This is a genomic window from Blastococcus sp. SYSU DS0533, assembly GCF_054050775.1.
In genome coordinates this window covers 1-55,999 of the sequence record NZ_JBJGZZ010000019.1, presented here as the reverse complement: position 1 = coordinate 55,999, position 55,999 = coordinate 1, and the positions used below count along the sequence as shown (strand labels likewise).

Here is a 55,999-nt window from a genome sequence, read left to right as displayed (position 1 = left end):
GCTGGAGGTGGGGGCCGCGCTGCCGGCCCGGACGACGGGGCTGGGCAAGGTGCTCCTGGCGCACGCGCCCGGGCACCGGACGGCGCGGACCGCGACCGACGGCCGGGCCACCGAGCTGGCCGAGGTCCGGGCCCGGGGCTGGGCGGCCGAGCGGGGGGAGCACGAGGCGGGCCGCGGGTGCATCGCCGCGCCCGTCCGCGGGCCCGGTGGCCCGGTCGTGGCCGCACTGGGCGTCAGCGGTCCGGTGACCGCCTTGTTCGACGGCCGCGGCGCGCCGCGGGGCCTCCTGCTGGGCATGGTGACCGACGCGGCCGCCGCCGTCTCCCGGGAGCTGGGGTACGGCGGTGCCTGACCGCTACGTGCTCGCCGTGGACCAGGGGACGACGTCCACCCGCTCGCTGGTGTTCGACCGCGGTGGCCGCATGGTCGCCGTCCGGCAGCGGGAGCACCGCCAGCACTTCCCCCGGCCCGGCTGGGTCGAGCACGACCCGATGGAGATCTGGGCCAACACGCGGTGGACGGCCGACCAGGTGCTGGCCGACCTCGGCTCGGCGGGCACGGTCGTCGCGCTGGGCATCGCCAACCAGCGGGAGACCACCGTCGTGTGGGACCGGGCGACCGGCCGGCCGGTGCTACGCGCCCTGGTCTGGCAGGACACGCGCACCGCGGAGCTCGTGTCCGAGCTCAGCGCCCGGCCGGACGCCGGCCTCGTCGCCGAACGCAGCGGCATGTCCATCGCCGGCTACTTCTCCGGGCCGCGGCTGCGCTGGATCCTCGAGCACGTGCCCCGCGCGCGGGAGCGGGCCGAGCGCGGGGACCTGCTGTTCGGGACGATGGAGACCTGGCTGATCTGGAACCTCACCGGCGGCCGGGAGGGTGGCCTGCACGTCACCGACGTGACCAACGCCAGCCGCACGCTGCTGATGGACGTGCGCAGCTGCCGGTGGGACCCCGACCTGCTGGCGTTCTTCGGCATCCCCGCGGCGATGCTGCCCCAGATCCGGCCCTCGGTCGGCGTGCTCGGCACGGCCACCGCGCTCGCCCAGCCGCTGCCCATCACCGGGGCGCTCGGGGACCAGCAGGCCGCGCTGTTCGGGCAGGCCTGCTTCGCCCCGGGGGAGGCGAAGTGCACCTACGGCACCGGGAGCTTCCTGCTGCAGAACACCGGCACCGAGCTCGTGCGCACGCGGTCGGGCTCGATCAGCACGATCGCCTACCAGCTGGCGGGCGAGCCGGTGCGGTACGCCCTGGAGGGCTCGGTCGCGGTCGCCGGCGCCCTGGTGCAGTGGCTCCGCGACGGGCTGGGGCTGATCACCACCGCCCCCGAGGTGGAGACGCTCGCCCGCACGGTGGACGACAACGGCGGCTGCTACGTCGTCCCCGCGTTCTCGGGCCTGCTCGCCCCGCACTGGCGGGGCGAGGCCCGTGGGCTGGTGGCCGGGCTGACCTCCTACGTCACCAAGGGCCACCTGGCCCGGGCGGTGCTCGAGGCCACCGGCTGGCAGACCCGGGACGTCGTCCGGGCGATGGCCGCGGACTCCGGGCTGCTGCTGCCCGCGCTCCGGGTCGACGGCGGTATGACCACCAACAACCTGCTGATGCAGTTCATCGCCGACGTGCTGGACACCCCGGTGGTCCGCCCCATGGTGGGGGAGACCGTGTCGCTGGGAGCCGCGTACGCCGCGGGGCTCGCGGTCGGCGTCTGGTCCGACGTCGAGGCGCTGCGCCGGAACTGGCACCGGGCGGCGCAGTGGACACCCTCACCGGAGCAGGCCCGGGCGCTGAACGCCGAGTACCCGCGCTGGGAGCGCGCCGTGCAGCTCAGCATCGCGTGGGGGGCGCCCTGGAACCCGGCTGTCCGATGATGTCGAACCAGCGCTGTTGTCTGCGTCACAGTTGCGCTCCTACGGTCCGCGGGACGGACCTGGCGGTGGCGAGCACCCGGGGTCCGACGACACCCACGGCCCGCGACGCTGCGGCCCGAACTCGAGGAGCGCCTACCCGTGGAGACCACGAGCCTCTGGACAGTCTTCGGCAGTGAAGTGCTCGGCACCGGCATCCTGATCCTGCTCGGTGTCGGGGTGGTGGCCAACGTCGCGCTGCCCAAGACGTACGGCAACGGCGGTGGCTGGATCGTCATCATCTTCGGCTGGGGGCTCGCGGTCTTCGCCGGCGTCTTCGCGGGTGCGGCCTCGGGTGCGCACATCAACCCGGCCGTCACCGTCGGCCTGTGGGTGAGGGGGACGGAGGAGTACGCGCCCGGCGTCCCCGTGACCGTGGCCGCCACCCTCGTCTACTTCGCCGGCCAGCTGGTCGGCGCCTTCCTGGGCGCGGTGCTGGCCTACCTCGCCTACTACGGGCACTACAACGACCCGGAGGCCGCCGGGACCCAGCTGGGCACCTTCGCCACCGGACCGGCGATCGGCACGGTCAAGGACAACGTGGTCACCGAGGTCATCGGCACCTTCGTCCTCGTGTACGTGATCCTCCGGTTCGGGGACACGCCCACCCAGCTCGGCCCGCTGGCCGTCGCCCTGCTGGTCGTCGGCATCGGCGCCTCGCTCGGCGGCCCGACCGGCTACGCCATCAACCCCGCCCGCGACCTCGGTCCCCGCCTCGCCCACGCCGTCCTGCCCATCCGGGGCAAGGGCGGCAGCAACTGGGGGTACGCCTGGGTCCCGATCGTGGGCCCGCTCGTCGGCGCCGTCCTCGCGGGCGGCCTGTCGCACATCCCGTTCTGACCGACCAACCGAGAGGAACTCCCATGCCGCAGTACGTCGCAGCCATCGACCAGGGGACCACGAGCACCCGCTGCATGATCTTCGACCACGACGGGGCGGTCGTGTCGGTCGGGCAGAAGGAGCACCGGCAGATCTTCCCGCGGGCCGGGTGGGTGGAGCACGACGCGATGGAGATCTGGCGCAACACCCGCGAGGTGGTCGGCCAGGCCATCGCCCGCAGCGACGCCGGCTCCTCCGACATCGTCGCCGTGGGCATCACCAACCAGCGGGAGACCGCCGTCGTCTGGGACCGGGCGACCGGCGAACCGGTCTACAACGCCATCGTCTGGCAGGACACCCGCACCACGAAGATCATCGAGGACCTCGGCGCGCTGGGCGGCGGCGCCGACCGGTACAAGGACCGGGTCGGGTTGCCCCTGGCCACCTACTTCGCCGGGCCGAAGGTCCGCTGGATCCTCGACAACGTCGAGGGCGCCCGTGAGCGGGCGGAGCGCGGCGAGCTGCTCATGGGCACCATCGACTCCTGGCTGATGTGGAACATGACCGGCGGAGCCGACGGCGGGCAGCACCTCACCGACGTCTCCAACGCCTCGCGCACGATGCTCATGGACTACCGGACGCTCGCCTGGGACGAGTCCATCGCCGAGGAGATGGGCATCCCGGTGTCGATGCTGCCGGAGATCCGGTCCAACTCCGAGGAGTACGGCCGGGGCCGCAAGGCCGGTTTCCTCGCCGGCGTGCCCATCTCCGGATCGCTGGGTGACCAGCAGGCGGCGACGTTCGGGCAGGTCTGCTTCGAGCGCGGGATGGCCAAGAACACCTACGGCACCGGCAACTTCATGCTGCTGAACACCGGCGAGGAGGCCGTGCCCTCGCAGAACGGCCTGCTCACCACGCTGTGCTACCAGCTCGGCGACGCCAAGCCGGTGTACGCGCTGGAGGGCTCGATCGCGGTCACCGGCTCGCTGGTGCAGTGGGTGCGGGACAACCTGGGCATGATCAAGAGCGCGCCGGAGATCGAGGACCTCGCCCGCACCGTCGACGACAACGGCGGCTCGTACTTCGTCCCGGCGTTCTCCGGGCTGTTCGCCCCGCACTGGCGGTCCGACGCCCGCGGCGCCGTCGTCGGGCTCACCCGGTACGTGAACAAGGGGCACCTGGCCCGGGCGGTGCTCGAGGCGACCGCCTACCAGACCCGCGAGGTCCTCGACGCCATGAACGCCGACTCCGGCGTCGACCTGACCGAGCTCCGGGTGGACGGCGGGATGGTCGGCAACGAGCTGCTCATGCAGTTCCAGGCCGACCTGCTCGACGTGCCGGTCATCCGGCCGAAGATCGCCGAGACGACCGCGCTGGGTGCCGCCTACGCGGCGGGGCTCGCGGTGGGCTTCTGGTCCGACCTCGACGAGCTGACCGCCAAGTGGGCAGAGGACAAGCGCTGGGAACCGCGGATGGCGGCCGAGGAGCGGGAGCGGAACTACCGCAACTGGCAGAAGGCGGTGACGAAGTCCCTGGACTGGGTGGACGAGGACGTCAGCTGACGCAGGACGCCGTCCTCCCCGGGCGCTCCCCCCGAGCGCCGGGGAGGACGGTCGGCGGTCTGCTGGCCCGCTGACCGGCCGCGGCGTCAGCTGCCGAGCGCGGTGGCGACGACGGCGCGGGCCTCCTCCTGCACCTGGGCGAGGTGCTCGGGGCCGCGGAAGGACTCCGCGTAGATCTTGTAGACGTCCTCGGTGCCCGAGGGCCGGGCGGCGAACCAGGCGTTCTCCGTGGTCACCTTGAGCCCGCCGATCGGGGCGTCGTTGCCCGGGGCGCGGGTGAGCTTGGCGGTGATCGGCTCACCGGCCAGCTCGGTGGCGGAGACGTCCTCGGGGGAGAGCTTCCCCAGCGCCGCCTTCTCCGCGCGGGTCGCCGGGGCGTCGATGCGGGCGTACGCGGACTCGCCGAAGTGGTCGGTGAGCTGCTTGTGCAGCTTCGAGGGCGACCGGCCGGTGACCGCCTGGATCTCCGCGGCCAGCAGCGCGAGCAGGATGCCGTCCTTGTCCGTCGTCCAGACGCCGCCGTCGCGGCGCAGGAAGGAGGCGCCGGCGGACTCCTCGCCGCCGAACGCGACCGACCCGTCGAGCAGGCCCGGGACGAACCACTTGAACCCGACGGGCACCTCGACCAGCCGGCGGTCCAGATCGGCCACCACGCGGTCGATGAGCGAGCTCGACACCAGCGTCTTGCCGACGGCGACGTCCTTGGCCCAGCCGGGGCGGTGGCTGAGCAGGTAGGCGATCGCGACGGCGAGGAAGTGGTTGGGGTTCATGAGCCCGCCGTCGGGGGTCACGATGCCGTGCCGGTCGGCGTCGGCGTCGTTGCCGGTGGCGATCTGGAACTCGTGCCGGCGATCGACCAGCGAGGCCATCGCCGAGGGGGAGGAGCAGTCCATGCGGATCTTGCCGTCCCAGTCCAGCGTCATGAACCGCCACGTGGGGTCGACCAGCGGGTTGACGACGGTGAGGTCGAGGCGGTGCCGCTCGGCGATGGCCGCCCAGTAGTCGACGCTGGCGCCGCCGAGCGGGTCGGCACCGATCCGGACCCCCGCCTCGCGGATCGCGTCGAGGTCGACGACCCCGGGCAGGTCGTCGACGTAGGTGCCCAGGAAGTCGTAGGCCTCCGCGGCGGAGCGCGCCTGCTCCACCGGTACCCGCCGGACGCCGCTGAGCCCGGCGCGCAGCAGGTCGTTGGCCCGCCCGGCGATCCAGCCCGTGGCGTCGGTGTCGGCCGGCCCACCGGACGGCGGGTTGTACTTGAAGCCGCCGTCGCGCGGCGGGTTGTGCGACGGCGTCACCACGATGCCGTCGGCCAGGCCATGCTGCTTGCCCTGGTTGGCCCGCAGGATCGCGTGGCTGATCGCCGGCGTCGGGGTGTAGCGGCCGCCGGCGTCGACCAGGACGGTGACGTCGTTGGCGGCCAGCACCTCCAGCGCCGTCGCCCAGGCCGGCTCGGAGAGCGCGTGCGTGTCCCGGCCCAGGAAGAGCGGCCCGTCGAAGCCCTGCTCGGCCCGGTACTCGCAGATCGCCTGCGTGGTCGCGAGGATGTGCGCCTCGTTGAACGCGGCGTCGAACGAGGACCCGCGGTGGCCGGAGGTGCCGAACACCACCTGCTGGGCGGGTTCGGCCGGGTCGGGCTCGACGGTGTAGTACGCGCTGACCAGCGACGCCACGTCGATGAGGTCTGCGGGCTGGGCCGGCTGTCCGGCGCGGGCGTCGCTCATGCCGTTGATCTTGGCGCGTCGGCGTCGTCCCCGCGAGATCAGCGCGTGCGGCGGGGCTCCCCGCGGTAGGTGCCGAACTGCCAGACGTTGCCCTCCGGATCGCGGATGGTGACGTCCCGGGAGCCGTAGTCGGTCGTGTACGGCGCTCGCACGACCTCCGCGCCGGCGGCGACGGCGCGGGCGTGCACGGCGTCCGGGTCGTCCGTGACGACGTAGCAGCCGGTCGACTCCACCGGCCACTGGCCGCCGTGGTCCCGGACGGAGCCGAGCATGACCCCACCGCCCTCGGGCCAGTCGAGCTGGGCGTGGTCGACCCGGTCGCCCTCGCCGTACACGGCGGTCTCCTCGAAGCCGAGGACATCCACGAGGAAGCGGATGAGCCCGCGGGCGTCCCGGGCCCGGAAGGCCGGCCACACCATGGGGGCCGGCGCGGTCTGCTGCTGGTCGGTCTGCTGCGTCGTCGTCATGGCGACGACAGTGCCGTGGCGAGCGCGGCGGTGTCTTGCACGTATCCGAACTCCGCGGCGAGCCAGCGGGTCGGCGCCAGCCCGGAGAACGCCGTCCACTCGCGGGTCAGGTGCGCCTGGTCGCTGAACCCCGCAGCGACGGCGAGAGCCGCGAGGTCGGGCGGCCGACCGCAGGCGACGCGCCCGGCGAGCGCGCGGCGGGCCGCGTCGAACCGCGCGACGCGGGCCGCCTCCTTCGGGCCCAGCCCGGTCTCGGCGCGGAACCGGCGCTCGAGGTACCGGGTGGACCAGCCGACCCGGGCGGCCACCTCGGAGACGCGCAGCCGGCCGCCGCCCCCCGTCGTCAGCCGCCACGCCTCGACCACCTCCGCGGGGACGCCGTCGTCGTCGCGCAGCCGGCGCAGCAGCCCCCGGTCGAGGGCGGCGAAGCGGGCCGGCCAGCCATCCGCGGCGCGGATACGGTCCAGCAGCTCCCCGCCCGACGGGCCCAGCAGGTCGGCCAGCGCGACGTCCACCGAGGCCAGCGCGCCGGCGGGCACGCCGAGCAGGGCGCGCGCCCCCAGCGGCGTGAGGGAGAGCTGGATGCCGGCCTGCCGGCCGGGGTGGACGATCCGCGCCGGGCGGGTGTGCAGCCCGCCCACCAGGGCGTCGAACCGGCCGGGGGGCTGCGCCGGGTCCGGGTGGGCGGCCACCTCCAGCGGGTCGTCGAGGGTGAGGACGACGGTCAGCCAGGGGGAGGGGAGGCCCAGGTGCTCGCCGGGCGGGAAGCCCTCGTGCCGGTAGCCCAGGGCGGCGGCGACGTACGGGCGCAGCGCCGGGTGCGGGCGGTGCACCACCGACTCCTGCCGCACCCGGCCAGGATGGCAGCGGAGCGCTGAGGGCTCCAGAGCCGCCCACTCGACGCGTTCGATTGGGCCCGGTGCGGGTCAGCGGGCGTGCTGCCCGACGGCGTGGGCGTCGGGGGGCGGGGTGCCGTAGAGGGCCGGGTCCCTCGACGGGGCGGGCTCGGTCGTGAGGGCGGCGCTCTCGATGCGGTCCCAGCGGAACCAGCGGGGCGCATCCCGCTCACGGCACCAGGCGACCAGGTACCAGCGGTCGCCGGTGCGGGCGATCAGGTGCGGCTCGACCCGTCGACGGGTCACCGTGCCGTGGCGGTCCTGGTAGCGCAGGGCCACCACCCGGCGCTGGGCCAGCGCCTGCTCGACCACGGCGGCGGCGTTCGGGCGTGCCGTGGACGGGCCGCGGACCCACACGCGGCCGGCCAGCCGCTCGGCCTCGGTGCGGGCCACCGGTCCCATCACGTCGAGCACCTTCTGCAGCGCCGCGCGTCCGTCGACGGCGAACGGCGCGTCCGGCCCCCCGGCCAGGGCCACAGCCACCGCGACCGCCTGGGCGGGGGTGAGGTTGACCGGCGGCAGGGTGGCCGCCGCGTCCAGCACGTACCCGCCACCGGGACCGGCCGTGGCCCAGATCGGCACACCGGCCTGCTGCAGCGCGGAGACGTCGCGCTTCACCGTCCGGACCGACACCTCCAGCCAGCCGGCCAGCCACCCCGCCGTCCGACCGCGGGGCCCCGCCCGGCGCAGCTCCTCGCTGAGCGCGTGCAGCCGGTCGGTGCGGTTCACCCGGGAATCCTCCCAGGGTCGGTGACAGCACGGTGTCACCGGAGGCGTCGCACAGTCCTGCCATGACATCGATCGCCCTGTTCCACTCAGCCCTCGGCGTCCGCCCCGGGATCACCGATGCCGCCGACCGCCTCCGAGCGGCCGACCACCAGGTCACGGTGGTCGACCAGTACGACGGGCTGGTCTTCGACGACTACGGGAGAGGCGTCGCCTGCACGGAGCAGGTCGGCTTCCCGGCCCTCATGCAGGCCGCGCTGGACGGCGTCTCGGAGCTGCCCGACGGCTTCGTCGCGGCCGGGTTCTCCAACGGCGCCGGTATGGCCCAGTACGTCGCCACCCGCCGCCGCTGTGCCGGGCTGCTGCTGTTCTCCGGTGCGCTGCCGCTGAAGGTGCTGGGCGTGGCGGCCTGGCCCCCGGGCCTACCCGTGCAGATCCACTACAGCCAGGACGACCCCTTCCGTCGTCAGGAGTGGATCGATGCGGTGGCGGCGGAGGCGACCCGCGGCGGCGGTCGGGTCGAGACGTTCGACTACCCGGGGACCGGCCACCTCTTCACCGATCCGAGCCTGCCCACCGAGTACGAGCCACGTGCCACCGAACTGCTCTGGCAGCGGGCACTGGCCTTCCTCGACGGCCTCACCCACTGACCGCGGACTTCGCGTCCCCCGGCTCGCCGTGCTCAGTGACCGCTGACAGAGGCGACCCCGAAGAGGACGGACAAGGCGAAGAAACCCACCCCGATCCAGCCGAGCACGATCCCCGCCGTCGCCATGCCATCGCCCGACTCGCCGCGCTGCTGGATCTGCTGCTTCGCGACGTAGCCGAAGACCAGCGTCAGGATGCTGCCGATCCAGTAGATCCAGAGGATGCCCAGCACACCAGGCTGCCCGTAGGGGGCGGGCTGCGCGTCTGACCTGCGGTTTCTGTCGTACCCCCGTCCTAGTGTCGGGTGTCGGTCGAGGTCCCCGCCGGAGGGAGGCAGTGCGTGTCCGAGCTGCGCTCCGCCCTCGACGAGCTGGCAGCGATCGACCTGGGCGAGCTGTCCGAGGACACGCTGCTCGACCTGGTCGGCGAGCTGAGCACCACGGTCAACCGGGTCACCGCGGCCCTGACCACGGCGGTGCGGGCCGCCGACCGGCGGGAGGCCTACCGCCGTGACGGCGCGGTGTCGATGCAGGCCTGGCTGCGGGGCAGCTGCCGGATGGCACCCGAGCAGGCCACCGCGACGGTCTCCACCGGCCGGCGGCTCGAGCAGCTGCCGGCCACCGCGGCGGCGTTCGCCGCCGGGGCGATCAGCGCCACCCACGCCCGGGTCATCACCCGGGCGATGACCCCCCGCCGCATCGCGAAGGCCGCCGAGATGGGCATCGACCTGGGGGAGACCGACGCCATCCTGGCCGAGCTGGCCCGCGCCACCGCACCGCACGACACCGCTCGCGGGGTGAAGGAGTGGGTCGCCGGCGTCGACCCCGACGGCACCCTCGACGACGCCGCCGACGTGCGCCGCCGCTTCACCATGGCACCCGGCCTGGACGGGCGGGTGCACCTGCGCGGGGAGCTCGACGCCGTCGGCGGGGAGCACGTGCACACCGCGCTGGCCGCGCTGGTGAACGGCGACCGCCCCGCCGGCGACGCCCGCTCGCACGCCGAGCGGCAGGCCGACGCGCTGGTCGCCCTCGCCCGGGGGGCGCTGGACGGCGGGGCGCTGCCGGCCGTGCGCGGGGAGCGGCCGCACGTGCGGGTGACCATCGACTGGTTCGCCCTGTGCGCCGCCCGCGGCACCCCCGGCGTGGCCGGTGGCTCCCTGGCCTGGGCCGGCCCGATCAACCCCGAGACCGCCCGCCGGCTGGCCTGCGATGCCGGCGTCGCCCGCGTGATCACCGGTCCGGACGGGTTGCCGCTCGACGTCGGCCGCGCGCAGCGGACCGCATCGGCGGCGATCCGCCGGGCCATCGAGGTCCGCGACGCGCACTGCGTCTTCGCCGGCTGCGACGCCCCACCGGAGTGGTGCGACGTCCACCACGTGGTGCACTGGGCGCACGGCGGGCCGACCAGCTGCGACAACGGCGCGCTGCTCTGCGAACGGCACCACACCAGCTGCCACGAGGGCGGCTTCACCCTGCGCCGCGATCCCGGCACCGGCTGGTGGCGCACCTACCGCCCCGACGGGACGGAGATCCGCAACCGCGCCGGTCCCTGAGCCACCGGCGGCGCCGCCGCCGTCCGCTACGCGCCGCGCGGGGCGTACATGATCACCGCGACGCCGACGAGGCAGATCAGCGCCCCCGCGACGTCCCACCGGTCGGGCCGGAACCCGTCGACGACCATGCCCCAGGCCAGGGACCCCGCCACGAAGACACCGCCGTACGCGGCGAGGATCCGGCCGAAGTTCGCGTCGGGCTGGAGCGTGGCCACGAAGCCGTACAGCCCCAGCGCGATCACCCCGGCACCGATCCAGGCCCAGCCGCGGTGCTCGCGGACCCCCTGCCACACCAGCCAGGCGCCCCCGATCTCGGCCAGCGCCGCCAGCGCGAACAGGAGCAGCGAGCGGGTGACGCTCACCGCTCCACCGCGTCGAGGAACCTCCGCAGCGTCTCCAGGAAGACCTCCGGCTGCTCGGAGTGCACCCAGTGCCCGGCGTTCTTCACCTTCACCAGCCGCGTCGACGGGAACAGCGCGTCCATGTGCGGCCGGTCCTCGGGGAGCACGTAGTGGGAGTTCGCACCCGCGATCCACAGCACCGGACCGTCGAAGGTCGCGCCGTGCGGGGGCTCCGGGAAGCCGCGCAGCTCGCCGAGGTCGCGCTCGAGGAGCTCGAGGTTGAGCCGCCAGTGCCAGCCGTCGCCCTCCTCCTGCCGGCCGAGGCTCTGCAGCAGGAAGCTGCGGACCATCCGGCTCGGGACGGCGGCGCGCAGGGCGGCGTCGGCATCGGACCGGGACTCCAGCGCCCCCAGGTCGATCGCCCGCATCGCGGCGATGAAGGCGGCGAAGGGCGAGGCCTCCTCGTCGGGGTCCTCGGTCCGGCCGCCCTTCAGCGGGTACTCGACCGGGGCGATGTCGACGACGACCAGCGCGCGCAGCAGCTCCGGACGGCGCAGCGCCAGCTGCATGGCGACCTTGCCGCCCATGGAGTGGCCGACGAGCGTGGCCGGTTCCCCGAAGGACTCCAGCTCCGCGGCGACCAGCCCGGCCATGTCCACGTAGTCGACCCGGTCGGTCCACGGGGAGTGGCCGTGGTTGGGCAGGTCCAGCAGCGTCACCCGGTGGTCGTCGGCCAGGCCCTTGGCGATCGTCGTCCAGTTCTTCCCCTGGCCGAACAGCCCGTGCACGAAGACCACGCGCGGGCCGGACTCACCCAGCGTCCGGGCGTGCAGGGCTTCCTCGGCGTTCTCCGTCACCGGGCGATTCCACCAGAGCCGGCGGTGCCGCGCGGCCCCGCAGTCAGTCCAGCACGACCTCCGTGTCCCCGGTGGCGGCGTCCACGGTGATGTACCCGCCCTCGAAGTCCGTCCGGCTGCCGCCCGCGACGCCGTACACGCCGCTCACGGGGTAGCCGAGCGGCCCCAGCTCCCAGCCGGTCTCCCCCCAGCGGGACCAGATGGGGCCGTAGACCTCGTGCGCACCCGTCCTCGGCGTGAAGTAGATCGACGCGCCACCCGGCCGGGAGAAGTTCTGGTAGCGGCCCACACCGTCCGGGGAGCCGCGTTCCCCGGTGATCGGGTAGCCCAGCGGCCCGAGCTCGTAGGCCAGCGACCCGTAGTGCCCGCGGATCGCCCCGTAGATCTCGTGCGCACCCGTCGCCGGGGTGAAGTAGATCGTCCCCGGCCGCGCGAAGTTCTGGTAGCGCCCCACCCCGTCGGGGGACCCGCGCTCCCCCGTCGTCGGGTAGCCCAGCGGCCCGAGCTCGTAGGCCAGCGACCCGTAGTGCCCGCGGATCGCCCCGTAGATCTCGTGCGCACCCGTCGCCGGGCTGGAGTAGATCGTCGCCGGTCGGGCGAAGTTCTGGTACGCCCCGACGCCGTCCGGGGAACGCTGCTCCCAATCCACCGGCACGCCGAGGATCCCGCCTTCCTGACCGAGCGCGCGGTACCGCTGCTCGATCGCCGCCCAGGCGACGGTGACGCCCATGCGGGAACCCGCCTGCTCCCGCTCGGCGATGACCGGCCAGACGTTGGCGCGGCAGCCCTGCAGCGAGATCGACTGCTGCTGCATCACCCAGGCGGTGCGGCCCGCGGTGGGGCAGTCGGTGTGCGGGATCCCGATCCAGTGCCCGACCTCGTGCAGGATCACGTAGCGCTGGTAGAGGGCCAGGTCGTGCGGCCACGACGCCGTGCCGAACCGCCAGCGCTCGTCGTTGATGTAGACCGAGCGCCCCACCCGGCAGCTCCACTGGGCGCTGCACCCGGGCGAGGCCGCCGCGATCACCGACGGCGAGGCCAGGACGAGGTCGAAGTCGCTGCCCGAGCCCACCTGCTGGAACGCCAGGGTCCCACCGAGGCTCCAGCCGCGCGGATCGGAGAGCGCATCGCGCGCGACGTCGGTGAAGTACCCGAGGTCGCCGGCGACCGCGCCCCGGGTGGAGACCGTGTAGGTCACCGTCCGTTCCGCGGCGGAAGCGCCGGCGGGCTGCAGGACCACCGCCGCCACGGCGACGAGGGCGGCGACGAGGAGGCGCAGGGCTCGGGTCATGAGGTCCTCCGGCGCGGGCAGCACTGCCCGTTCGTGACGTCCGTGCCAGCGGACGGCGAGGGCCGATCCAGCGCCGGCTGCTGTCGCCGACCGGTCTACCGCACCGGAGCCCCCGGGTGGGATGTCGACCGCGTGACGATCCGCCGTCGGCACGCCCGCCTCCTGCCCGGCGCCGTCGTCCCCGGCCTCTACCGTGCCGGGGGTCGACGAGAGGATGCAGATGCCAGGACGACGCCGGAGCGCGGCCAGCAGCACGCGCACCCGCCGGACGACGGCGGCGACGACGCGCAAGGCGACCGCGCGGAAGGCGACCGCGCGCAGGCCGGCACCGCGCAAGCCCGCACCGGGGCTGCCGACCGCCGGGCCGGGGGAGCGGGTGTGGGTGCTCGCCGTGCCCTTCCGCGCCCCCGCGCCCGGCGCCGTCTGGCATCCCGGGCTGCAGGCGCACGTGTGGGTGGGTGCGGAACTGCCGCCCGAGCTCGCGCCCTACGACCCGCCCGCGTACAGCCTCGAGCGCTTCCTGGAGGACGAGCTCAACGAGACCCCGCGCCCGCTGCCGGTGACCCCCGCGCTGGTGCCGCGCGCCCAGCAGGAGGAGGGTGCCGCGGTCGTCGCCGCGCACGCCGCCGCAGGGGGCCGGGTCTTCCTGCTCGGTGACGACCCCGGGGTGGGCAAGACCGGGACGGCGATCCTGGCGGTGCACGAGATCGCCGCGCAGCGGCCGGTCCGCACCGTGCTGGTCATCGCCGACCGCCCGGCCGCGATCACCATCCCGCACTGGGCCCGCTCGATCGCCGGCTTCGGCGACGGCGGGCTGCGCTGGTGCGTCACCACCTGGGACCGGCTGGGCAAGGTGGCGAAGCTGCGTTTCGACGTCGTCGTCGCCGACGAGGCGCACATGGTGCGGCACACGACGACGCAGCGGTGGAAGCACTGGAAGGCCGTCTCCGGCGCCGCGCGGGTCAAGCAGACCCCGTACGTGCTGGCCGCCACCGCGACCCCGGCGCACACGCCGCTGGAGCTCCCGTACCTCGCGCCCGAGTTCGCCGCCCGGCACGGCGAGTCGTTCAGGGACTGGGTCGACCTCCCGAAGGCGCTCGAGCGGCACACGTTCCACGTGGAACGTGGGCGCTACGGCTGGCAGTGGACCGAGGAGGCCGACGAGCGCCGGGCCGACCTGGCGCGCCTGCAGTCCTGGCTGGCCGACGCCGACCCGCCCGCCACGCTGCACCGCCCGGCGCCCTGGGGACCGGTGACGGTGACCGGCACACCGGTGCTGCTCACCCCCGCCGAGCGGGCGCAGTACCAGGCCGAGTGGTCGGAGTTCCGGGCCGAGATGCAGCTGGCGCGGCGCGGCCGGCAGACCGCCCGGGGCCGGGCAGCGCTGCTCCGGTTCCGTCAGAAAGCCGGGCTGATCCGGGTGCAGGCGACGGTCGACTGGGTCAAGGCCCAGGTCGAGGCCGAGCGGCAGGTGGCCGTCTCCGTCGAGTTCGTGGAGACCGCGGCCGATCCGATCCGGCAGGCCCTGCTGGACGCCGGCATCCCGGTGGCCTCCATCTACGGCCGCGACAGGTTCGACGTCGAGGCCGAGCGGCTGCGCTTCCAGCGCGGGGAGGCCGCGGTCTGCGTCTTCACCGTCACCGCCTCGATCAGCCTGCACGCCGGCGAGCTGCTGCCCGGCGGGTCCACGGCGTCCGAGACCCCGCGCGTGGGGCTGTTCCACCAGCCGCGGTTCTCCGGCATCCAGGCCCGGCAGGTCACCGGGCGCACCCACCGCGACGGGCGTTCCTCGCCGTGGCGGGTGGCCTTCGCCGCCGACACGGTGGAGGAGCAGGTGGCCCGGGTGATGGTGGAGCGCCTGGCGGTCAGCGGCTCCACGGCAGGGGCGGACACCTCCGCGCTGCAGGAGATCGCCGAGCTGCTCGACGCCGACTGGCTGCCCGCAGCCGCGCTCACCGAGGGCTGAGCGCGGCAGCAGGTGCCTGCCGGCTGGCAGAACGCGCTCTCGGCCGGACGCGATGGCCGGCCCGCCGCCCGTCCGGGGACCTGGCGGGGCGGCCTCGGCAGCCGAGGCTGGCGGCGGGGTCGGTGCGGCGGAGGGAGTCACGTGCACATCGCGGACGAGGACGGTCCACGCCGAGAGTGGATGCCGGCGGCGCGGCAGCGGTCCGCCCGGGTCGCTCGCCGCGGCGCTGCAGCCGTGACTGCCCTGACCGTGGCGGTGACCGCCGCCGTGGTCGTCCTGACGACGACCGGGTGCGGTGCCGGGACGCCGGAAGGCGGGGCGCGCCCCGGAGGCTCGCCGGAGGCCAGAGCCGGTGGGACCGATCGGATCTGCCCGGCCGTCGACCACGGCCGCACGCTCATCGTGCAGTTGGCGGATGACTGGTCCGCGGCCGAGGGGCACACCGTGGAGGTCCGATGCGAGGAGCCCTGCGGTCTCGTGCAACGGGACGATGACGAGCTGACCCGCGAGGTGTCGGGTGCGCTGGTCGGCTCGACCGCGAGGTTGCCGGTGATGGCGATGCCGGGGTCCGTGGTGGTGAGGGTGCTCGGGCCGCAGGGCCCGGAGGCTGCGGTCGCGGAATCCCTGTCCTGGAGCCGCGTGGGGGGCACCGAGGAATGCGGCGGGCCGATGGAGGCTGTGGTCGTCGTCCCCGCAGGCTGACCCCCGGACCGGCCGCTGCTGGGCTGGCGACTTCCCACTCCAGCTCCTCTGCGGCCGCGACCAGCGACGGGTGGCACAGCCCGGCGGAGGTGAGCAGCAACCTCACGCGGGGCAGACCCAGGCGTCCGTCGACGGCGCCACGGCCCCTCGAGCGGCGGGAAGTGGCTGCGGAAGGTGAACGCTCCGGGGTGGGGCCGTGGGCCCGCAGGTGGCGGACCCGCGCCTCGGCGTCCTCGGTGGTGGGCAAGGTGCCGGCCGGGACCCACCAGAGCGCCGTGGTGGCCTCCGCGGCGCGGTGGAGCCACTCGCGGCGCCGCCGCATGACCTGCAGGTGCCGGCCACCGAACACGTAAGCGGCCAGCGACTCGACGTCGCGCCAGACGGTGAGGTTCCGATCACGCCGTGGCTGCCGGCGGCGTCCCAGCCGAAGGCCTGGACCGAGGTGGCGTTGCCGTCCTCGGCGTTGACCTCGTCGAGCGCGGCCATGAAGTCGGCCGGCACCGGGCTCTCCAGCGGCGCGAGCAGCCGGGAGACGTTGACCTGCGCGAGGTGGTGGGCCGCGCGCCGGAACCTAGGCGATCGGCACCCGCCCGGGTCAGCGTGCTCGCACCGCGCGGGACACCGGTCGCCGGCTGCGCTAGGTTCGCTCCCGTACGTGGCACGGGGTGTCCCGCCCGGGACTGAGATCACACCCGCCGAACCTGCTCCAGTTCGCACTGGCGAAGGGATGTCACCGGCATGTCCGATGCTGTGGAAGTCGTCGACCTGCGCGCGGCCCGCACGGCGCTGCGCGAGCACGCCCCGCTCGTCCACTGCCTGACCAACACGGTCGTGCAGACGCTGACCGCCAACGCCCTGCTCGCGGTCGGCGCCGCGCCGGCGATGGTCGACGCGCCCCAGGAGGCCGGGGACTTCGCCGCCGTCGCCTCCGCCGTCCTGGTGAACGTGGGGACGGTCCACGCGCGCACCGCCGAGGCGATGCGGCTGGCCGCCCGGTCGGCTGCGGCTGCGGGCACCCCGTGGGTGCTCGACCCGGTCGCCGTCGGCGGCCTCGCCTACCGGACGGCGCTGGCCGGCGAGCTGGTGACGCTCGGCCCCGCCGTCGTCCGCGGCAACCCCTCGGAGATCATGGCGCTGAGCGGGGTGGGCTCGGGTGGCCGCGGGGTGGACAGCACCGCGGGCGCCGACGACGCCGCCTCCGCCGCCGCGGCACTCGCCGGGCGCACCGGTGGCGTGGTGGCCGTCAGCGGCGAGGTGGACCTGATCACCGACGGCAGGCGGACCGTCCGGGTCGGCGGCGGCTCACCGCTGCTGACCCGCACCACGGGCGCCGGGTGCGCGCTCGGGGCGCTGGTCGCCGCCTACGTCGCCGCAACCGGTGATCCGCTGGCCGGAGCAGTCGCCGCTCACGCGCACGTCGCCCTCGCCGCGGAGCGGGCCGCCTCGACCGCCACCGGCCCCGGCACCTTCGCGGCGGCGTGGCTCGACGCCCTCGATGTCGTCGGCCCCGAGGACCTCGCCGCGGCGGACGTGCGGAGCGCGTGATGCGCCCGTCGTTCGACCCGACGCTCTACCTGGTCACCGACACGGAGCTCTGCCGGCCGCGACCGGTGGCCGACGTCGTGCGCGCCGCGGTCGCCGGTGGCGTCACCGCCGTCCAGGTGCGCGACAAGCAGGCCTCGCGCCGGGAGCTGCTGGCGCTGACCCGCTCGGTGCAGGCGGCGCTCGCCGACCGGCCGGACGTGGCGGTGGTGGTGAACGACGCGCTGGACGTCGCGCTGCTGGCCGGCGCCTCGGGTGTGCACGTCGGGCAGGAGGACCTGCCGGTGACCGAGGTGCGGGTCGCGCTCGGGCCCGACCGGCTGGTCGGGCTCTCCGTCGAGAGCACGGAGGACCTCGCGGCCGCGCTCCGCCTCCCGCCGGGCACGGTCGACCTCGTCGGCCTGAGCCCGGTCTGGGCGACGCCGACCAAGCCCGAGGCGGGCCCGGGGCTGGGCCTCACCACCGTCCGGGAGCTGGCCGCGACCGCGCGGGCCGCGGGGCTGGTCGCCGTGGCGATCGGCGGCATCGACGCCGCCCGGGCAGCCGACGCGGCGGCCACGGGCGTGGACGGCGTCTGCGTGGTGTCGGCGATCTGCACGGCGGCCGACCCGCGGGCCGCGGCGGCGGCGCTGCGCGCGGAGCTGACCCCGGTGGGTGCGCGATGACGCCCACCGCGCTCACCGTGGCCGGCAGCGACCCCAGCGGAGGGGCGGGCGTCCAGGCGGACCTGAAGACCTTCAGCGCACTCGGCGCGTACGGGACGGCGGTGCTGACCGCGCTCACCGCGCAGAACACCCGCGGCGTCACCGGCGTCCACCCGGTCCCTGCGGAGTTCGTCACCCAGCAGCTGCACACGCTCCTCGACGACGTCGACGTGCACGCCACCAAGCTCGGGATGCTGGGCAGCGCGGACGTCGTCCGGGCGGTCGCCGCCGCGCTGGCCGAACGGCGCCCCGACCCGGTCGTCTGCGACCCGGTGATGGTGGCGACCAGCGGCCACCGGCTGATCGACGACGACGCGGTCGCCGCCGTCCGCACCGAGCTGCTGCCGCTGGCCGACCTCGTCACCCCCAACGTGCCCGAGGCCGCCGCCCTGCTGGGCACCGCACCGGCGGCCGACGTCGCCGCGCTGCACGAGCAGGCGGCGGCGCTGCTGGCCCTCGGGCCCCGGGCGGTGCTGCTGAAAGGCGGCCACCTGGGCGGCCCCGAGAGCGTCGACGTCCTCGCCACCACCGCCGGCACCACCGAGAGCCGGCGGCCCCGCATCGACACGACGGCGACGCACGGCACCGGGTGCACGCTCTCCTCGGCGCTGGCCGCGCTGGCCGCCCACGCCGGTGGGACACCCGACTGGGCGGACCTGGTGGAGCCCGCCCGCGACTACCTGCAGCGGGCGCTCGCCGCGGGCGCCGGGCTGCGGATCGGCGCCGGCCACGGTCCGGTGCACCACTTCGCCGGGATCTGGCCCGCGTGACCGGGTTCTGCGACCGGGCCTGGGCGGCGACGGCCGAGCTCCGCCGGGCGATCGACGGCCTGCCCTTCCTCGCCGAACTGGCCGACGGCAGCCTCGCCCCGGAGGCGTTCCGCCACTACCTGGAGCAGGACGCCCTCTACCTCGGCGGCTACGCCCGGGCGCTGGCCCTGCTCGCGGCCCGCGCACCCGACGCGGAGGCGGCCGCGTTCTGGGCCGGATCGGCGCAGAACTGCGGGGCGGTGGAGACACAGTTGCACGCCGACCTGCTCGGCACCGATGTGCTCGGGGAGCCCGACGGTGCGCCGGTCGCATCGCCGACCTGCCTGGCGTACACCTCCTACCTGGTGGCGACGGCGGCGACCGCCCCCTACCCGGTCGCCGCCGCGGCAGTCCTGCCCTGCTACTGGGTGTACGGCCACGTGGGCGCCCGCCTGGCGCCGGTGGTGCGGGCGGCCGCCGGCCACCCCTACCGCCGGTGGATCGCGACGTACGACGCGGCGCCGTTCCAGGCGGCCACCGCCACCGCCCGGCGGTTGACCGACGCCGCGGCCCGCTCGGCCCCCGGGCAGGAGGGCGCGATGCTGACCGCGTTCGCCGTCGCGACCCGGTACGAGCTCGAGTTCTGGCGCGCCGCTCACGCCCGCGAGAGCTGGACCGTCCCGGTCTGAGCAGGGGGCGGCCACCGCCGATCCCGCCCGCCGGGCGATCATCGGTGCCATGAGGCGGGAGGCGAGCATCCTGCACCTGGACCTCGACGCCTTCTTCGCCGCGGTCGAGCAGCGCGACAAGCCCTCGCTGCGCGGCCGGCCGGTCGTCGTCGGCGGCGTGGGTGGCCGGGGCGTCGTCGCCACCGCGTCCTACGAGGCGAGGGCCTACGGGGCGCGGTCGGCGATGTCCACCGCGGAGGCGCGCCGACGGTGCCCACCGGGGACGGCGTTCCTCGGTGGCAGGTTCGCCGCCTACCGCCGCACCTCCGACGTCGTCATGGACCTGCTCCGCGAGCTCTCCCCGCTCGTCGAGCCGGTATCGATCGACGAGGCCTATGTCGACCTCGCCGCCGGCCCCGGCCACGACCTCTCGGTTTCCGGTGTGACGGAACTGGCCGAGGGGCTCAAGGAGCGGATCGCGAGCGCCACCGGAGGGGTCACCGGGTCGGTCGGCATCGGCCGCTCGAAGCTGATGGCCAAGATCGCCTCCGACCTGCGGAAGCCGGACGGCCTCGTCGTCGTCCCGCCGGGCGGTGAGCTCGACCTCCTGCACCCGCTGCCGGTCACCCGGCTCGGCGGCGTCGGCCCGGCGACGGCGGAGCGGCTGCATCAGGTCGGGGTGCGGACGGTCGGGGACCTGGCCGCCAAGTCGCTGCCCGACCTGGTCGCGCTCGCCGGCCGGGCGCACGGCGCGGGGCTGCACGCGCTGGCCCGCGCCGAGGACGACCGCGCCGTCGTCCCCGATCGGGAGGTGAAGTCGGTCTCGCACGAGGAGACCTTCGAGCGGGACCTCACCGACCTGTCCGTGCTGAACCGGGAGATCGACTCGATGGCCGCCCGGGTGGGGAGCCGGCTGCGCGCAGCCGCCTACTCCGGGCGCACGGTCACGCTGAAGCTGCGCCGCTACGACTTCACGACGATCACCCGCTCCCAGACGCTGCCGCAGCCGACCGACGACGCCCGGGTGATCGCGGCCACGGCCCGCCGGCTGCTCACCGAGGCCGGCACCGGCGGGGGGCTGCGCCTGCTCGGGGTCGGCGTCTCGGGGTTGTCGCTCTACGCGCAGGGCGACCTCTTCACCACCGGTGAGGAGGAGCCGGACGAGACCGCTTCGCCCGAGGCGGAGGCCGCCGAAGAGCCGCCGTTGCCGGTCGAGAAACGGTGGTGGCCGGGCCAGGACGTGCGGCACGAGGAGCACGGGCGGGGCTGGGTGTGGGGTCGCGGGCTCGGCCGGGTGACGGTGCGCTTCGAGGGGCCGCTGACGCCGCCGGGACCGGTGCGCACGCTGGCCGCCGACGACCCGGCGCTGCAGCCCGCCGACCCACCCGACTGGAGGCGCCCCTCATGATCACCGCGGCGACCCGCTCCCGGTGGGGCCGGGCGTGCTGCTCGACGATCCGCCCTCCGGCCGCTGAGCGCACCGAGCGGCCCGCCCTGTAGAACGGCGGCATGGCCGAACGCCCCGAACCCAGCACCTGGACCCGCATGACCCAGGAGGACCCCTCCCACTCGGCCGCCTACGTGCAGCGGTTCCGCACGCTGGCCGAGCAGGGGATGGACCTGGTGGGGGAGGCGCGGCTCGTCGACGCGATGCTGCCGCGCGGCTCCCGGGTGCTGGACGCCGGCTGCGGGCCCGGCCGCGTCGGCGCCCACCTGCACGAGGTCGGCCACCGGGTGGTGGGCGTCGACGTCGACCCGGTGCTGATCGCGGCCGCCGAGGAGGACCACCCCGGCCCGCGGTGGCTGGTCGGCGACCTCGCCGAGCTGGACCTGCCGGCGCTGGGCATCGACGAGCCCTTCGACGCGATCGTCAGCGCCGGGAACGTCATGGCGTTCCTCGCACCGTCCACCCGGGGCGCCGTGCTGCGCCGCCTGCGCGCCCACATCGACCCCGACGGCCGGGCGGTCATCGGCTTCGGCGCCGGCCGCGGCTACGGCTTCGACGAGTTCCTGGACGACGCACGGGCGGCGGGTTGGACCCCGGACCTGCTGCTCTCCACCTGGGACCTGCGGCCGTTCACGCCCGACGCGGACTTCCTGGTGGCCGTGCTCCGCCCCGCCTGAGCAGCCCGGGCACCGTGCGGCCCGCCGGGGTCATCGGCGGACCGCACGGCACCCCTGTGTCCGGAGCCCGCCTGCTCCGCGGATGGGTGGACGCGTTCTCCACGCGTCCGCCCACCCGCGCTCAGGCCGCCGAGCTGGCGCTGCTCTCCGGGGTGACGGCGTCGGTGCCACCGCCGGGCAGGACGCTCCCACCGGCGCCCTCGGGGCAGTCCTCCGGCGCCACGGTCGCCTGCTCCTGGCTCGTCTCCGGGGTGGCCGTCTCCTCGGCCGCCGTCGCCGTCATGGTTCCGGCCAGGATCCCGCCGGCCACCAGCCCGCTGCCGACCAACCCGACCGTGCGCACCCAGGCGTGGCCGCCGATGCGCTCGCGGCGGGCCGGCTGATCGTCCGCAGTGGTGTGCTCCATGAACCTGCTCCTCTCGACCGTCGGCCCCTGGTGGACCGCTCGAGGACGACGGTCGCCGTCGCGCATGGCACCGGCCTGGGAGCCCGGTGGCAGTTCCCCGGGGGTCCGTGCGGTCAGAGGCGACCGTTGGCCCGCAGCAGGAGCAGCGCCTGGACCGTCCGGTGGCCGCGCCACTCGAGGACGGCCGCGGGGGACCAGCTGTCGAAGTCGACGGCCCACCCGCCGTCGTCCTGCTGGCCCGCGGCGAGCCGGTCGAGCTCGGCGGTCACGACAGCAGGGGGGAAGAGCGAGCGGGCGGGCCCGCCGGGCAGCGGCGCGAAGTCGAGCGGGCGCATGTGCTCGTCGGGCGCACCCCCGGCCACGTGCAGCAGACCGTCCGCCGGTACGTGCGCCCCCAGCCGTTCGACCAGGTCCGCGGCCTCCGGGCGCGCCTCGGCGGCGGCGTCGAGGAACCGCACCGCGAAGGCCAGCTCCATGGCGTGCGCGCTGCCGTCGAGCCGGCTGACGGCGTCCAGGCAGTAGCCGGTCGCCCGGTCCAGCCACGGGTGCCCGGCCACGGCCGGGTCCGCCGCGGCGACCTGGTGCGCCGTCGCGGCGACGACGGCGGTGATCTGCAGCGAGGACCGGCTGGGGTCGGCACTCGTCCAGAAGGGCGCGCACGCGGCCGGGTCGGGGACCGGCAAGGCGAACGGCAGCCCACCGTCCGGCAGGCTCGCCGTCGCCAGCCAGTCGCAGAGCTCCCGCGCCCGCCCCGTGGCCGCGGCGCCGACGTCGGCGAACACCTCCAGGGCGTGCAGGGCCCCGCCCGGCTGGCTGGTGGCCGAGCGCAGGTCCGGCTCCAGCCCCCACCCGTAGCCACCGTCGGCGTTGCGGTACCCGTCGACGGCGGCGAGGACGGGCTCCTGCGCACCCCCGGTGAACAGCAGCTCGAACCGGCGGCGGTCGAGGACGCGCCCGGCCGTGGCGAGGAAGCCGGCGGCAGCGGTCAGGTCGACGGTCACCGCGTGAGCCTCCCCCACGGTGCCGACGGTGTCAGCGGGGCAGCCACCGGGGCCGGGTGCTCGGCGGCAGCAACGCCCCGGTGGGCCACGCGGCCGCCCCCGGCGGGCCGACGACGGTCACCGGGCCGGCCGGCGAGGGCAGCTGGACCAGCCACGGCGCCGGGTCCGGCGGCGGGCCGGGCTGCTCGTCACCGGGCCCGGTCGCCAGCAGCCGGTGCGCCGTGCCGGCCAGCGAGAGCTCGGCGCACCAGGCGCCGCCTTCGTCCCGCTGGCGGGCCAGCAGGCCCAGGACGGCGGTCGCGGCGAGGTGCCCGGTCGCGTGGTCGAGCGCCTGAACCGGCAGCGCGCCGGGCGCCTTCCCGTCGCCGTACACCGCGGCGATGCCGGTCGCCGCCTGCACCAGGCTGTCGAACCCCCGGCGGTTCCCCCACGGGCCGCGAGTCCCCCACGCCGAGAGCCGGGCCACGACCAGGTGCGGGTGCCGCTCGGCCAGCGAGCCGGGGTCCAGGCCGTGCGCGTCCAGCGCGCCGGGCCGGTAGCCCTGCACGACGACGTCCGCCGCGGCCACCAGCTCCTCCACCAGCGCGCGGTCGTGCCGGTCGGCCAGGTCGAGCAGCACGTGGCGCTTCCCGGCGCCGGTGTCGCGCAGCAGATCCGGGTCGTCGGGGCCCCACGGGCTGTCGATCCGCAGGACGTCGGCCCCGTGCGCCGCGAGCGCCCGGGTGGCCACCGGTCCGGCGATGACGCGGGTCAGGTCGAGCACCCGCAGCCCCCGCAGCCCGCTCCGGCGCCCCGGGTGCTCGGCGGTGCGCGCCACCGCCACGAGGGGCTGCTCGCGCACCGCCGCGGCCTGGGGGAGGGCCGACCAGGTAGCGGCGCTGCGGACGGCCGCCGCCGCGCCGCCTGCCTCGACGACCGCTGCCTCGAGCTCCTCGGCGCGCCACCCGAGCGCGGCGGACGCGACGTCCTCGCCCAGCACCGCCGTCGCGGCTGCGCGGTGCCGCGGGTAGTTGCCGTGGAGCCGGATCCAGCCGTCGACGGTCCGCCAGAACCGGGACAGCGGGGCGAACCCGCCCCCGCCCGGTTTCCCGTGAAACCTCACGTGCCGCTCGCCGGCGAAGGACGCGGCCACGTGCCCGGCCTCGAGGTGCAGCGGCCGCGGCGAGGTGTCCTCGAGCGCCCGGGCGGCCAGCAGCTGCGCGGCGACCGCGCCGATCGCGATCCCCGGGACGTCGAGGCGGCCGGCCAGCCCGGTCCGCCCGTGCAGCAGCGGCGCACCGGCGTCCCACGTGGCGCCGACCGCCGTGGCCACCTCCTCGACCAGCCGGGCCGCGCCCGGCGGAAGGGTCACCCGAGCCCACCGGGCGCGCGGGACGGCGCCTCACCCGGTGGTGCAGGGTGGACGCCGAGCGCGATGGTTAGCTCCAGCACCGTCTGCGGGTCCTCCAGGCCGCGCCCGTAGAGCTGGCGCAGCTGGGTCATCCGGTAGCGGACCGTCTGCGGGTGCACGAACAGCGCCGCGGCGACCTGGTCACGCCGGCCGTGGTGGAGCAGCCAGCTCCGCAGCGTCTCCGTGAGCTTCTCGCGCGCCACCTCCCCCACCGCCTCCAGCGGCGCCAGCGCCCGGGCCCGCAGATCGGCCAGCGCCTCCTCGTCGGCCCGCAGGACCAGCTCCGCCAGCCGGGCGTCGGTGTCCAGCGGCCCGTCGTCCTCCGCGGCCACGTGCAGCCGCAGCGCCCGGAGCGCCCGGCCGTACGAGGCCTGCGCGGCCCACCAGGGCCGGGCGGGGCCGACCACGGCACGACGGCCCGCCAGCCCGCGCAGCAACGCGCCGCGGGCGGCGCCGTCGGCGTCCGGCACGAGCAGCACCGCCAGCTCCCCCGGGATCTCCAGCCCCGGGAGGTCCTCCGTCGCGGCCAGGGTGCGCGGGTCCAGGGAGACCAGCGTGCCGCGCACCCGGCCCTCGGGCAGCAGCACGGCGGTCAGCGTGCGCGGCGGGGACCACTCCGCCCGCTGGGCCATCTCGGCGAGCTCCGTGTGCGGGCTGCCGGTGAGCAGGCCGCGCGCCAGCCGCTCGAGCAGGCGCTGGCGGGCCCGGCCGCTGGAGGCCAGCTCGTCGGCGTGGCCGGCGACGCTCGCCGCGGAGAGCCGGTCGATGTAGGCGAACACCAGCTCGGCGAACCGGGCCAGCGACATGGGGTCCAGGCCCGCGCGGACGGCGGTGGCGCTCATGTCCCGCCACGACACCCGTGCGCCGACCCGGTAGGCGGCCAGGAGGGCGTCCATCGAACGACCACTGCGGGCCTCGCCGCGCCCCAGTGCGTAGGCCGCCTCGACGACCGGCCCGCCCGGGGTCCCGGCGTCCACGTTTCCCCCGTCGGCGGCCACCTGCAGGAACCCCCGCAGGGCCAGCTCGACCGCGGTGGAGATCTTCCGGCCCATCGGGCCGGAGAACGCGTCCGTGTAACTGGGGACGCCGACGATGATCTCCTCCACCGCACGCTCGGCGACGGCCGTCAGCTCCGCGCGCATCGCCTCGGCGACGGTCTCCGGGAACGGTGCGGGGTCCTCCGCCATCGCGCCTCCTTTGTTCACCGGGGACAGAAGCTACCGCCCGATTCACGTCGAGGGCACAGGTATTTGGTGCATGCGCTGGGAAAGCTGAGTACATGACAGCAACCGCCCCGCGCCCCGCCGCGGCCCGGCCGCCCGCGCGGATCGCGCTGCGCGACCGGGTGCTCAAGTTCGCCGAGCTGGTGACCACCCCGCTGCTGCCCGTCGACTACCTCGACCTGTTCGACCCGCTCCGCTCCGGGGCGGCGCTGCGCGGCCGGATCGAGGCCGTGCACCGGGAGACCCGGGACGCCGCGTCGATCGTCATCCGCCCCGGGCGCGACTGGCTGCCGCACGTGCCCGGCCAGTACGTCCGCATCGGCATCGACATCGACGGGGTCCGCCAGTGGCGCGCCTACTCGATCACCTCCGTACTCGACCGCCCCGACGGCTGCTTCACCATCACCGTGAAGGCGATCCCCGACGGCAAGGTCAGCAACCACCTGGTGCACCGGGTGCAGCCCGGCACGATCATCCAGCTCGACCAGGCCACCGGTGAGTTCTGCCTGCCCGAGCAGGTGCCCGCGAAGGCGCTGTTCGTCACCGCCGGCTCCGGCATTACGCCGGTCATGGGCATCCTGCGCAACTCCGTCGACCGGCTGGCCGACACCGTCCTGGTGCACTCCGCCCCCACCGCCGACGACGTCGTCTTCGGCGAGGAGCTCCGGCGCATGGCCGCCGAGGGCCGGATCCGGCTGATCGAGCAGCACACCGACAGCGCCGGGATGCTCGACGCCCGGTCCATCGCCGAACTGGTCCCCGACCTGCACGAGCGCGCGACCTGGGCGTGCGGGCCCGTGGGCATGCTGGAGGCGCTCGAGGAGCACTGGGAGTCGGTCGGCATCGCCGACCGGCTCTACACCGAGCGCTTCCGTCCGCGCATCCTCGTCACCGGCGAGGGCGGCACGGTCTCGTTCACGAAGAACGGCACGACGCTCGAGGCCGACGGCGCCACGCCGATCCTCGACGCCGCCGAGGAGGCCGGGGTCCTGATGCCCAGCGGCTGCCGGATGGGCATCTGCTACGGCTGCGTGCTGCCCCTCCGCGAGGGTGCCGTCCGCGACCTGCGCAACGGCGAGATCACCACCGCCGAGGACGTCGGCGACGGTGTCCTCATCCAGACCTGCGTCAGCGCCGCCGCCGGCGCCTGCGCCATCGAGCACTGACCCAGCCCCAGACAGAGGAGCTCCCACGATGACCGTCCTGCAGAAGAAGCCCGAGAACCCGATCGCCCACCTCACCCCCGAGGACATCGAGCTCATCGGCAAGGAGCTCGACACGATCCGCCAGGAGGTGCGCGACAGCCTCGGCGAGGACGACGCGAAGTACATCCGCACGGTCATCGACGTGCAGCGGAAGCTCGAGCTGGGCAGCCGCGCCGTCCTGCTGTTCTCCAAGTTCCCGCCGGCGTGGGTGCTCGGCACCGCCGGCCTCTCGATCGCCAAGATCCTCGAGAACATGGAGATCGGGCACAACATCCTGCACGGCCAGTGGGACTGGATGCGCGACCCGAAGATCCACTCCACGACGTGGGAGTGGGACATGGCCAGCCCGGCCGCGCAGTGGAAGCACTCGCACAACGAGCTGCACCACACGTACACGAACGTCGTGGGCAAGGACAACGACCTCGGCTACGGCATCATGCGCGTCGACGAGGACCAGAAGTGGCACCCGATGTACCTGGCGCAGCCCCTCTGGAACTTCATCAACGCCTGCTTCTTCGAGTACGGGATCGCCGCCTACGACCTGGAGCTGGGCAAGAACCTGGCCACCAAGAAGCGGCGCAACGACCCCAAGTTCCGCGCCGCGGCCAAGCAGGTGCTGAAGAAGATCCGCAACCAGGCGGCCAAGGACTACGTCGTCCACCCGCTGCTGTCGGGTCCGTCGTTCCTGCCGACGCTGGCGGCGAACTTCACCGCCAACGTGGTGCGCAACCTCTGGTCGCACTCGGTGATCATGTGCGGTCACTTCCCCGAGGGCGTCGAGACCTTCGAGAAGACCTCGATCGACGGCGAGACCCGCGGCGAGTGGTACCTGCGGCAGATGCTGGGCTCGGCGAACATCTCGGGCAGCAAGGCCATGCACATCATGACCGGCAACCTGAGCCACCAGGTGGAGCACCACCTGTTCCCGGACATCCCGAGCAACCGGTACGCCGAGATCGCCCCGAAGGTGAAGGACATCTTCGACCGGTACGGCCTGACTTACCACTCCGCCCCGCTGTACAAGCAGGTCGCGAGCGCGTGGCACAAGGTCATCCGGCTCTCGCTGCCCAACGGCTGGCTGGCCGAGACCACGCCGAAGAACGCGCCGGCGCAGGTGGTCAAGCTGGTCCGCATGACCACCGGCGGCAAGAAGGTCCGCCGCGAGCTGATGCGCGCCGCCGCCTGACCGAGCTTCCACGTCGTGAGGCGTTGAATTGTCAGAGGCCCAGAACCGATCCGGTTCTGGGCCTCTGACGCTGGAGCTCAGGGCGTCGACGCGCCCGCGCCGTCAACGGACATACCGCAGGCCTTCCCCGTTCCTGGTCAACCGGTTCAGGCAACGGCCCGCTGGCCACATCTCCACGGACACCGCCAACGCCATGCCCTCGACGGCCAGCCGGGTGTACACGGCATCCGCTGGGAGCGTCCGGGTGATGGGTCGGAATTCCAGGTTCGAGTAGTCGTCGTTCTCGAACAACTCAGATGCGGTCGCCGTCATCGACACGATCTCCACACGACCCAGGTCGGAGTCGGGGACGCCCGCAGCCCGTGCCTGGTGAAGGGCCGCCAAGACTTCGGAACCGTCCTCGGTCAGGTGCCGGCGGAATCGGTCGGCCAGGTTTCGCGCCTCCCCGACGTAGAAGGCGTTGGGCTGGACGAAGACGCGGTAGACAGCCGGGTGACCGTCCAGAGCAGGGTTGAAGTCGTAGGCGCCTCTGCCCTGGTCCCAGACGATGGTCGCGCACTCCTGGAAGAACAGGCGTCCGTCGATACCGACCGACTCCACGGGGTAGGCCGTAGCACCCGCGGAGCCGTTGCTGGAGACGGCCACGTCAGTTGGCCATGTCCACGAAGCGGCTGTAGTGGCCCTGGAAGGCGACGGTGACGTTGGCGGTCGGGCCGTTGCGGTGCTTCACCAGCATGATGTCGGCCTCGCCGGCCCGCGGGGATTCCTTCTCGTACATGTCCTCGCGGTGGATCATCATCACCATGTCGGCGTCCTGCTCGATGGAGCCGGACTCGCGGAGGTCGGACAGCATCGGCTTCTTGTCCTGCCGCTGCTCCGAGCCACGGTTCAGCTGCGACATCGCGATGACCGGGACCTCGAGCTCCTTGGCCAGCAGCTTGAGCGCGCGGGAGAACTCCGAGACCTCCTGCTGGCGGCTCTCGACGCGCTTGCCCGAGGTCATCAGCTGGAGGTAGTCGATGACCACGAGCTTGAGGTCGTTGCGCTGCTTGAGGCGCCGCGCCTTGGCCCGGATCTCCATCATCGTCATGTTCGGCGAGTCGTCGATGTAGAGCGGGGCGTCGGCTACCTCACCCATGCGACGGGCCAGCTTCGCCCAGTCCTCGTCCGACAGCGTGCCGGCGCGCATGTGGTGCAGCGGCACCTTCGCCTCGGCCGAGAGCAGGCGCATGGTGATCTCGTGCTTGCTCATCTCGAGCGAGAAGATCACCGCCGGCATCTGGTGCTTCACCGTGGCCGATCGGGCGATGTCGAGTCCCAGCGTCGACTTGCCCACGCCAGGACGGGCGGCGATGACGACCATCTGCCCGGCCTGCAGGCCGTTGGTGAGCTCGTCGAGGTCCCGGATGCCGGTCGGGACGCCGCGGGCGGTGCCCCCGCGGGAGGCGATCGCGTCCAGCTCGTCCATCGTCGGCTGGAGCACGTCCTCGAGGCGCGAGTAGTCCTCGCTCATGCGCTTCTCGGTGACGTCGTAGATCTCCTGCTGGGCGCGGTCGACGATGTCGTCGACGTCGCCCTTGCCGCCGGCCGCGCCGTAGCCCAGCTGCACCACGCGGGTGCCGGCCTCCACCAGGCGCCGCAGCACCGCCTGCTCGGCGACGATCGCGGCGTAGTAGCCGGCGTTGGCCGCCGTGGGCGTGGACTGGATGAGCGTGTGCAGGTAGACCGCGCCGCCCATCTTGGACAGCTGGTCGGTCCGGTTGAGCTCCGCGGCGACGGTGATCGCATCCGCCGGCTCGCCGCGCCCGTAGAGGTCCAGGATGCAGTCGAAGATCACCTGGTGCGCCGGCCGGTAGAAGTCGTTGCCGTGCAAGACCTCCACCACGTCTGCGATCGCGTCCTTGCTCAGCAGCATGCCGCCGAGCACCGACTGCTCCGCCGCGACGTCCTGCGGCGGCTGCCGGTCGTACTCCGGCGCCGTCACGGACGGTCGGCTGAACTCGTCGGCCACCGCCACGGGGGTACCTCCATCTCCTTGCGGGCGCGCCCGCATCACCACCGCGCGCAGGGGAAGTACGCGAGCTCGACGGGCAGCGCCGTGCCGAACGCCTGTTCGGCTCCTGCCTACCGGAGGGGACCGACAAACACGTCGTCCGCTCGGTGGCGGGGAGGACGTTAGGAAGCGCAGCAGGCCGCGTCCACCACCGGTGTGCACGCCGATCTGCACAACTTGTGGACAAGTCGGTGGACGGAGGCGTGTCGACATGTGGACGAGCCGGGGGACAGCGACCGCACATCCCCGGGCTCGCCGTCGCTGACCTGCACGGACGACTCCCACCGCGTGTGGACGGGAAAAACTTCGGAAGAAACTTGGGGGCGACGCACCACGAGTCACAACGGTGCGCGGGCGGCCGCCGGCCAGGCGGGAGCGGGCGCGCGGCGCCACCGTCAGCGCAGCGGGGGTGGCGCCCGGGGGTCGCCGCCACCGAGCGCGGGTCCCGCAGCCCCTCAGCGGCCCCGTGCGGCCCTGCGAGTGCCGACCCGGCCTCCGGGGGCCCGGGGGATCCGTCGCGGCGCCCACGGCGTGCAACGGCCGGAGGTGGCCAGCGGCCGGAGACGCCACGAGGGGCGCCGGACCCACGTCCGACGCCCCTCGTGCAGCCCGGTCCTCTGCGGGACGGGCGTGGTTCAGCCCGCGACGACCTCGATGGTCAGCTGGGCGGTGACCTCCGGGTGCACCCGCACGGTGACGGTGTGCTGGCCCGTGGTCTTGATGCTGCTGGGCAGCTCGATCCGGCGACGGTCGAGCTCCGGGCCGCCGGCAGCCGTGACGGCCGCGGCGACGTCGGCGGTGGTGACGCGACCGAACAGGCGTCCGCCGTCACCGGCGCGCGCCGGAACCCGGACGGTCAGCCCGGACAGGCGGCCGGCCAGCGTCTGCGCCTCCTCGTGCGAGGCCACCTCGCGGGCGGCACGCGCCCGGCGCAGCGACTCGACCTGCTTCTGCGCGCCCCGGGTGGCGACGATGGCCAGCCCGCGGGGCAGGAGGTAGTTGCGGCCGTACCCGCCCTTGACCTCGACGGTGTCGCCGGAGGACCCGAGGCCGGTGACCTCCTGCGTCAGGATCAGCTTCATCGTGCTCATGATCAGCGCGCCGTCGAGGTGTAGGGCAGCAGGGCCATCTCACGGCTGTTCTTCACGGCCGTGGCGACGTCCCGCTGGTGCTGGCTGCAGTTGCCGCTGACGCGGCGGGCACGGATCTTGCCGCGGTCGGAGATGAACTTCCGCAGCAGGGTCGTGTCCTTGTAGTCGATGTAGGTCGCCTTGTCCTTGCAGAACTGGCAGACCTTCTTCTTGGGCTTGCGAACAGGGGGCTTGGGCACCGGAGTTCTCCAGTAAGTGAGGGAATGGAACGGCCCCTCTGCAGGGTCCCGCCGCGAGCGTGCGAGCGGTGGGGGGCAGAGGGGTCCTTTCAGAAGGGCGGCTCGTCCGACGGACCGGCGGGCGTCGACCACGGGTCGCTCGCGCCACCGCCGCCGCCGAAACCACCGCCGCCGCCACCGCCACCGAAGCCGCCGCCACCCTCACCGCGCGAGGCGCGGGTGACCTTGGCCGTGGCGTAGCGCAGCGAGGGGCCGATCTCGTCCACCTCGAGCTCGACGACGGTGCGCTTCTCGCCCTCCTTCGTCTCGAAGGAGCGCTGCTTGAGGCGTCCGCTGACGATGACCCGCGAGCCGCGGGTCAGCGACTCGGCCACGTTCTCCGCGGCCTGCCGCCAGACGTTGCAGCGGAGGAACAGCGCCTCGCCGTCCTTCCACTCCTGCGACTGGCGGTCGAAGGTCCGCGGCGTGGAGGCCACGGTGAAGTTCGCGACGGCAGCGCCCGACGGCGTGAAGCGCAGCTCCGGATCGGCGGTCAGGTTGCCGATGACGGTGATGACGGTCTCGCCGGCCATGGTCAGTGGACCTCGGGCCGCATCAGCTTCGTGCGCAGGACCGACTCGTTGAGGTTGAGCTGCCGGTCGAGCTCGGCCACCGCGGCGGGCTCGGCCTGGATGTCGACGACGGCGTAGATGCCCTCGACGTGCTTCTTGATCTCGTAGGCCATGCGACGCCGGCCCCAAATCTCGGTCTTGACGGTGCCACCGGAGTTGGTGACGACGGTCAGGAACCGGTCCAGCGAGGGCGCGATCGTGCGCTCCTCCAGGTCGGGGTCGAGGATGACCATCAATTCGTAGTGACGCACGGAGAACCCCACCTCCTCTGGTCTTCGCGGCTGCAGGGAATCTGCAGCAGGAGGGTCGTACACGCGTCGCGCGCCCCGGCAGGAGCCGGAACGCGCTGTTCCAGGCTACCAGCGGCCGGGGCGGGCGGGCCAGGCGCGGCACGGACGGGGGACACGGACCCCCGTCCCCGTCCGGACGGGCTGCGCTCAGCGGGACCCGCGGGCCGCCTGCGTGGTGCGCACGAGCGCCGCGGTGGCCCCGGCCAGGCTGACGACGGCGGCGAGCGCCGCAGCGGGCAGGGCGACCGGCTGGGTGCCGGCGGCGTCGACCACCTGGCGGGCGCCGTCCCCACCCGGAGCGGGGGTGCTCAGGCCGGCCAGCTGGCCGAACTCGGGGACCGTCGGACCGTCGTAGGTCCCCGCGACGCCCCCGGACCCGGCGCCGTCGGCGCCGCCGCCGGTGAGCCCGGGGACCACGAGCCGGGACGGGTCGATGGCGGCCGCCGCGGCCCGGGCCCCCGGCACGAGCTGGGCGACCCCGCCGGACCCGGTCTCGTAGGTGTACTGGTCACCCGGCACGTCCTCCGGCGCGGGCCCCGCTTCGGGAGCCGGGGGCTGCCCGGTCGTCGGCGGCTGCGGCGTCTGCGGAGCCGGCGCCGGCGGCGGGGTGGTCGAGGGCGGGGTGGCCGGCAGCGTCACCGGCGGCAACTGGGGCAGGTTCACGCCGGGCACGTCGGGCAGCGGCAGGAGCGTGTTCACGACGAGGGGCTGCGGCCGGGGCAGGGGCGGCAGGAGGGCCGTGGCGGCGTCGACGAGCGGCTGCGTGAGCGCGGCGCCGGAGCTCATCGAGTAGCTGAAGGTCAACCAGCAACCGGTGACGCAGCTGCGGTCGAAGCGCTCGGTGGCGCTCGAGCCCGGGGCCAGCTCCTCCTGACCCGACGGGAGGGTGAGCGTCACCTCCGTGCTGGCGGTGACGCTGACCAGGGACGGCAGCAGCCCGCCACCGCCGACCTGGAGCGTCTTGTCCCGGAGCTCGTTGACGAAGGTCACCGACCCGCCCTGGTCGATCGACACGACCAGCTGGGTGAGGTCCCGGATCGGCACGGTCGCCGTCGGAGCGGCGTTCGCGGCAGGGGTCGCCGCCACGGACGCCGCGGTGACCGCCAGCCACCCCAGGAGGCCCACGGCGATGCCCCGGCGGGCCGAGCGTCGGATGCGACCCGATGCCATGTTCTGCTACCTCCACGTCGACGTCACAGCTCTACCGGCGAGTAACCCCCGTCACAGCCTCAACGATGATGTGACCTCGGCGATACGGGTACACCGGGATTTCGTCGACGAACCGGAGATCAGCATGGGCAACCACCCGATCGGCGTACACGTGGGTGCCGGCCTCACCGACGAGGGGGAGCTCGACCGCGGCGGCCCGCTGGCCCGGGCCGCGGAGGCGGACGCCGACGCCGTTCAGGTGTTCCTGGCCGACCCGCAGGGCTGGAAGGCCCCGCGCCCCCGGCCCGACGCCGCCGAGCTGCGCGGCTCCGACGTCGCCGTCTACGTCCACGCCCCGTACGTCCTGAACGTGGCGACGACGAACAACCGCATCCGTGTCCCCAGCCGGAAGTTGCTGGGCACGCACGCCCGGGCCGCGGCCGACGTCGGCGCCCGCGGCCTGGTGGTGCACGGCGGCCACGTGCTGGCCGGCGACGACCCGGCGGTCGGCGTGGACAACTGGCGCAAGACCTTCGCCCGCCAGGCCGAGGAGGGCGGCTTCCCCATCCCCGTGCTCGTCGAGAACACGGCGGGCGGCGGCAACGCCATGGCCCGCGACCTCGACGCGCTGGGCCGGCTGTGGGAGGCGATCGGCGAGTTCGGCGCCGGTTTCGTGCTGGACACCTGCCACGGCTGGGCCGCCGGCTGGGACCTCGGCTCCGTCGTCGACTCCGTCCGGGCGGTCACCGGCCGGATCGACCTCGTGCACCTCAACAACAGCCGGGACCCGGCGGGCTCCGGCCGCGACCGCCACGCACCGCTGGCCGGCGGCGAGATCCCCGCCGGGCTGCTGGTGGAGGTGGCGCGGTCCGCCGGCTGCCCCGTCGTCCTGGAGACGCCGGGGGACGCCGCGGGCCACGCGGCGGAGATCGCCCTGCTACGCGACGCGCTCGGCTGACCGGCGGAGCACCCACCGGTCGGAGGCGTGCTCCAGCGGCCCGCCCGCCGGGTCGTCCACGCCCGGCCAGCTGGTGCGCACGACGTCGCGGTCGGGTGCCAGCACGTCGCGGACGACCAGTGCCATGAGCACCACCAGCGCGACGTCCCGCACGAGCACGGCGGTGTAGAACCACTCGACGTCCACACCGCGGTTGTCGGCCCCGAGGTAGTGCAGCATCGTGAGCGTCCACACCAGCACCTCGCTGGCCTGCCACAGCAGCAGGGACCGCCAGCGCGGGCGCGCCAGCACCGCGAGCGGCAGCAGCCACAGGGCGTACTGCGGGCTGTACACCTTGTTCAGGAGCAGGAAGGCCGCCACCAGCAGGAACGCCAGCTGCGGCACCCGAGGGCGCAGCGGGGCCGCCAGCGCCAGCCAGGTGGTCGCGGCGACGCTCAGCACCAGCAGCACGGCCACCACGGCGTTGAGCTGGCCGGGCGGCTGCCCCTCGGCCAGCGGGCCGTCGAGGAAGGTGCCGCCGGACCAGTGGATGAGCATCGCCCAGATCGACTCGGGGTTGGCGCCCCGGCTCCGGTTCAACGAGAAGAACCGGGCCCAGTTCTCTGGTGCCAGCACGGCGACCGGCAGGTTGACCGCCAGCCAGGCCGCCGCGGCGGCACCGGCGGCGGTCAGCCAGGCCCGCAGCCGACCGGCTCGCAGGCAGAGCGGGAACAGCACACCCAGCACCAGCAGCGGGTAGAGCTTCGCCGCCACACCGAGACCGAGCAGCACGCCCGCCACCGCCGGGCGGTGGCGGGCCCACGCCCACATCGCCAGCGTGGTCAGCGCCACGGCCAGCAGGTCCCAGTTGGTGAACGCGTGGACCAGCAGGACGGGGGAGAGGCCCACCATCGCGGCGTCCCAGGGCCGCCGGCCGGCCAGCCCGAGCACGCCCCGGGTCACGAGCAGCGCGCAGACCGAGAGCAGCAGGCAGGTGACGACGTAGTAGCTCTGCACCGGGAGGGCATCGGGCAGGAGGCCGACACCGGTGGCCAGCCGGTCGTAGCCGCGGGCGATCACCGCCGCGAGCTGGATCAGCCCCCCGGTGAGCACCGGGTACTCGACGGCGGAGTCGAGGTAGGGCACCGACCCGGTGTCCAACCCGTAGATGCCGAAGAGCGGGACGGCGTCGTTGTAGCAGAGGTGGGTGTACTGCTTGGAGCCCGTCCAGTTGCCGTCGGAGCACGGCGCCTGCTTCACCCAGGCCGCAGCGAGCACCAGGGCCGTGAACAGCAGGCACACCCGCAGCGGCGTCCAGAACAGGGCGCGCCCGGTGACGGCGAACCGGCCCCACGGGCCGCCGACGGCCTCGCTGGCCTGCCGGACGACCGGATCGGTCCAGGAGGGCACCACGCGGTCCGGGGTGGACGGCGGCTGCGTTCCACGTGGAACGCGCACGGGCCCGTCCGCGGTGGCGGACGGGCCCGTGGGCGAACTGCTCATGCGAGCAGTGTGCGTGATCGGTCAGTCGACGGGTGGCGGGGTGACGGGGCCGGGTGTGCCGCCCTGGTCGCCACCGTTGCCACCGCCACCGCCACCGCCACCGCCGCCACCGGGGTTGGTGGCGCCGTTGGGGATCGCGGGATCGCCGGGCGCGGGGTCCCGGCTGTCGGGCACCCCGTCGCCGTCGGTGTCGGGGTCGACCGGCTGCTGCGTCGGACGGGTGCTCACCGCCGGGTCGTTCGGGGCGAAGTCCTGGCCGTCGGGCACCCCGTCGCCGTCGGTGTCGACCGGCCGCGGGGCGGCGCTGGTCGTCGGCGTGCTCGGGGTCGGCGACGCGGCCGGGGTCTCCGCCGGCGGGGGCGCCTGCGTCGTCGGCGCGGGCACGCCCTCCCCGGAGTCGCCCTTGATCAGCGCCCGGTCCGGCAGGTCCTCCTCCGGGGTACCGGCGAGCACGGCGTCCATGAACCCCTGCCAGATGGCGCCGGGCAGGCCCGAGCCGTAGATGATCCGCCCGCGCGAGTCGACGATCGGGTCGCTGGGGGAGTCGTTGCCCATCCACACCGCGGTGGCGATGGAGGGGGTGTACCCGACCATCCACGCGTCGGAGTTGTCCTCGCCCTGCCCCTGGGTGCCGGTCTTGCTCGCGACCTCGCGGCCCCCCTCGAGCGCCCGGCGGGAGTAGGAGGCGACGTCCTTGAGCGCGACGGTCACGTCGTTGACGACGTCGCCCGGCAGCACCTGCTCCCCGTCGGTGGCGGCGGTCTGGTCCACCAGCACCGCACCCTCGCCGTCGGTCACCTTCCCGACGAAGTGCGCGTCGCGGAAGACCCCGCCGGCGGCGAGCGTCGCAAACCCCTGGGCCTGGTCGAACGGGCGCATCTCGTACTCGCCGATGCCGATCGACGAGCCGGTGAGGCCGTCGGAGTTGGCCAGCACCGTCTTGCCGGCGAAGAAATCGCTGCCGCCCCACGTGTCCGGCAGGCCCGTGGCCGAGAGGATCGTCTCGCGCACGTTCTCCGGGCCGACCTCGTAGGCCAGGCCGTAGAACGTGGTGTTCAGCGAGCGCGTGATGGCCTCGGTCAGCGTGCAGGCCGGGCAGCTGGCGCCGCCGGAGTTGGTCACGGGCTGGCCGGGCCGGTCGGGGAACTCCTGGTCGTCGCTGCCGTCGCGGCGGGCCTGGATGCCGATGCCCTGCTCCAGGGCCGTGGCCAGGACGTAGGGCTTGACCGACGATCCCGGCTGGCGCTTGGCCTGCGCGTAGTCGGTCCCGACGCCGTTCTCGCCGCCGTAGTAGGCGACGACCCCGCCGGTGCGCGGGTCGACGGCGACGAGGGCCTCCCGCAGTTCCTGCGGCTCCGGCGGCGCCGTGACCTCCTGGACGGCGGCGACGGCGGCGTCCTGCGCCGGCTTGCTGATGGTGGTGACGACCTGGAGGCCGCCGGCGTTGATCTGCTGCTCGTCGTAGCGGTACCGCTCCTGCAGCTCCCTGGTGACCTGCCGCACGATGTGGCCCTCCGGACCCTCCGGCATGCCCAGCGTGGAGTCGGTCTTGGGCAGCACCGGCGGGTACACCGAGGCGGCCCGCTCCTCCGCCGTCAGCCAGCCCTCCTCGACCATCGCGTCGAGCACCAGGCCCCAGCGGTCCTGCGCGCCCTCGGGGTTGGTCTCCGGGTCGTAGTTGGACGGGCTCCGGATCAGGACGGCGAGCACCGCCGCCTGCTGGGCGGTGAGCTCCGCGGCGGGGACGCCGAAGTAGGTGTTCGCGGCGGCCTCGATGCCGTAGGCACCGCGGCCGTAGTAGATGGTGTTGAGGTAGTTCTCGAGGATCTGCTCCTTCGAGAAGTTGTTGTCCAGCTTGATCGCCAGGAACAGCTCCTGGAACTTGCGGCTGAACGTCTGGTCGTGCGTCAGGAAGGCGTTCTTGACGTACTGCTGCGTGATGGTCGACCCGCCCTGCGTGGAGCCGCCGGTCAGGTTGTTCCAGGCGGCCCGCACGATCCCGGTGAAGGAGATGCCGGGGTCGGTGTAGAAGCTCCGGTTCTCGGCGGCGATCACCGCGCGCTGCGCCGGCTCGCTGATCTCCGACAGGGGCACGTTGGTGCGGTTCTCGTCACCGAGCCGCGCCATCTCGGTCACGCCGTCGGAGTAGTAGATGACCGTGGTCTGCTTGGTCGAGACCGAGTCCGGGCTGGGCACCTCGGTGCTGGCGTACACCACGCCGACGAAGACGAACATCAGCGCCAGCAGGCCACCCGTGATCGCGGCGGTGATCTTCAGCCGGCGTGCGCGGCGCTGCTTCGTGCTGCGCCCCGCCTTCCCCTTGGCGCCGGTGGGCCGGGCCGGGGGGCGGCCCGAGCCGCCGCGCGAGGCCGTCGTCCCGCCGCGCGCGGGCGGCCGTCCGCCGCCGGACGGGCGACCGCCGGCCGGGGGGCGACCGGTGCCGCCTCCGCCACCGGTGCTGCGGGTACGGGCGGTCGGCGGCCGGCGCACCGAACCGGCACGCGGTGCGACGGGCGAGGTCTCGTCGTGGCTGGGCACGAGCACACCCCTTCCTGGACTGTCATGGTCGACGCCGGGCACCTGCCCGGACACGGCGGTTCGTCTTCAGCTGTGGCAGCGCGCAGGGCCCGCTCCGTCGCGGGCCCGGTGGCACGGGTGCAGCAGGCCGGCAGCAGGCCGGGCCGTCACCGCTCGGGAGCGGCCCGGCGCCGGCTACGGCGGGTCGTGCGCCCCGGCTCGGGTTCGGCACCCAGGACGTACGAGCAGTCCAGGTGGTTCCAACCGCAGCCGCGGCACACCTCGACCCGGTACACGGAGAACTCGTCCTGGACGGCGTCCATGCGGGCGAGCTCGGCCTCGGTCTTGGCCTGGCCGGCCACCGGCCCGAGGTGCTCGCCGTACACGTAGTTCACCAGGGTGAGCCGCTCACGTCGGCAGACCGGGCAGGCGACGTCGGTGGGCTCTCCGTGGTACTTCGCCGCCCGCGAGAGGTACGGGCTTGCGTCGCACACCTCGAACAACCCGGTGCGGCCCGCACGTACTCCCGCGAGGACGGCTCGCCGCTGCAGCGAGTAGTCCACGACGGAACGACGTCCGGGCACGGCGGCCAATGTACGCACCGGGCCCTGGTCCGTGGGGTGACCGAGCACGGTACCCGCCCCGGGCGACCCACCTGCCCCACGCCTCCGGGTAGAGCCGCGACGAGCGCCGATGTATCGTCCCGATACATCGATTCGACGGCACGGCTGAGGAGGGCGACGTGCTCGAGTTCGCCATCCTCGGCCTGCTGCAGCAGGCACCGATGCACGGCTACGAGCTGCGCAAGCAGCTCGCCTCGGTGCTCGGCGGGCTGCGCAGCATCTCCTACGGATCGCTGTACCCCGCGCTGCGGCGGATGCAGGCGGCCGGGCTGATCTCCACCGATGAGCCCGCGCCGCGGGCCCTGCTACCGGCCGACGCACCGCCGCTGACCGGCCGGCGCGGGAAGGTGGTCTACACGATCACCGCGGAGGGGAAGGAGCGCTTCCACGAGCTGGTCAGCCAGACCGGCCCGGAGGCCTACGACGACGGCGGGCTCTTCGGGGTCCGGCTGGCCTTCTTCCGGCACACGGCACGCGACGTGCGGCTGCGCATCCTCGAGGGCCGCCGCCGCACCGTGGAGCGGCAGCGCGAAGGGTTGCGGTCCTCACTCGCGCGGACCCGCGAACGGCTCGACCGCTACACGCTCGAACTCCAGCGCCACGGCTTGGAGTCGGTGGACCGGGAGGTCCGCTGGCTCTCCGAGCTCATCGACAGCGAACGCGCGGAGTCCGGCGACCGGCCGGCACCCCGCGCAGGCGAGGACGACGGGCCGGCCGCCGCGCAGCACGCCCCGACCTAGCAACGGTCGCGCACCACCAGCACCCATCGGCGGGCCAGCCCGCCCGAGCCAGCAGCGGACCACACCGGTCCGAGCCGAGCGGACCACCACGGTCCAGGAGTAAGGAGAGTCATGGGGTCAGTCAAGGTCGCCATCGTCGGCGTCGGCAACTGCGCCGCCTCGCTCGTGCAGGGCGTGCACTACTACCGCGACGCCGACGAGACCACGTCCGTCCCGGGCCTGATGCACGTCCGCTTCGGCGAGTACCACGTGTCCGACGTCGAGTTCGTCGCCGCGTTCGACGTGGATGCCAAGAAGGTCGGGCGCGACCTCTCCGAGGCCATCGTCGCCAGCGAGAACAACACCATCAAGATCTGCGACGTCCCGCCGCTGGGCGTGACCGTGCAGCGCGGCACCACCCTCGACGGCCTGGGCAAGTACTACCGGGAGATGGTCGAGGAGTCCGACGAGCAGCCGGTCGACGTCGTCGCCGCCCTGCGGGAGTCCGGCGCCGACGTCCTCGTCTGCTACCTGCCGGTGGGTTCGCAGCAGGCCGCCGAGTTCTACGCGCAGGCCGCCCTGGACGCCGGTGTCGCCTTCGTCAACGCCCTCCCGGTCTTCATCGCCGGCACCAAGGAGTGGGCGGACAAGTTCACCGCCGCCGGGGTGCCGATCGTCGGGGACGACATCAAGAGCCAGGTCGGCGCCACGATCACCCACCGCGTGCTCGCCAAGCTGTTCGAGGACCGCGGCGTGCAGCTCGACCGGACCATGCAGCTGAACGTGGGCGGCAACATGGACTTCAAGAACATGCTCGAGCGCGAGCGCCTGGAGTCCAAGAAGATCTCCAAGACCCAGGCGGTCACCAGCCAGGTCGACCGCGACATGGGTGCGGGCAACGTGCACATCGGCCCCTCGGACCACGTGCCGTGGCTCTCGGACCGCAAGTGGGCCTACGTGCGCCTCGAGGGCCGCGCGTTCGGCGACGTCCCGCTGAACCTGGAGTACAAGCTGGAGGTCTGGGACTCCCCGAACTCCGCCGGCATCATCATCGACGCCGTCCGCGCCGCGAAGATCGCCAAGGACCGCGGCATCGGCGGCCCGATCCTGTCGGCGTCCTCGTACTTCATGAAGTCGCCGCCCGTGCAGTACAGCGACAGCGAGGCCCGCGACGCCGTCGAGGCCTTCATCCGCGGCGACATCGAGCGCTGAGCCCTCACGGGCATAGGAGGCTTTACCCGCGTCCTGGCACCCGGAGACGCAGGTAAAGCCTCCTATGGCCCCGTCGCGTCGGGGGCGGTCAGGCGCGACCTGGTGCATACGCTGAACCCATGCCCGCCCGCCGCCCGCTCGCGCCCCGGGTGGGCGCGGCCGGGCTGGCCCTGCTGCTGCTGGCCGGGTGCACCGGCGACGCGCGGCAGGCCGGCGACCCGGTCACGGAGGAGGACGCCGCCGTCCTCGCCGAGCTGCTGCACCGCAACCACGAGGAGGGCGGCGCCGACTTCGTCGTGACCGTCCCCTTCGCCGACGACGCGGTGCTCACGCTCACCGGCCAGATCGACTTCCGGCGCGGGGTGGGCCAGGCCCAGGCGGTGACCGCGGTCGGTGGCGAGCACCGGGACACCCGCACCCTCTTCTTCGACCGCGACGACCTCTGGGCCGGCGACGTGCCGGGGCTGACCGAGGCCCTCGCGGCCGACGGGGCCCCCGAGGCGACCTACCTCCGCCGGACGCTCTCGGCCGGGGACGACGAGCCCCCGCTGCTCGACGTGGTGGTGCAGGTGCTGCAGAACCTCGCCGCGGAGCGACCCGACCGGCCCGCGGCGTTCCTCGGCGGGCCGTACCGGTGGCAGGGGGAGCAGGCCATCGACGGCCGGCCCACCACCGTGTACGGGCTCCGGGGCGAGCGCACGGTCGCGGTCGACGACTCCGATCGGACGCTCGTGCAGTACCGCACCCCGCTGGGCGGCGTGGAGGTGACGGTCACGCTCGCCGAGCACGGGACCCGCAGGCTCGCGCTGCCGACGGCGGAGGAGACGGCAGAGGCCGCGGACCACCCGGAGATCGCCGAGGCGTTCGGCGTCTAGGGCGGGGCACCTCACCGCCGGACGGAAAGCGGGAAGGGGCGGCCTCTTCCCCAGACCGCCCCTTCCCGGGTCAATTCCTACCAGACGACGCCGGATCGCGCTGCCCGGCGGGTGCCGCGAGGGGCGTCAGTTGACGGTGGGATCGGCGGTGGCGGTCGAGAGCACCGCCAGGCGACCGCGCTGCCGCCCCACCACCCGGCGCCAGAGCTCGGGACCGGAGAGGTCGCTGAGCACGTCGCCGGGGCGGCTCGGCACGCACGCCCATGCGCCCTCGGCGATCTCCCCGGCCAGCTGACCGGGGGACCAGCCGGCGTAGCCGGCGAACACCCGAAGGCCGGTGAGCTGCCCGATGAGCGCGTCCGGGTCCCCGTCGAGGTCCACGAGGTGCACGTCACCGGCCACGGGGCGCAGGCCGGTGACCTCCGCTCCGGACGACGCCGTCCCGAGGCAGAGGGCCGTGTCGGTCTCGCACGGGCCGCCCACGTGGAAGACCCCCGGCTCGACCGCGAGGTCGCACCACCCGGGCAGCACGTCGCGGATCTCGACCTGGCTCGGCTGCCCCAGGACCACACCCAGCGTGCCGGTGTCGGAGTGGTCGAGGACGTAGACGACCGACCCGGCGAAGGTCGGCTCGGTGAGCGCCGGCATCGCGACGAGGAGGGCACCCGCCCGCACGTCGTCCAGGCAGCCGACCGACAGCGGGGGGACCGCACCGGCGCGACGGCGACCGGTCGCGGGCCGTGCGGGCGGACCGGACTCGGGCTCGGGCGGAGGAGGCACCGACGACATCCTTCTCAGTGTGCCCCACCTCGGCCCCCGAGGCCGCCGCCCCCTGGACAGGAGGGCGGGGACGGCGGCCGCTGCTCGTAGGGTGACCGCGTGGCCGGGGCGGGGACGACGGTGCGCGGCCTCCTCGGGCGCCGCGACTTCCGCCGGCTCCTCGGCACCCGGCTGCTGTCGCAGTTCGGCGACGGCGTCTTCCAGGCCGCGCTGGCCGGCACGGTGCTGTTCAACCCGCAGCGCGCCGCCGACCCGGTCGACGTCGCCGCGGGGTTCGCGGTCCTGCTGCTGCCGTACTCCGTCGTCGGGCCGTTCGCCGGCGTCTGGCTGGACCGCTGGAGCCGGCGCCAGGTGCTGCTGCGCGCCAACGTGCTGCGCGCCGGGCTCGTGGCCGTGGTGGCCGCCCTGGTGGTCGCGGGCGTGCAGGGGCCGGCTTTCCACCTGGCCGGGCTCGCCGTCTTCTCGGTGAACCGGTTCGTGCTGTCCGCGCTGTCGGCCGGGCTCCCGCACACCACGGAGGAGTGGTCGCTGGTCCCGGCCAATGCGCTGTCGACGACGGCGGGCGCGGTCGCCACCGTCACCGGGGGCGGCGCCGCCCTCGCGCTGCTGCAGCTGACCGGGTCCGACGACGCCGGGTACGCCGCGGTCACCCTCGCCTCCGCCCTGCCCTACCTGGCGGCCGCGGCCGTCGTCGCCGGGTTCACCCGCACGCACCTGGGGCCCGATCACGTGGCCCGCACCGCGCGGTTGCCGGCGCGGGAGGTGCTGGCCGGCATGGCCGCCGGGGCGCGGCACGCCTGGGCGGACCGGCCGGCCGCCGCGGCGCTCACCGCCATCGGCCTGCACCGCATCTGGTTCGGCCTGCTCACGCTCATGACGCTGCTGCTGTACCGCAACACCTTCGCCGAGGGGACGGGCGCCTTCCCCGGTGGCCTGGTGGGGCTCGGCCAGGTCGTCGCCGCGATCGCCGCCGGCACGCTCGCCGCCGCCGCCGTGACCCCACCGGTCGTGCGCGTCATCGGCACGGTCCGCTGGGTCGGTGCGCTGCTCGCCGTCGGTGGGCTGCTCCAGGCCGCCCTGGGGCTGCTGCTGCAGCCTCCGGCGGCGGTGCTGGCCGGCTTCGTCCTGGGCTTCCTGGGCCAGGGGGTGAAGATCTGCGTCGACGCGACCCTGCAGGAGTCGATCGACGACGACCACCGGGGACGGGTGTTCTCCGTGTACGACACCCTCGTCAACGTGGGCTTCGTGGCCGCTCTGGTGGTGGGGGCGTTCACGCTCCCGGAGTCGGGCGTCTCGCGGCCGGCGCTCGCCGTCGTCGGCGCGGGGTACGTCGCCACGGCGCTGCTGCACGCGCGGATGGCCCGCCGCTGAGCCGGCCGGCGCTCACAGGTCGGGGACGCAGGGCCCCTGCCCCAGCGCGCTGAGGCCCGTGCGGTCGCCGTCGGCGAAGTCCGTCACCGTGCGCCGGGCCTCCGGGTACATCAGCTCCCGGTCGTCGTCCACGTGCGAGAGCCCGACGAGGTGCCCGAGCTCGTGCAGGACCACCGACCGGAGGGCGGTGGCGCCACCGGGCTGGGCCAGGAGCTCCGGCGCCTGACCGGCGTCCAGGGTCACCGTGCCGGTCACGTAGACGCGCGGTCCGTCGCCGAGGGAGACCGCGGTGCTCCCCGCCGCCCCGACGACGTCACCCGCGAGCGTGGGGTCCTCCGCCTCGGTCGCCCAGCCGATCAGCACCGGGGCCCAGCGGTCCCCGTAGCGGTCGGGCTGGAACGGTGCGCGCTCCCCGCCCACCGGCTCGTCGGTCGGGCCGTCGTGGACGAAGCGGAGGCCGGTCGCCTCGCCGATCCGCGCGATCGCCTCGTGCACCAACCCCTCGGTGCCCGGCGGTGCGGCCTCCGGGCGAAGCACGTAGCGGATCTCGCGGCAGGGGTCGTAGGCGACCGGCGTCACGCCGTCCTCCTGCACCGCCGCGTAGGCGTAGGACCCGGCGACCGCCGGCGGCAGCGGGGGGCGGCCCAGCGGCGCGGTGGCGCCGGAGGGCGTCGGCCGGTCCGTCGGGCGCACAGGGACGACGGGGGAGAGCGGGTCGGTCGCGCCGGGCGCCGCCGGCGCCTCCGCCGCCCACGGCCACACCGGGGGATCGGCGAGCACCACCCCGGCCACCACGGAGGCGACGACGAGCGGGACCGCCCACCGGCCGCGCCGCCGGGGACGAGGCGGAGGCGCGGCCGGTGCGCCGGCCAGCTCGTCGAGCAGCCACTGCGGCGTCCGGCCCGAGGGGGAGGCCGGCAGCCGGGCGGGATCGTCGGGGTGCTCCGGGCGCACACCTGTCATGTCGGCACCGTCGTCCCCCTCCTGGAGCCGGCCGGCTCCGCCCGGCTGGTCAGCCCTGGCGCTCGGCCCACCACGCCCGCAGCGCGGCCTCGGCCTCGTCGCGCTCCAGCGGCCCGCGCTCGAGCCGCAGGTCCTTGAGGAAGCGCCAGGCGGCACCGACCTCGGGTCCGGGGCCGAGGTCGAGGAGCTCCATGATGGCGTTGCCGTCGAGGTCGGGGCGGACCCGCGCCAGGTCCTCCTGCGCGGCGATCTCTGCGATCCGCTGCTCGAGGGAGTCGTAGGTCGCCGACAGGGCCGCAGCCCGGCGCTTGTTGCGGGTCGTCGAGTCCGACCGCACGAGCTTGTGCAGCCGGGGGAGCAGGTCACCGGCGTCGGTGACGTACCGGCGGACGGCGGAGTCGGTCCACTGCCCGTCCCCGTAGCCGTGGAAGCGCAGGTGCAGGAAGGTGAGCCGGGCGACGGCCTCGGTCACGTCCTTCGGGTAGCGCAGCGCGGTGAGGCGCTTGCGCACGAGCTTGGCGCCGACGACCTCGTGGTGGTGGAAGGAGACCCGGCCCCGGGGCTCGTGCCGGCGGGTCGCCGGCTTGCCGATGTCGTGCAGCAGCGCCGCCAGCCGGAGCACGAGGTCCGGTGACTCCGCTCCGTCCTCCCCCGCCCGCACCGCCGCCTTCTCCAGGGCGATGGCCTGGTCCAGCACCGTGAGGGAGTGGGCGTAGACGTCCTTGTGCTGGTGGTGCTCGTCGATCTCCATCCGCAGCGCCGACAGCTCCGGCAGCACCACGTCGGCCAGGCCGGTCGCGGTGAAGAGCTCCAGCGCCGCCCGCGGAGCGTCCTGCAGCAGCGTCTTGGAGAGCTCCGCCTGGACCCGCTCGGGGGTGATCCGGGCGAGCTCGCCGGCGAGGGACGACATCGCCGCGACGACCTCGTGGTCCGGCGCCAGGCCCAGCTGGGCGACGAACCTGACCGCCCGCAGCATGCGGAGCGGGTCGTCGGCGAAGGACTCGACGGCGGGACCGGGGGTGCGCAACCGCTTCGCCAGCAGGTCGCCCAGCCCGCCGAAGGGATCGGTCACCGCGCGGTCCGGCCCCAGGGACACGGCCATGGCGTTCACGGTGAAGTCCCGCCGGGCCAGGTCGTCGGTGAGCGAGCTGCCCCACGCGACCTCGGGGTTGCGGGACGTGCGGTCGTACCGGTCGGCCCGGAAGGTGGTGATCTCGACCCGCTCACCGCCCAGGTCGGCCCCCACGGTGCCGAAGGCGATGCCGGTGTTCCACGTGGAACGGGCCCAGCCGCGCAGCACCTCCAGCACCTGCTCGGGTCGGGCGTCCGTGGTGACGTCGAGGTCGCCGGGTGTGCCGGGCCCGCCCGCGGCCGCCGCGAGCAGGGCGTCGCGCACCGAGCCACCGACCAGGTGGGCCTCGAAGCCGGCGGCGGCGAACCGCTGCCCGAGCTCGATGAGCACGGGGGAGAGGTCCACGAGCCTGCGGACGGTCTCCTGGACGGCCGGGGGCACCGGCTCGGGCTCGGGCCGGTTCGGCGGGGTGTCGGACACGACGAGCCAGCGTAGTGCGGAGGAGAGGTCCGCCGGTCCGGCTCCCGTGAGCGGCTCCCGGAGCTGTCGCCGGAGGCGCGCTACCCTCCTGGCATGGCTGGGACGGGCGGGCGAGGGCGCCCGGGCCGCCGGCTGCGCCGGGTCGACGAGACCTCCGCCGGGGGCCTGGTGGTGGCCGACGACGGCGTGACCGGGCCCCGTGCCGCCCTGATCGGCCGCACCGACCGCCGCGGTCGCCTCCTCTGGTCGCTGCCCAAGGGGCACATCGAGGCAGGGGAGACACCCGAGGACACCGCCGTCCGCGAGGTCGCCGAGGAGACCGGCATCATCGGCGAGGTCGTCGCGCCGCTGGGGATCATCGACTTCTGGTTCGTCGCCGAGGGCCGCCGCGTGCACAAGACGGTGCACCACTTCCTCCTGCGGGCGGTCGGCGGGGCGCTCTCCGACGCCGACATCGAGGTCACCGAGGTCGCCTGGGTGCCGCTGGAGGAACTGAGCACCCGCCTGGCGTACGCCGACGAGCGTGCCCTGGTCGAGCGCGCCCCCGGCCTCCTGGCCGACAGCGCGTGACCCGGCCGGCTGCCACCCGAGCCGGTGGCCGCCCCGCCGCCGCTCCCGCCCGGCAGGGCACCGCCCGGCGCGCGGCCGCGCTCGTCCCGCTGCTCTCGGGCGCCCTCGCACTCGGCGGGCCGCTCCTGGCACCGGCGACCGTCCTGGACCCGGCGGCCGCGGCGCCCGCGCCGAGCGCCTCCGACGAGGCCACGACCTCCGCCGACCGGCCGGTGCGCATCGACGTGGCCCGCTTCGAGCCCCGCACCGTCACCCCGGGCGCGCTGATCACCGTCACCGGCACGCTGACCAACACCGGGCCGGACCCGCTCACCGGCCTCGCCGCCCGGCTGCAGCGCGGGGACGTCCTCACCGGCCGCCCCGACCTGGCCGACGCCGTGGCCGACCCCGACCCCGCCACCGCCGTGCAGCCGGCCTTCACCCCGCTGCCCGGCGTCCTCGCCCCCGGCGGCACCGTGGAGTTCACCTACACGATCGACTCCGCCGAGCTGCGCCTGGACCAGGACGGCGTCTACCCGGTGCTGTTCAACGTCAACGGCACGGTGGACGGCGACCAGGAGCGCCGGGTCGGTGAACTGGCCACCTTCCTGGTCCAGCAGCCGGTCGTCCCCTCCTCCCGGACGACGGTGGCCTGGCTCTGGCCGCTGTCCGAGCCGAGCCACCGGGACGCCTCCGGGGACTTCCTCGACGACGGGCTGGTCGAGGCCGTCAGCGGGGGCGGCCGGCTCGACCGCGCGCTGGCCGTGGTCGAGCGGCTCCCCGGCGGTCAGCCGGGCGCTGCGCCGCTGCCGGTCACGCTGGCGATCGACCCGGCGCTCGTGGAGGAGCTGGCGCGCATGGCCGACGGGCCCTACGCCGTCGACGGCGTCGCCGGCGCCGGGACGGGCACCGAGGCGGCGCGGGCGTACCTCCAACGGCTGCGCGCGGTGGTGGCCACCCGCCCGGTCGTGGCGCTCCCCTACGGCGACGTCGACGCCGACGGGCTGCAGGCGGCCGGCATGCCCGCCGTCATCACCCGGAGCCTGCCGGGCACCCCCGAGGGCACGGCGCAGGACCCGCCCGGCCCCCCGCCGGTCACCGGGGAACCACCCGTCGACGCGGCTCCGCCGCCGCCCGAACCGGCCGGTGGCACCGGCGCCGGGGCGGAGATCATCGCCGATGTCCTCGACGTCGCGCCCGTCACCGACCTGGCGTGGTCCCCGGACGGGTCCTACGGCGCCGCCACCCTGGGCACGCTGAGCGCCGGCGGCATCGACCACGTCGTCCTGGGCAGCGGTGCCCTCACCGACGGCGACTCCGCCGTGGGTCTGGACGGCTCCGACGCCGTCGCCCGCAGCACGGTGCCGGTCGGCGAGGAGGTGCTGGACGTGCTCGTGGCCGACCCGACGCTGAGCGCCGTCGTCGGCACGGCCGGGGTGGTGCAGGGCGGTCCCCGCATCGCCGAGCAGCGCTACCTGGCGGAGCTGGCGGCGCTGACCCTGCAGACCCCGCCGGGGACCGAGCAGACCGTGCTCGTCGCGCCACCCCGCGACGTGGACGCGGAGCTGGAGGGCGCCGGCGCGATGATCGCCGACACCGCCGGCCTGCCCTGGCTCCAGCCGGGCAGCGCCACCGGCCTCGCCGCCGCTCCGCCGGCCGACGCGGGGACCCTCACCTCCCCGGACCAGGGCACCACCCTGGACCCTGCCGGGCTCGTCGCCCTCGGCGAGGCCGTCGCCGCGCGGGAGGAGCTCGCCGACGCGATCCCCGCGGACGCCGACCTGGCGCTGCAGCCGTACGACGCCGGCATCGCCCGGGCCTCCTCGGTGCTCCGGCGGGACGACCCCGAGGAGTTCGCCGCGGCCGCCGCCGACGCGCAGGCCACGCTGGAGCGCCTGCAGGAGCGCATCACCGTGGTCGCTCCGGCCGACGGCACCTACAGCCTCGCCTCGAGCGACGCGCCGCTGGTCCTGACGGTGGACAACCCGCTGCCCTTCCCCGTGGACGTCCGGCTGCAGGTCACCCCCCCGGCCAACGGCGGGCTCACCGTCGGGGACATCGGGGTGCAGACCCTGGCCCCCGAGCAGCGCACGACCCTCCAGGTGCCCACCGAGCTGCGCCGTTCCGGCGGCTTCACCGTCACCGCGCAGGTGACGACCCCCTCGGGCAGCCCGCTGGGGGACCGCGTCGAGATGCAGGTGAAGAGCACCGCCTACGGACCGATCTCGCTGTCCATCACCATCGGCGCCGCCTCCCTGCTCGCGCTGCTGTTCCTGCGCCGCCTCGTGCGCTTCCTGGTCCGGCGGCGCCGCGGCGGCCCGGCGGGCGATGCCGGTGCCGGCCCGTCGTCCCCCGGCCTCTCCCCCGCGCCCACCCGGAGCCCGGTGTGAGCGATCGCCCCCGCAGCACCGGCGACCGTCCCGAGGCCGCGGACGACGTCGAGCGCCGCCGCCCGCTGCCGCCGCCCCCACCGCCCGCCCGGCCCGCCCCGGGTCGCCGGAGCTGGGGCTCGCCCGCGCCGCTGCCCCCGGCCCCCTACCTGGCGACCCCGCCGAGCGACGCGGTCTTCGCCGCGCCGCCCACCGCCGAGGACGGCCCGGCCCAGGCCACCCTCGACGGCGCCGTGCCACCGCCGTCGGCCTCCCGGCTGCCACCGGTCCCGCCCGCGCGGCCGGCGCGGCGGGGCACCCCGGTGCCCCCGCTGCCGCCGCTCCGGCACCGCTGGGTGCCGGCCGCGGACGACACCCAGGTCTTCCCCATGCCGGTGCTGCCGCCGGTGCCGCGCGCCGAGCAGGAGACCGACGAGGAGGTCGAGCTCCGCGAGGGGGCGCCGGGCGCCAGCGGGGGGATCCTGCGCGCCGCCGGCACCATGGCGGTCGCCACGCTGGTCTCCCGGATCACCGGCCTCCTGCGCACGATCGTCCTCGCCGCGGCCCTCGGCGTCGGGCTGGTCGCCGACGCCTACAACACCGCCAACACGCTGCCGAACATCGTCTACGAGCTGCTGCTCGGCGGCGTCCTGACGTCGGTGATCGTCCCGCTGCTCGTGCACGCGCAGGAGCGCGACCGGGACGACGGCACCGCCTACGCCCAGCGGCTGGCGACGATCGCGCTGAGCGGCCTGCTGGTGATGACCGTGCTGGCCGTGCTCGCGGCACCGCTGCTGACCGCGCTCTACGGGCTGGACGAGGACCCGGAGCAGTACCGGCTGGCCAACTGGCTGGCCCGGATCCTGCTGGTCGAGATCCTCTTCTACGGGCTCGGGGCGTTCGCCCAGGCGGTGCTGAACTCCCGGGGCGTCTTCGGGCCCCCGGCGTGGGCGCCGGTGCTCAACAACGTCGTCGTCATCGCCACCGGCCTTGTCTTCCTCGCCGCGGCAGGCCCCGGTGCGCTCCAGCCCGCGACCATCCCCGCCGGCCTGGTCTGGCTGCTCGGGGTGGGCACGGTGCTGGGCATCGCGGTGCAGGCGACGGTGCTGCTGCCCCTCATGCGCCGCGCGGGCGTCCCGCTGCGCCCCCGCTGGGGTCTGCGCGACACCGGCCTGCGGGAGGCCGGCACCCTCGGCCTGTGGGTGATCGGCTACGTGGCCGTGAGCCAGGCCGGCGTGCTGGTGGCCCTCCGGGTGGCGAACCAGGCCGGCCGCGAAGGAGGCCTGGGATCGGCGGCCTTCGGGTACGCCAGCCTGCTGTTCCAGATGCCCTACGGAATCATCGGCGTCGCGCTGCTGACCGCCCTCGTCCCGAGGATGAGCCGTGCCGCCGCGCGGTCTGACGTGCCGGGCGTCGTCCAGGACCTGTCCCTCGGCACCCGCCTCTCCGCGATCGGGCTGCTGCCGGTCACCGCCGCGCTGACCGTCCTCGGCCCGCCTCTCGGCGTCCTGGTGTTCGCCTGGGGGAACACGTCACCCGACGAGGCCCGGGCCATCGGCACGGCGCTGGCCCTCGGAGCCTTCGGCCTGCTGCCGATGGCGGTCACGCTGCTGCAGCTGCGGGTCTTCTACGCCATGAAGGACGCCCGCACCCCGACCCTCATCCAGGTGGGCATGGTCGCCGTCCGGGTGCCGCTGCTGCTGCTCGTCCCGGCGGTGGTCGACCCGGACCACGTGGTGGCCGGGTTGATGGTCGCCACCAGCCTCACCTACGTGGCGGGCTGGGCCATCGGCGACCTCGCGCTGCGCCGCCGGCTCGGGGGGCTCCGGACCGGGGAGACGCTGGGCCCGGTGGCCCGGATCACCGCCGTCGCGGTCGTGGCCGGGCTGGCCGGGGGCCTTGTCCGGATCGTGACCGGCGACCTGGGCGGACGCTCGACGGCAGGCTCGCTCGCGGAAGTCCTCATCGGTACCGTGGTCGTCGGCGGCGTCGCACTGACCGGTCTGGTGGTGGCCCGCGTTCCGGAGGTCCGGGAGCCCGTCGCTGCGCTGCGGGCCCGGCTGGGGCGCAGGTGACCGAGGGCCGGTCAGGAGGGCCGACCGTGCCGGAGCGTCCGCCTCGGCGGCCGGAGCAGCACAGGGAGTCGACCGTGTCGATGGCGTCCACGACCACCGGACTGCCCGACCGCTACCGCCCGCTCGACCAGATCGGGCCCGACGAGACCACCCCGACCGGCGTCATCCAGAGCTGGCGGGCCAAGGACCGGGTCCTCAACCGCGACGTCGCCATCCGGGTGCACGTGCCGGCCGGTCCGGCCGCGCACGCCTGGATCACCCGGGCGCTCACCGCGGGCGGGCTGGCCACCCCCGCGCTGGCCATGGTCTACGACGCCTCCGAGGGCAGCGGTGACCCGCAGGCGCCCGGCGGCGCCGCCTACGTCGTCAACGAGTGGATCGACGGGGAGACCCTGGCCGAGCGGCTGCGCTCGGGCCCCATGCCCGAGCGGGACGTCCGGCTGGTCCTCCGCCGGCTCGCGGAGGGAGTGGCCGAGGCGCACCGCGTGGGCCTGGCCGTGGGCGGCCTGACGCTGGAGAACGTCGTCCTGCGGCCCAACGGGCTGGTCGGGCTGCGGGCCGTGCCGGCGGCGTCGGGCACCGTGCACGGCGACATCACCTCGCTCGGCGAGCTGCTGGAGGCCTGCCTGACCGGCGTGGGCCCCGGCGCCCGGAGCGCGACCGGCCCCTCGGACCTCGTGGCGCTCGCCCGCCGCGCCCGCTCGACCGAGCCGGGCCAGGGTCTGTCCAGCGTCGCGGCGATGGCGGCGCTGCTGGCCGAGCGGCCGCGGACCGGGCCCAACCCGCCCGGGGCGCAGCAGCGCGGTGAGGACCCCGAGGGCGGACGGCGCCGTCGCGGGCGGGACCGCCGCCCCGAGAACGCTGCCCCGGTGCGGCTCGAACCCGGCACGCTCCCCCCGGTGCCGCCGGTGCGCGCGGGAACCGACGACGCGCCCGCGGCACGCTCCCCCCGCGACACCATCGCCGCCGTCCCGGCGGTCCCCCCGGCTCCGCCCGCCGGTGCGGAGGAGGAGGAGCCGTTCGGGGTGCTGCACGCCGGCGGCTCGACGGCCGCCGGCCGGTACGCCGACCCTGCGGACTTCGACGAGGACGACGAGGACGGCGCCCGGAAGCACCGGCTCGTCGTCGTGGGGCTGCCGCTGCTGGCCCTGCTCGTGGTCGTCGCGCTCGCCTGGTGGGTCGGGTCCAGCGTCCTGTCGGTGACCGACTCCGTGGACGAGGACCTCACCGGCTCCACCCCGCCCGCGAGCAGCGCCCCGGCCGCCGGCGGCGATCCCGGCGAGGAGACGGGCGGCACAGCGGGGACGCCCGCCGCCATCGCCGACGCCCAGGTGTTCGACCCGTTCGGCGACGGCGAGCCGGAGAACGACGGCGCCGTCCCGCTCTCCTACGACGGCGACCCCGCCACCGGCTGGTCCACCCTCACCTACCGCGGCTCCCCGGCGTTCGGGAACCTCAAGCCGGGTGTCGGTGTCGTCTACGACCTGGGCTCCCCGCAGGACCTCACCGGTGTCACCGTCCAGACCGCGCTGCCCGGCGCCACGGTGGAGATCCGCACCGCCGACACGGCCGACGGGGCGCTGGACGACTTCGCCGTCGCTGCGAACGGCACGCTGGAGCAGCGCACCGAGCTGCCCTTCGACGACGCCGTGACCGCGCGCTACGTCCTGGTCTGGCTCACCGGCCTGGTCGACCGCCCGGACGGCTTCTCCGCGGAGCTGGCCGAGGTCGAGATCGGCACCGCGGGCTGAGACCGGGCGCCGTCCACCGGACGGTGGGCGCCGGCCGCTCGAGGCGAGCACGGGGAATGCCGCCCTTACGATCGTGGTTGTGCCGCCCGTGACTGCAGACCAGCCGACCCCCGGTCCCGCCGTGACCACCGGCGAGGTGACCCAGCCGGTGATCCCGCCCGCCGAGCACGACGGCGTCCGGGACCTCATCATCATCGGCTCCGGACCCGCCGGGTACACAGCGGCCACCTACGCCGCCCGGGCGAACCTGCACCCGCTGGTGTTCGAGGGCTCGCAGTTCGGCGGCGCGCTCATGACGACGACCGAGGTCGAGAACTTCCCCGGCTTCCCCCAGGGCATCCAGGGGCCCCAGCTCATGGACGACATGCGCACGCAGGCCGAGCGCTTCGGCGCCGAGCTGGTGCCGTCGGACGTGACCGAGGTCGACCTGACCGCCGAGCCGAAGATCGTCAAGGTCGGCGACCAGGTGCACCGCGCGCACGCGGTCATCGTGGCCACCGGCTCCAAGTACCGGTACCTCGGCCTGGACAACGAGCAGCGACTGCTCGGTCGCGGCGTCTCCGCCTGCGCCACCTGCGACGGGTTCTTCTTCCGCGACCAGGACATCGTCGTCGTCGGCGGCGGTGACTCGGCGATGGAGGAGGCCACCTTCCTCACCCGCTTCGCCAAGAGCGTCACCGTCGTGCACCGCCGCGAGGAGCTCCGTGCCTCGAAGATCATGCAGAAGCGGGCGCAGGACAACGAGAAGATCCGCTGGGCCCTCGGCAAGCAGGTCACCGACGTCCTGGGCGACACCACCGTGTCCGCCGTGGAGCTGACCGACACCACCACCGGTGCCACCGAGACGATGCCCGTGACCGGGATGTTCCTGGCCATCGGCCACGACCCGCGCAGCGAGCTCTTCGCCGGCCAGCTGAAGCTGGACGACGAGGGCTACATCCAGGTCGACCACCCGACCACGCGGACCAACATCGACGGGGTCTTCGCCTGCGGCGACGTCGTCGACCACATCTACCGCCAGGCGATCACGTCGGCCGGCACCGGTGCCGCCGCCGCGATCGACGCCGAGCGGTGGCTCGCCGAGACCTTCGACGAGCGCTGAGCCCCGGTTCCCGCAGGGGCCGGCCGTCCGGGCATAACGGGTTCCTCCGATCGGTTGTCCGGGCAGCCAACCTCGTCAGCACCAGCAACGAGCCAGTCGACCGAGAGGGAGAACGACCATGGCAGGCAACACCGTGACCGTCACCGATTCCAGCTTCGCCACCGACGTGCTGGGCAGCGACAAGCCCGTGCTCGTCGACTTCTGGGCGGAGTGGTGCGGGCCGTGCAAGATGGTCGCCCCGGTGCTGGAGGAGATCGCCGCCGAGCACGGCGACAAGCTCACCATCGCCAAGCTGAACATCGACGAGAACCCGCAGATCGCGCGTGACTACCAGGTCATGTCGATCCCGACCATGACGGTCTTCCAGGGCGGCAAGCCGGTGAAGAGCATCATCGGCGCCAAGCCCAAGGGCGCCATCCTGAGCGACCTCGCCGACTACCTGTAAGGACCCCTTCCCCCACGGGATCCTGAAGGGCGGCCGTGCCACGCCGTCACCGCGGAGGCCCACCTGTCCACCGGACGGGTGGGCCTTCGTGGTTCCCGGGAGAGGGCCGCCGCCCCGGGCGCGCCGACGACGGCGTGAGGGACGACAATCGTCGGACGATGGGAATCGACAGCCGCATGCAGCCTCTGGGGCGGGGGGACCGCGGGCCGGCCGTGGCCGACGTGCACGCCGCCCTCCGCAGCCTGGGTCTCCTCCCCGCATCTCCCCACGGCCCCGACCCGGCCCTGGAGTCGGCGGAGTACGACGCCGGCACGGAGCTCGCGGTCCGCCACTTCCAGCAGGTCCGCGGCCTCTCCGTCGACGGCCGGGTGGGGGAGGAGACCTACCGGGCGCTCAGCGAGGCCCGCTGGTCGCTGGGGGACCGGCTGCTCCGCTACGACCCCGAGCGGCCGATGCGCGGTGACGACGTCACCAGCCTCCAGGAACGCCTCCTCGAGCTCGGTTACGACGCCGGGCGGGCCGACGGCATCCTCGGCCCGGAGACGGAGCTCGGCCTGCGCGCCTTCCAGCGGGACTACGGGCTGACCTCCGACGGCACCTGCGGCCCGGCGACGCTGCGCGCGCTGCGCCAGCTGGGCCGCAAGGTCACCGGCGGCCGTCCCCAGCTGCTGCGGCAGAGCGCCTCCTTCGTCGAGAGCGGCCCGCACCTGCTCGGGCGGCGCATCGTCGTCGACGCCGGCCACGGCGGGCCGGACACCGGCTTCACGGTGGGCGAGACGACGGAGGCCGACCTGGTGCTCGACCTCGCCTCCCGCATCGAGGGCCGGCTGGCCGCCGCCGGCGCCACCGTCTACCTCACCCGGGGCCGCGGGCAGGGCCCGGCGCTCGCCGAGCGCACCGCCTTCGCCAACGACGCCCGGGGCGACCTCTTCCTCTCGCTGCACATGGACGCCCACGGCTCCGAGCACGCCCGGGGGGTCGCCAGCTACTACTACGGCACCGGATCGGGTGCCTCCTCCACGGTGGGTGAGCAGTTCGCGAACCTGGTGCGCCGCGAGATCGTCGCCCGCACCGGCCTGCTCGACCTCGGCTCGCACCCGAAGACGTGGGACCTGCTGCGCATGACGCGGATGCCCGCGGTCCGCTTGGACTGCGGCTACCTCTCGCACCCGGTGGACCGGTTGCTGCTGCTCGACGCCCGGGTCCGCAGCGCCATCGCGCACGGTGTCCTCGCTGCCGTGCAGCGGCTCTACCTACCGGCCGAGGCCGATCCGGCGACCGGGACGTTCCTGCTGCCCGAGAAGGCGTAGGCACGCCGGATCGGTCCACCTGCCGCCGGTGGTCCCACCGGGCGGCGATCCCCCCGCGCCTACACTCCTGGGGTGGCCACCTCCCCGCCCGGCTCGCCTGCCGGTCCCGGACAGCAGGGTGGGGCCCCCGGGGCGCCCCCCCACCCCCCCCCCCCGCCCCCCCCCCCGCGCCACCCGGCCCACCCCCACCCCCCCCCCCCCCCCCCCCACAAAAAATATAATAATAACAACCCCCCCCCCCCGCGCGCCAAACACAAAAAACC

The 55,999-nt window shown here is 74.7% G+C and carries 53 protein-coding genes, 1 pseudogene and 1 riboswitch (1 of these 55 cut by a window edge); of the genes and pseudogenes, 28 read left to right on the top strand and 26 right to left on the bottom strand.

Annotated elements, in window-relative coordinates; all coding sequences use genetic code 11:
* The 4 genes from ACI79W_RS18020 to glpK (ACI79W_RS18005) all read left to right on the top strand — a co-directional run.
* A protein-coding gene (locus tag ACI79W_RS18020) for an IclR family transcriptional regulator (protein WP_456563465.1) crosses the window boundary here: on the top strand, positions 1-352 show its 3' portion. The gene continues 377 nt to the left of window position 1, outside the view; only the last 352 of its 729 coding nucleotides appear in the window; its start codon lies off the left edge, out of view; its stop codon occupies positions 350-352.
* On the top strand, positions 345-1,865 hold the full coding sequence (gene glpK / locus ACI79W_RS18015; protein ID WP_456563464.1) for a glycerol kinase GlpK: 1,521 nt from the start codon (positions 345-347) through the stop codon (positions 1,863-1,865). The genes ACI79W_RS18020 and glpK (ACI79W_RS18015) overlap by 8 nt, the downstream gene beginning before the upstream one ends.
* A gap of 138 nt (positions 1,866-2,003) precedes the next feature.
* Positions 2,004-2,741 carry an MIP/aquaporin family protein gene (locus tag ACI79W_RS18010; protein WP_456563463.1) on the top strand — a complete coding sequence of 246 codons (738 nt, stop codon included), beginning with the start codon at positions 2,004-2,006 and terminating at the stop codon, positions 2,739-2,741.
* A 23-nt stretch (positions 2,742-2,764) separates the two neighbouring features.
* Positions 2,765-4,282, top strand: coding sequence for a glycerol kinase GlpK (gene glpK, locus ACI79W_RS18005; protein ID WP_456563462.1), 1,518 nt, complete (start codon positions 2,765-2,767; stop codon positions 4,280-4,282).
* Positions 4,283-4,368: 86 nt separating this feature from the next.
* On the opposite strand, the gene pgm is transcribed toward glpK (ACI79W_RS18005), so the two are convergent.
* From pgm to ACI79W_RS17985, 4 genes are all read right to left on the bottom strand, one after another.
* Positions 4,369-6,003 (bottom strand): phosphoglucomutase (alpha-D-glucose-1,6-bisphosphate-dependent), encoded by a 1,635-nt coding sequence (pgm, locus tag ACI79W_RS18000; RefSeq protein ID WP_456563461.1) that lies wholly within the window; start codon positions 6,001-6,003, stop codon positions 4,369-4,371.
* Between the two features lie 38 nt (positions 6,004-6,041).
* Positions 6,042-6,470 (bottom strand): VOC family protein, encoded by a 429-nt coding sequence (locus tag ACI79W_RS17995; protein WP_456563460.1) that lies wholly within the window; start codon positions 6,468-6,470, stop codon positions 6,042-6,044.
* Positions 6,467-7,321, bottom strand: coding sequence for a helix-turn-helix domain-containing protein (locus ACI79W_RS17990; RefSeq protein ID WP_456563459.1), 855 nt, complete (start codon positions 7,319-7,321; stop codon positions 6,467-6,469). Before ACI79W_RS17990 ends, ACI79W_RS17995 begins: the two co-directional genes overlap by 4 nt.
* Positions 7,322-7,396: 75 nt before the next feature.
* Positions 7,397-8,095, bottom strand: coding sequence for a helix-turn-helix transcriptional regulator (locus tag ACI79W_RS17985; RefSeq protein WP_456563458.1), 699 nt, complete (start codon positions 8,093-8,095; stop codon positions 7,397-7,399).
* Positions 8,096-8,157: 62 nt separating this feature from the next.
* On the opposite strand from ACI79W_RS17985, the gene ACI79W_RS17980 reads away from it, so the two are divergent.
* On the top strand, positions 8,158-8,742 hold the full coding sequence (locus ACI79W_RS17980; protein ID WP_456563457.1) for a dienelactone hydrolase family protein: 585 nt from the start codon (positions 8,158-8,160) through the stop codon (positions 8,740-8,742).
* 32 nt (positions 8,743-8,774) lie between these two features.
* On the opposite strand, the gene ACI79W_RS17975 is transcribed toward ACI79W_RS17980, so the two are convergent.
* Complete coding sequence (locus tag ACI79W_RS17975) at positions 8,775-8,972, bottom strand: DUF4190 domain-containing protein (protein WP_456563456.1); 198 nt, start codon at positions 8,970-8,972, stop codon at positions 8,775-8,777.
* 108 nt (positions 8,973-9,080) lie between these two features.
* Here ACI79W_RS17975 and ACI79W_RS17970 point away from each other — a divergent pair, with 108 nt between their 5' ends.
* Positions 9,081-10,295: a DUF222 domain-containing protein gene (locus ACI79W_RS17970; RefSeq protein ID WP_456563455.1), complete on the top strand. Its 1,215-nt coding sequence runs from the start codon at positions 9,081-9,083 to the stop codon at positions 10,293-10,295.
* A gap of 26 nt (positions 10,296-10,321) precedes the next feature.
* Here the strand turns inward: ACI79W_RS17970 and ACI79W_RS17965 are convergent, their stop codons facing one another.
* Genes ACI79W_RS17965 through ACI79W_RS17955 form a run of 3 tightly spaced genes read right to left on the bottom strand, consistent with a single transcriptional unit; the run spans position 10,322 to position 12,784 of the window.
* Positions 10,322-10,657, bottom strand: coding sequence for a YnfA family protein (locus ACI79W_RS17965; protein ID WP_456563454.1), 336 nt, complete (start codon positions 10,655-10,657; stop codon positions 10,322-10,324).
* Positions 10,654-11,493 (bottom strand): alpha/beta fold hydrolase, encoded by an 840-nt coding sequence (locus ACI79W_RS17960; protein ID WP_456563453.1) that lies wholly within the window; start codon positions 11,491-11,493, stop codon positions 10,654-10,656. The genes ACI79W_RS17965 and ACI79W_RS17960 overlap by 4 nt, the downstream gene beginning before the upstream one ends.
* 43 nt (positions 11,494-11,536) lie before the next feature.
* A complete protein-coding gene (locus ACI79W_RS17955; protein WP_456563452.1) occupies positions 11,537-12,784 on the bottom strand; it encodes a DUF3152 domain-containing protein in 1,248 nt (415 codons plus the stop codon).
* A gap of 220 nt (positions 12,785-13,004) precedes the next feature.
* Between ACI79W_RS17955 and ACI79W_RS17950 the strand changes: the two genes are divergently transcribed.
* Together ACI79W_RS17950 and ACI79W_RS17945 are read left to right on the top strand one after the other, a co-directional pair.
* Complete coding sequence (locus tag ACI79W_RS17950; RefSeq protein WP_456563451.1) at positions 13,005-14,750, top strand: helicase; 1,746 nt, start codon at positions 13,005-13,007, stop codon at positions 14,748-14,750.
* A 141-nt stretch (positions 14,751-14,891) separates the two neighbouring features.
* The gene (locus ACI79W_RS17945; RefSeq protein ID WP_456563450.1) at positions 14,892-15,452 is read left to right on the top strand and encodes a hypothetical protein; all 561 of its coding nucleotides are present in this window, start codon (positions 14,892-14,894) and stop codon (positions 15,450-15,452) included.
* Between the two features lie 193 nt (positions 15,453-15,645).
* Here the strand turns inward: ACI79W_RS17945 and ACI79W_RS17940 are convergent.
* Positions 15,646-15,876: pseudogene (locus tag ACI79W_RS17940) on the bottom strand (DUF3291 domain-containing protein); the annotation flags it as partial.
* Between the two features lie 227 nt (positions 15,877-16,103).
* Positions 16,104-16,197, top strand: a riboswitch (TPP riboswitch).
* Here ACI79W_RS17940 and thiM point away from each other — a divergent pair.
* The 6 genes from thiM (at position 16,191) to ACI79W_RS17910 (ending at position 21,239) form a co-directional block, all read left to right on the top strand.
* The gene (thiM, locus tag ACI79W_RS17935) at positions 16,191-16,997 is read left to right on the top strand and encodes a hydroxyethylthiazole kinase (protein WP_456563449.1); all 807 of its coding nucleotides are present in this window, start codon (positions 16,191-16,193) and stop codon (positions 16,995-16,997) included. (Overlaps the previous riboswitch by 7 nt.)
* Complete coding sequence (gene thiE / locus ACI79W_RS17930) at positions 16,997-17,659, top strand: thiamine phosphate synthase (RefSeq protein WP_456563448.1); 663 nt, start codon at positions 16,997-16,999, stop codon at positions 17,657-17,659. Before thiM ends, thiE begins: the two co-directional genes overlap by 1 nt.
* On the top strand, positions 17,656-18,468 hold the full coding sequence (thiD, locus tag ACI79W_RS17925; RefSeq protein ID WP_456563447.1) for a bifunctional hydroxymethylpyrimidine kinase/phosphomethylpyrimidine kinase: 813 nt from the start codon (positions 17,656-17,658) through the stop codon (positions 18,466-18,468). Before thiE ends, thiD begins: the two co-directional genes overlap by 4 nt.
* On the top strand, positions 18,465-19,136 hold the full coding sequence (locus tag ACI79W_RS17920) for a TenA family protein (protein ID WP_456563446.1): 672 nt from the start codon (positions 18,465-18,467) through the stop codon (positions 19,134-19,136). The genes thiD and ACI79W_RS17920 overlap by 4 nt, the downstream gene beginning before the upstream one ends.
* Positions 19,137-19,185: 49 nt before the next feature.
* Positions 19,186-20,523, top strand: a complete 1,338-nt coding sequence (locus tag ACI79W_RS17915) for a DNA polymerase IV (protein ID WP_456563445.1) — start codon at positions 19,186-19,188, stop codon at positions 20,521-20,523.
* 101 nt (positions 20,524-20,624) lie between these two features.
* Complete coding sequence (locus ACI79W_RS17910; RefSeq protein ID WP_456563444.1) at positions 20,625-21,239, top strand: class I SAM-dependent methyltransferase; 615 nt, start codon at positions 20,625-20,627, stop codon at positions 21,237-21,239.
* A gap of 121 nt (positions 21,240-21,360) precedes the next feature.
* Here ACI79W_RS17910 and ACI79W_RS17905 read toward each other — a convergent pair whose 3' ends face one another.
* The 4 genes from ACI79W_RS17905 to ACI79W_RS17890 all read right to left on the bottom strand — a co-directional run bounded on the left by ACI79W_RS17905 (position 21,361) and on the right by ACI79W_RS17890 (position 25,223).
* Positions 21,361-21,645 (bottom strand): hypothetical protein, encoded by a 285-nt coding sequence (locus ACI79W_RS17905; protein ID WP_456563443.1) that lies wholly within the window; start codon positions 21,643-21,645, stop codon positions 21,361-21,363.
* A 113-nt stretch (positions 21,646-21,758) separates the two neighbouring features.
* Complete coding sequence (locus ACI79W_RS17900; protein ID WP_456563442.1) at positions 21,759-22,646, bottom strand: hypothetical protein; 888 nt, start codon at positions 22,644-22,646, stop codon at positions 21,759-21,761.
* 31 nt (positions 22,647-22,677) lie between these two features.
* Positions 22,678-23,997, bottom strand: coding sequence for a CoA transferase (locus ACI79W_RS17895; RefSeq protein WP_456563441.1), 1,320 nt, complete (start codon positions 23,995-23,997; stop codon positions 22,678-22,680).
* Positions 23,994-25,223: a PucR family transcriptional regulator gene (locus ACI79W_RS17890; RefSeq protein WP_456563440.1), complete on the bottom strand. Its 1,230-nt coding sequence runs from the start codon at positions 25,221-25,223 to the stop codon at positions 23,994-23,996. Before ACI79W_RS17890 ends, ACI79W_RS17895 begins: the two co-directional genes overlap by 4 nt.
* A gap of 92 nt (positions 25,224-25,315) precedes the next feature.
* Between ACI79W_RS17890 and ACI79W_RS17885 the strand changes: the two genes are divergently transcribed.
* Together ACI79W_RS17885 and ACI79W_RS17880 are read left to right on the top strand one after the other, a co-directional pair.
* The gene (locus ACI79W_RS17885; protein WP_456563439.1) at positions 25,316-26,425 is read left to right on the top strand and encodes a ferredoxin reductase; all 1,110 of its coding nucleotides are present in this window, start codon (positions 25,316-25,318) and stop codon (positions 26,423-26,425) included.
* Between the two features lie 28 nt (positions 26,426-26,453).
* On the top strand, positions 26,454-27,650 hold the full coding sequence (locus ACI79W_RS17880; RefSeq protein WP_456563438.1) for a fatty acid desaturase family protein: 1,197 nt from the start codon (positions 26,454-26,456) through the stop codon (positions 27,648-27,650).
* Positions 27,651-27,752: 102 nt separating this feature from the next.
* Here ACI79W_RS17880 and ACI79W_RS17875 read toward each other — a convergent pair whose 3' ends face one another.
* From ACI79W_RS17875 to ACI79W_RS17845, 7 genes are all read right to left on the bottom strand, one after another.
* Positions 27,753-28,250: a hypothetical protein gene (locus tag ACI79W_RS17875; protein WP_456563437.1), complete on the bottom strand. Its 498-nt coding sequence runs from the start codon at positions 28,248-28,250 to the stop codon at positions 27,753-27,755.
* Positions 28,251-28,296: 46 nt separating this feature from the next.
* Positions 28,297-29,667, bottom strand: a complete 1,371-nt coding sequence (gene dnaB / locus ACI79W_RS17870; protein WP_456563436.1) for a replicative DNA helicase — start codon at positions 29,665-29,667, stop codon at positions 28,297-28,299.
* Positions 29,668-30,338: 671 nt separating this feature from the next.
* Positions 30,339-30,785, bottom strand: a complete 447-nt coding sequence (gene rplI / locus ACI79W_RS17865) for a 50S ribosomal protein L9 (protein ID WP_456563435.1) — start codon at positions 30,783-30,785, stop codon at positions 30,339-30,341.
* A gap of 11 nt (positions 30,786-30,796) precedes the next feature.
* A complete protein-coding gene (gene rpsR, locus ACI79W_RS17860; protein ID WP_073422051.1) occupies positions 30,797-31,033 on the bottom strand; it encodes a 30S ribosomal protein S18 in 237 nt (78 codons plus the stop codon).
* 89 nt (positions 31,034-31,122) lie between these two features.
* Positions 31,123-31,605, bottom strand: coding sequence for a single-stranded DNA-binding protein (locus ACI79W_RS17855; protein ID WP_456563434.1), 483 nt, complete (start codon positions 31,603-31,605; stop codon positions 31,123-31,125).
* 2 nt (positions 31,606-31,607) lie between these two features.
* Positions 31,608-31,895, bottom strand: coding sequence for a 30S ribosomal protein S6 (rpsF, locus tag ACI79W_RS17850; protein WP_236826531.1), 288 nt, complete (start codon positions 31,893-31,895; stop codon positions 31,608-31,610).
* Positions 31,896-32,081: 186 nt separating this feature from the next.
* Positions 32,082-33,104 (bottom strand): hypothetical protein, encoded by a 1,023-nt coding sequence (locus ACI79W_RS17845; protein ID WP_456563433.1) that lies wholly within the window; start codon positions 33,102-33,104, stop codon positions 32,082-32,084.
* A 70-nt stretch (positions 33,105-33,174) separates the two neighbouring features.
* On the opposite strand from ACI79W_RS17845, the gene ACI79W_RS17840 reads away from it, so the two are divergent.
* Positions 33,175-34,041, top strand: a complete 867-nt coding sequence (locus ACI79W_RS17840; RefSeq protein ID WP_456563432.1) for a deoxyribonuclease IV — start codon at positions 33,175-33,177, stop codon at positions 34,039-34,041.
* On the opposite strand, the gene ACI79W_RS17835 is transcribed toward ACI79W_RS17840, so the two are convergent.
* The 3 genes from ACI79W_RS17835 to ACI79W_RS17825 all read right to left on the bottom strand — a co-directional run bounded on the left by ACI79W_RS17835 (position 34,021) and on the right by ACI79W_RS17825 (position 38,624).
* A complete protein-coding gene (locus tag ACI79W_RS17835; RefSeq protein WP_456563431.1) occupies positions 34,021-35,523 on the bottom strand; it encodes a glycosyltransferase family 87 protein in 1,503 nt (500 codons plus the stop codon). The two genes, ACI79W_RS17840 and ACI79W_RS17835, sit on opposite strands and share 21 nt — an antisense overlap.
* Positions 35,524-35,544: 21 nt before the next feature.
* Entirely contained in the window at positions 35,545-38,061 is a 2,517-nt protein-coding gene (locus ACI79W_RS17830) for a transglycosylase domain-containing protein (RefSeq protein ID WP_456563430.1), read from the bottom strand.
* Positions 38,062-38,207: 146 nt separating this feature from the next.
* Complete coding sequence (locus tag ACI79W_RS17825) at positions 38,208-38,624, bottom strand: DUF5318 family protein (RefSeq protein ID WP_456563429.1); 417 nt, start codon at positions 38,622-38,624, stop codon at positions 38,208-38,210.
* A gap of 158 nt (positions 38,625-38,782) precedes the next feature.
* Here ACI79W_RS17825 and ACI79W_RS17820 point away from each other — a divergent pair, with 158 nt between their 5' ends.
* From ACI79W_RS17820 to ACI79W_RS17810, 3 genes are all read left to right on the top strand, one after another.
* Positions 38,783-39,403 carry a PadR family transcriptional regulator gene (locus ACI79W_RS17820; RefSeq protein WP_456563428.1) on the top strand — a complete coding sequence of 207 codons (621 nt, stop codon included), beginning with the start codon at positions 38,783-38,785 and terminating at the stop codon, positions 39,401-39,403.
* Between the two features lie 111 nt (positions 39,404-39,514).
* Positions 39,515-40,594 (top strand): inositol-3-phosphate synthase, encoded by a 1,080-nt coding sequence (locus ACI79W_RS17815; RefSeq protein WP_456563427.1) that lies wholly within the window; start codon positions 39,515-39,517, stop codon positions 40,592-40,594.
* Between the two features lie 119 nt (positions 40,595-40,713).
* Positions 40,714-41,469 carry a hypothetical protein gene (locus tag ACI79W_RS17810; protein ID WP_456563426.1) on the top strand — a complete coding sequence of 252 codons (756 nt, stop codon included), beginning with the start codon at positions 40,714-40,716 and terminating at the stop codon, positions 41,467-41,469.
* 126 nt (positions 41,470-41,595) lie between these two features.
* On the opposite strand, the gene ACI79W_RS17805 is transcribed toward ACI79W_RS17810, so the two are convergent.
* Positions 41,596-42,249 (bottom strand): YqgE/AlgH family protein, encoded by a 654-nt coding sequence (locus ACI79W_RS17805; protein ID WP_456563425.1) that lies wholly within the window; start codon positions 42,247-42,249, stop codon positions 41,596-41,598.
* A gap of 99 nt (positions 42,250-42,348) precedes the next feature.
* On the opposite strand from ACI79W_RS17805, the gene ACI79W_RS17800 reads away from it, so the two are divergent.
* Positions 42,349-43,620 carry an MFS transporter gene (locus tag ACI79W_RS17800; RefSeq protein ID WP_456563424.1) on the top strand — a complete coding sequence of 424 codons (1,272 nt, stop codon included), beginning with the start codon at positions 42,349-42,351 and terminating at the stop codon, positions 43,618-43,620.
* A 12-nt stretch (positions 43,621-43,632) separates the two neighbouring features.
* On the opposite strand, the gene ACI79W_RS17795 is transcribed toward ACI79W_RS17800, so the two are convergent.
* The gene (locus ACI79W_RS17795) at positions 43,633-44,583 is read right to left on the bottom strand and encodes a matrixin family metalloprotease (protein ID WP_456563423.1); all 951 of its coding nucleotides are present in this window, start codon (positions 44,581-44,583) and stop codon (positions 43,633-43,635) included.
* A 49-nt stretch (positions 44,584-44,632) separates the two neighbouring features.
* Entirely contained in the window at positions 44,633-46,135 is a 1,503-nt protein-coding gene (locus ACI79W_RS17790) for a CCA tRNA nucleotidyltransferase (protein ID WP_456563422.1), read from the bottom strand.
* A 93-nt stretch (positions 46,136-46,228) separates the two neighbouring features.
* Between ACI79W_RS17790 and ACI79W_RS17785 the strand changes: the two genes are divergently transcribed.
* The 7 genes from ACI79W_RS17785 to ACI79W_RS17755 all read left to right on the top strand — a co-directional run bounded on the left by ACI79W_RS17785 (position 46,229) and on the right by ACI79W_RS17755 (position 55,736).
* Positions 46,229-46,705, top strand: a complete 477-nt coding sequence (locus ACI79W_RS17785) for an NUDIX hydrolase (protein ID WP_456563421.1) — start codon at positions 46,229-46,231, stop codon at positions 46,703-46,705.
* Entirely contained in the window at positions 46,702-49,074 is a 2,373-nt protein-coding gene (locus ACI79W_RS17780; protein WP_456563420.1) for a DUF6049 family protein, read from the top strand. The genes ACI79W_RS17785 and ACI79W_RS17780 overlap by 4 nt, the downstream gene beginning before the upstream one ends.
* Positions 49,071-51,128: a murein biosynthesis integral membrane protein MurJ gene (gene murJ, locus ACI79W_RS17775; protein ID WP_456563419.1), complete on the top strand. Its 2,058-nt coding sequence runs from the start codon at positions 49,071-49,073 to the stop codon at positions 51,126-51,128. The genes ACI79W_RS17780 and murJ overlap by 4 nt, the downstream gene beginning before the upstream one ends.
* Before the next feature lie 80 nt (positions 51,129-51,208).
* Positions 51,209-52,879: a hypothetical protein gene (locus ACI79W_RS17770; protein WP_456563486.1), complete on the top strand. Its 1,671-nt coding sequence runs from the start codon at positions 51,209-51,211 to the stop codon at positions 52,877-52,879.
* A gap of 88 nt (positions 52,880-52,967) precedes the next feature.
* On the top strand, positions 52,968-53,981 hold the full coding sequence (gene trxB / locus ACI79W_RS17765; RefSeq protein WP_456563418.1) for a thioredoxin-disulfide reductase: 1,014 nt from the start codon (positions 52,968-52,970) through the stop codon (positions 53,979-53,981).
* Positions 53,982-54,099: 118 nt separating this feature from the next.
* Positions 54,100-54,426 (top strand): thioredoxin, encoded by a 327-nt coding sequence (gene trxA, locus ACI79W_RS17760; protein WP_456563417.1) that lies wholly within the window; start codon positions 54,100-54,102, stop codon positions 54,424-54,426.
* A gap of 158 nt (positions 54,427-54,584) precedes the next feature.
* The gene (locus ACI79W_RS17755) at positions 54,585-55,736 is read left to right on the top strand and encodes an N-acetylmuramoyl-L-alanine amidase (protein WP_456563416.1); all 1,152 of its coding nucleotides are present in this window, start codon (positions 54,585-54,587) and stop codon (positions 55,734-55,736) included.
* Positions 55,737-55,999: the final 263 nt, after the last annotated feature.

Excerpts from the sequence above, each read along its gene's own strand:
- ACI79W_RS17910 (WP_456563444.1), top strand. The coding sequence starts at position 20,625 with ATGGCCGAACGCCCCGAACCCAGCACCTGGACCCGCATGACCCAGGAG.
- ACI79W_RS17795 (WP_456563423.1), bottom strand. The coding sequence starts at position 44,583 with ATGACAGGTGTGCGCCCGGAGCACCCCGACGATCCCGCCCGGCTGCCG.
- ACI79W_RS17880 (WP_456563438.1), top strand. The coding sequence starts at position 26,454 with ATGACCGTCCTGCAGAAGAAGCCCGAGAACCCGATCGCCCACCTCACC.
- trxA (WP_456563417.1), top strand. The coding sequence starts at position 54,100 with ATGGCAGGCAACACCGTGACCGTCACCGATTCCAGCTTCGCCACCGAC.
- glpK (WP_456563462.1), top strand. The coding sequence starts at position 2,765 with ATGCCGCAGTACGTCGCAGCCATCGACCAGGGGACCACGAGCACCCGC.
- ACI79W_RS17915 (WP_456563445.1), top strand. The coding sequence starts at position 19,186 with ATGAGGCGGGAGGCGAGCATCCTGCACCTGGACCTCGACGCCTTCTTC.
- ACI79W_RS17885 (WP_456563439.1), top strand. The coding sequence starts at position 25,316 with ATGACAGCAACCGCCCCGCGCCCCGCCGCGGCCCGGCCGCCCGCGCGG.
- ACI79W_RS17905 (WP_456563443.1), bottom strand. The coding sequence starts at position 21,645 with ATGGAGCACACCACTGCGGACGATCAGCCGGCCCGCCGCGAGCGCATC.
- ACI79W_RS17755 (WP_456563416.1), top strand. The coding sequence starts at position 54,585 with ATGGGAATCGACAGCCGCATGCAGCCTCTGGGGCGGGGGGACCGCGGG.
- ACI79W_RS17770 (WP_456563486.1), top strand. The coding sequence starts at position 51,209 with ATGGCGTCCACGACCACCGGACTGCCCGACCGCTACCGCCCGCTCGAC.
- ACI79W_RS17835 (WP_456563431.1), bottom strand. The coding sequence starts at position 35,523 with ATGAGCAGTTCGCCCACGGGCCCGTCCGCCACCGCGGACGGGCCCGTG.
- thiD (WP_456563447.1), top strand. The coding sequence starts at position 17,656 with ATGACGCCCACCGCGCTCACCGTGGCCGGCAGCGACCCCAGCGGAGGG.
- ACI79W_RS17955 (WP_456563452.1), bottom strand. The coding sequence starts at position 12,784 with ATGACCCGAGCCCTGCGCCTCCTCGTCGCCGCCCTCGTCGCCGTGGCG.
- thiE (WP_456563448.1), top strand. The coding sequence starts at position 16,997 with ATGCGCCCGTCGTTCGACCCGACGCTCTACCTGGTCACCGACACGGAG.
- ACI79W_RS17890 (WP_456563440.1), bottom strand. The coding sequence starts at position 25,223 with ATGGCGGAGGACCCCGCACCGTTCCCGGAGACCGTCGCCGAGGCGATG.
- ACI79W_RS17980 (WP_456563457.1), top strand. The coding sequence starts at position 8,158 with ATGACATCGATCGCCCTGTTCCACTCAGCCCTCGGCGTCCGCCCCGGG.
- thiM (WP_456563449.1), top strand. The coding sequence starts at position 16,191 with ATGTCCGATGCTGTGGAAGTCGTCGACCTGCGCGCGGCCCGCACGGCG.
- ACI79W_RS17815 (WP_456563427.1), top strand. The coding sequence starts at position 39,515 with ATGGGGTCAGTCAAGGTCGCCATCGTCGGCGTCGGCAACTGCGCCGCC.
- ACI79W_RS17785 (WP_456563421.1), top strand. The coding sequence starts at position 46,229 with ATGGCTGGGACGGGCGGGCGAGGGCGCCCGGGCCGCCGGCTGCGCCGG.
- rplI (WP_456563435.1), bottom strand. The coding sequence starts at position 30,785 with ATGAAGCTGATCCTGACGCAGGAGGTCACCGGCCTCGGGTCCTCCGGC.
- ACI79W_RS17810 (WP_456563426.1), top strand. The coding sequence starts at position 40,714 with ATGCCCGCCCGCCGCCCGCTCGCGCCCCGGGTGGGCGCGGCCGGGCTG.
- ACI79W_RS17950 (WP_456563451.1), top strand. The coding sequence starts at position 13,005 with ATGCCAGGACGACGCCGGAGCGCGGCCAGCAGCACGCGCACCCGCCGG.
- ACI79W_RS17845 (WP_456563433.1), bottom strand. The coding sequence starts at position 33,104 with ATGGCATCGGGTCGCATCCGACGCTCGGCCCGCCGGGGCATCGCCGTG.
- ACI79W_RS17995 (WP_456563460.1), bottom strand. The coding sequence starts at position 6,470 with ATGACGACGACGCAGCAGACCGACCAGCAGCAGACCGCGCCGGCCCCC.
- ACI79W_RS17855 (WP_456563434.1), bottom strand. The coding sequence starts at position 31,605 with ATGGCCGGCGAGACCGTCATCACCGTCATCGGCAACCTGACCGCCGAT.
- pgm (WP_456563461.1), bottom strand. The coding sequence starts at position 6,003 with ATGAGCGACGCCCGCGCCGGACAGCCGGCCCAGCCCGCAGACCTCATC.